The sequence below is a fragment of the Blastococcus sp. TF02A-35 genome (genome assembly GCF_004571075.1).
GTDB lineage: Bacteria > Actinomycetota > Actinomycetes > Mycobacteriales > Geodermatophilaceae > Blastococcus.
In genome coordinates this window covers 1-55,525 of the sequence record NZ_SPQP01000012.1, presented here as the reverse complement: position 1 = coordinate 55,525, position 55,525 = coordinate 1, and the positions used below count along the sequence as shown (strand labels likewise).

Annotated in this window: 57 protein-coding genes, 1 tRNA gene and 1 pseudogene (1 of these 59 cut by a window edge); 33 read left to right on the top strand and 26 right to left on the bottom strand. The window is 74.2% G+C overall.

Annotated features, from left to right (window positions below):
- Positions 1-651, top strand: the final stretch of a protein-coding gene (locus tag E4P43_RS08150) for an MFS transporter (protein ID WP_245159006.1). It extends 750 nt beyond the left edge of the window; only the last 651 of its 1,401 coding nucleotides appear in the window; its start codon lies off the left edge, out of view; its stop codon occupies positions 649-651.
- 43 nt (positions 652-694) lie between these two features.
- Here E4P43_RS08150 and E4P43_RS19865 read toward each other — a convergent pair whose 3' ends face one another.
- The 9 genes from E4P43_RS19865 to E4P43_RS19855 form a co-directional block, all read right to left on the bottom strand.
- Complete coding sequence (locus tag E4P43_RS19865) at positions 695-856, bottom strand: hypothetical protein (protein WP_167759121.1); 162 nt, start codon at positions 854-856, stop codon at positions 695-697.
- Between the two features lie 37 nt (positions 857-893).
- Positions 894-1,109 (bottom strand): hypothetical protein, encoded by a 216-nt coding sequence (locus tag E4P43_RS08145; RefSeq protein ID WP_135144960.1) that lies wholly within the window; start codon positions 1,107-1,109, stop codon positions 894-896.
- A gap of 108 nt (positions 1,110-1,217) precedes the next feature.
- Entirely contained in the window at positions 1,218-3,056 is a 1,839-nt protein-coding gene (locus E4P43_RS08140; protein WP_135144959.1) for an acyl-CoA dehydrogenase, read from the bottom strand.
- A gap of 183 nt (positions 3,057-3,239) precedes the next feature.
- Positions 3,240-3,614, bottom strand: a complete 375-nt coding sequence (locus tag E4P43_RS08135) for a lipopolysaccharide assembly protein LapA domain-containing protein (RefSeq protein WP_135144958.1) — start codon at positions 3,612-3,614, stop codon at positions 3,240-3,242.
- Positions 3,611-3,781 (bottom strand): hypothetical protein, encoded by a 171-nt coding sequence (locus tag E4P43_RS19860; RefSeq protein WP_167759120.1) that lies wholly within the window; start codon positions 3,779-3,781, stop codon positions 3,611-3,613. The genes E4P43_RS08135 and E4P43_RS19860 overlap by 4 nt, the downstream gene beginning before the upstream one ends.
- A 42-nt stretch (positions 3,782-3,823) precedes the next feature.
- Complete coding sequence (locus tag E4P43_RS08130) at positions 3,824-4,249, bottom strand: hypothetical protein (RefSeq protein WP_135144957.1); 426 nt, start codon at positions 4,247-4,249, stop codon at positions 3,824-3,826.
- A 37-nt stretch (positions 4,250-4,286) separates the two neighbouring features.
- Entirely contained in the window at positions 4,287-4,913 is a 627-nt protein-coding gene (locus E4P43_RS08125) for a TetR/AcrR family transcriptional regulator (protein WP_245159005.1), read from the bottom strand.
- A gap of 163 nt (positions 4,914-5,076) precedes the next feature.
- Complete coding sequence (locus E4P43_RS20810) at positions 5,077-5,208, bottom strand: hypothetical protein (protein ID WP_280790946.1); 132 nt, start codon at positions 5,206-5,208, stop codon at positions 5,077-5,079.
- A 126-nt stretch (positions 5,209-5,334) separates the two neighbouring features.
- A complete protein-coding gene (locus E4P43_RS19855; RefSeq protein ID WP_167759119.1) occupies positions 5,335-5,490 on the bottom strand; it encodes a hypothetical protein in 156 nt (51 codons plus the stop codon).
- 126 nt (positions 5,491-5,616) lie between these two features.
- Between E4P43_RS19855 and E4P43_RS08120 the strand changes: the two genes are divergently transcribed.
- The 4 genes from E4P43_RS08120 (at position 5,617) to E4P43_RS08105 (ending at position 8,503) form a co-directional block, all read left to right on the top strand.
- The gene (locus E4P43_RS08120; protein ID WP_245159004.1) at positions 5,617-5,976 is read left to right on the top strand and encodes a DUF3140 domain-containing protein; all 360 of its coding nucleotides are present in this window, start codon (positions 5,617-5,619) and stop codon (positions 5,974-5,976) included.
- Between the two features lie 6 nt (positions 5,977-5,982).
- Entirely contained in the window at positions 5,983-6,690 is a 708-nt protein-coding gene (locus tag E4P43_RS08115) for a methyltransferase domain-containing protein (protein WP_135144955.1), read from the top strand.
- A 73-nt stretch (positions 6,691-6,763) separates the two neighbouring features.
- Complete coding sequence (locus E4P43_RS08110) at positions 6,764-7,792, top strand: 3-oxoacyl-[acyl-carrier-protein] synthase III C-terminal domain-containing protein (protein ID WP_135144954.1); 1,029 nt, start codon at positions 6,764-6,766, stop codon at positions 7,790-7,792.
- Positions 7,793-7,861: 69 nt separating this feature from the next.
- A complete protein-coding gene (locus E4P43_RS08105) occupies positions 7,862-8,503 on the top strand; it encodes a response regulator transcription factor (protein WP_245159003.1) in 642 nt (213 codons plus the stop codon).
- Between the two features lie 10 nt (positions 8,504-8,513).
- Here E4P43_RS08105 and E4P43_RS08100 read toward each other — a convergent pair whose 3' ends face one another.
- Entirely contained in the window at positions 8,514-9,992 is a 1,479-nt protein-coding gene (locus E4P43_RS08100) for an ATP-binding protein (RefSeq protein WP_135144953.1), read from the bottom strand.
- Between the two features lie 97 nt (positions 9,993-10,089).
- Here E4P43_RS08100 and E4P43_RS08095 point away from each other — a divergent pair, with 97 nt between their 5' ends.
- The gene (locus tag E4P43_RS08095; RefSeq protein ID WP_135144952.1) at positions 10,090-10,284 is read left to right on the top strand and encodes a hypothetical protein; all 195 of its coding nucleotides are present in this window, start codon (positions 10,090-10,092) and stop codon (positions 10,282-10,284) included.
- Between the two features lie 32 nt (positions 10,285-10,316).
- On the opposite strand, the gene E4P43_RS08090 is transcribed toward E4P43_RS08095, so the two are convergent.
- From E4P43_RS08090 to E4P43_RS08075, 4 genes are all read right to left on the bottom strand, one after another.
- Positions 10,317-10,390, bottom strand: a tRNA-Gly gene (locus tag E4P43_RS08090).
- A gap of 52 nt (positions 10,391-10,442) precedes the next feature.
- A complete protein-coding gene (locus tag E4P43_RS08085; protein WP_209313785.1) occupies positions 10,443-11,408 on the bottom strand; it encodes a methyl-accepting chemotaxis protein in 966 nt (321 codons plus the stop codon).
- Position 11,409: 1 nt separating this feature from the next.
- On the bottom strand, positions 11,410-11,988 hold the full coding sequence (locus tag E4P43_RS08080) for a PAS domain-containing protein (protein ID WP_135144951.1): 579 nt from the start codon (positions 11,986-11,988) through the stop codon (positions 11,410-11,412).
- Between the two features lie 154 nt (positions 11,989-12,142).
- Positions 12,143-14,851, bottom strand: coding sequence for a S8 family serine peptidase (locus E4P43_RS08075; protein ID WP_135144950.1), 2,709 nt, complete (start codon positions 14,849-14,851; stop codon positions 12,143-12,145).
- Positions 14,852-14,984: 133 nt separating this feature from the next.
- Between E4P43_RS08075 and dcd the strand changes: the two genes are divergently transcribed.
- Complete coding sequence (dcd, locus tag E4P43_RS08070) at positions 14,985-15,572, top strand: dCTP deaminase (RefSeq protein WP_113810772.1); 588 nt, start codon at positions 14,985-14,987, stop codon at positions 15,570-15,572.
- Here dcd and E4P43_RS08065 read toward each other — a convergent pair.
- The 3 genes from E4P43_RS08065 to E4P43_RS08055 all read right to left on the bottom strand — a co-directional run bounded on the left by E4P43_RS08065 (position 15,541) and on the right by E4P43_RS08055 (position 20,265).
- Positions 15,541-16,863 carry an MFS transporter gene (locus E4P43_RS08065; RefSeq protein WP_245159002.1) on the bottom strand — a complete coding sequence of 441 codons (1,323 nt, stop codon included), beginning with the start codon at positions 16,861-16,863 and terminating at the stop codon, positions 15,541-15,543. The two genes, dcd and E4P43_RS08065, sit on opposite strands and share 32 nt — an antisense overlap.
- 65 nt (positions 16,864-16,928) lie before the next feature.
- Positions 16,929-17,879: a DUF389 domain-containing protein gene (locus E4P43_RS08060; protein ID WP_245159010.1), complete on the bottom strand. Its 951-nt coding sequence runs from the start codon at positions 17,877-17,879 to the stop codon at positions 16,929-16,931.
- Between the two features lie 85 nt (positions 17,880-17,964).
- Positions 17,965-20,265, bottom strand: coding sequence for a 4Fe-4S dicluster domain-containing protein (locus E4P43_RS08055; RefSeq protein ID WP_135144948.1), 2,301 nt, complete (start codon positions 20,263-20,265; stop codon positions 17,965-17,967).
- 441 nt (positions 20,266-20,706) lie between these two features.
- Between E4P43_RS08055 and E4P43_RS08050 the strand changes: the two genes are divergently transcribed.
- The 9 genes from E4P43_RS08050 to E4P43_RS08010 all read left to right on the top strand — a co-directional run bounded on the left by E4P43_RS08050 (position 20,707) and on the right by E4P43_RS08010 (position 29,597).
- Positions 20,707-21,039 carry a PadR family transcriptional regulator gene (locus tag E4P43_RS08050; protein WP_135144947.1) on the top strand — a complete coding sequence of 111 codons (333 nt, stop codon included), beginning with the start codon at positions 20,707-20,709 and terminating at the stop codon, positions 21,037-21,039.
- Positions 21,036-22,109 (top strand): hypothetical protein, encoded by a 1,074-nt coding sequence (locus tag E4P43_RS08045; protein WP_135144946.1) that lies wholly within the window; start codon positions 21,036-21,038, stop codon positions 22,107-22,109. The genes E4P43_RS08050 and E4P43_RS08045 overlap by 4 nt, the downstream gene beginning before the upstream one ends.
- 486 nt (positions 22,110-22,595) lie before the next feature.
- Positions 22,596-24,458, top strand: coding sequence for a molecular chaperone DnaK (gene dnaK / locus E4P43_RS08040; RefSeq protein ID WP_135144945.1), 1,863 nt, complete (start codon positions 22,596-22,598; stop codon positions 24,456-24,458).
- The gene (gene grpE / locus E4P43_RS08035; protein WP_135144944.1) at positions 24,455-25,153 is read left to right on the top strand and encodes a nucleotide exchange factor GrpE; all 699 of its coding nucleotides are present in this window, start codon (positions 24,455-24,457) and stop codon (positions 25,151-25,153) included. The genes dnaK and grpE overlap by 4 nt, the downstream gene beginning before the upstream one ends.
- A gap of 18 nt (positions 25,154-25,171) precedes the next feature.
- Complete coding sequence (gene dnaJ, locus E4P43_RS08030) at positions 25,172-26,371, top strand: molecular chaperone DnaJ (protein WP_135144943.1); 1,200 nt, start codon at positions 25,172-25,174, stop codon at positions 26,369-26,371.
- Positions 26,368-26,817 (top strand): helix-turn-helix transcriptional regulator, encoded by a 450-nt coding sequence (locus tag E4P43_RS08025; RefSeq protein WP_135144942.1) that lies wholly within the window; start codon positions 26,368-26,370, stop codon positions 26,815-26,817. Before dnaJ ends, E4P43_RS08025 begins: the two co-directional genes overlap by 4 nt.
- Positions 26,818-26,828: 11 nt before the next feature.
- Positions 26,829-27,302, top strand: a complete 474-nt coding sequence (locus E4P43_RS08020) for a MarR family transcriptional regulator (RefSeq protein WP_135144941.1) — start codon at positions 26,829-26,831, stop codon at positions 27,300-27,302.
- Between the two features lie 133 nt (positions 27,303-27,435).
- Positions 27,436-27,900 (top strand): MarR family winged helix-turn-helix transcriptional regulator, encoded by a 465-nt coding sequence (locus E4P43_RS08015; protein WP_245159001.1) that lies wholly within the window; start codon positions 27,436-27,438, stop codon positions 27,898-27,900.
- 47 nt (positions 27,901-27,947) lie between these two features.
- A complete protein-coding gene (locus E4P43_RS08010; protein WP_167759118.1) occupies positions 27,948-29,597 on the top strand; it encodes an MDR family MFS transporter in 1,650 nt (549 codons plus the stop codon).
- A 67-nt stretch (positions 29,598-29,664) separates the two neighbouring features.
- On the opposite strand, the gene E4P43_RS08005 is transcribed toward E4P43_RS08010, so the two are convergent.
- On the bottom strand, positions 29,665-30,102 hold the full coding sequence (locus E4P43_RS08005) for an OsmC family protein (protein WP_135144939.1): 438 nt from the start codon (positions 30,100-30,102) through the stop codon (positions 29,665-29,667).
- A gap of 95 nt (positions 30,103-30,197) precedes the next feature.
- Complete coding sequence (locus tag E4P43_RS08000; protein ID WP_135144938.1) at positions 30,198-30,650, bottom strand: MarR family transcriptional regulator; 453 nt, start codon at positions 30,648-30,650, stop codon at positions 30,198-30,200.
- 219 nt (positions 30,651-30,869) lie between these two features.
- Here E4P43_RS08000 and clpB point away from each other — a divergent pair, with 219 nt between their 5' ends.
- Both clpB and E4P43_RS20170 read left to right on the top strand, forming a co-directional pair.
- Complete coding sequence (clpB, locus tag E4P43_RS07995) at positions 30,870-33,452, top strand: ATP-dependent chaperone ClpB (RefSeq protein WP_135144937.1); 2,583 nt, start codon at positions 30,870-30,872, stop codon at positions 33,450-33,452.
- Between the two features lie 127 nt (positions 33,453-33,579).
- Positions 33,580-34,389 carry a hypothetical protein gene (locus E4P43_RS20170; RefSeq protein ID WP_209313782.1) on the top strand — a complete coding sequence of 270 codons (810 nt, stop codon included), beginning with the start codon at positions 33,580-33,582 and terminating at the stop codon, positions 34,387-34,389.
- Between the two features lie 18 nt (positions 34,390-34,407).
- On the opposite strand, the gene E4P43_RS07985 is transcribed toward E4P43_RS20170, so the two are convergent.
- A complete protein-coding gene (locus tag E4P43_RS07985; protein WP_135144936.1) occupies positions 34,408-34,800 on the bottom strand; it encodes a hypothetical protein in 393 nt (130 codons plus the stop codon).
- A 199-nt stretch (positions 34,801-34,999) separates the two neighbouring features.
- Here E4P43_RS07985 and E4P43_RS07980 point away from each other — a divergent pair, with 199 nt between their 5' ends.
- From E4P43_RS07980 to E4P43_RS19850, 9 genes are all read left to right on the top strand, one after another.
- Positions 35,000-36,667: a molybdopterin-dependent oxidoreductase gene (locus E4P43_RS07980; protein WP_135144935.1), complete on the top strand. Its 1,668-nt coding sequence runs from the start codon at positions 35,000-35,002 to the stop codon at positions 36,665-36,667.
- A 146-nt stretch (positions 36,668-36,813) separates the two neighbouring features.
- A complete protein-coding gene (locus E4P43_RS07975) occupies positions 36,814-37,473 on the top strand; it encodes a fasciclin domain-containing protein (RefSeq protein ID WP_135144934.1) in 660 nt (219 codons plus the stop codon).
- 118 nt (positions 37,474-37,591) lie between these two features.
- Positions 37,592-38,146: an orotate phosphoribosyltransferase gene (pyrE, locus tag E4P43_RS07970; protein WP_209313781.1), complete on the top strand. Its 555-nt coding sequence runs from the start codon at positions 37,592-37,594 to the stop codon at positions 38,144-38,146.
- Between the two features lie 93 nt (positions 38,147-38,239).
- The gene (locus E4P43_RS07965; RefSeq protein WP_135144933.1) at positions 38,240-39,661 is read left to right on the top strand and encodes an FAD-linked oxidase C-terminal domain-containing protein; all 1,422 of its coding nucleotides are present in this window, start codon (positions 38,240-38,242) and stop codon (positions 39,659-39,661) included.
- Positions 39,658-41,016, top strand: a complete 1,359-nt coding sequence (locus E4P43_RS07960; RefSeq protein ID WP_135144932.1) for an FAD-dependent oxidoreductase — start codon at positions 39,658-39,660, stop codon at positions 41,014-41,016. The genes E4P43_RS07965 and E4P43_RS07960 overlap by 4 nt, the downstream gene beginning before the upstream one ends.
- Before the next feature lie 41 nt (positions 41,017-41,057).
- A complete protein-coding gene (locus tag E4P43_RS07955) occupies positions 41,058-41,534 on the top strand; it encodes a hypothetical protein (protein WP_135144931.1) in 477 nt (158 codons plus the stop codon).
- A gap of 120 nt (positions 41,535-41,654) precedes the next feature.
- Positions 41,655-42,689 (top strand): class II fructose-bisphosphate aldolase, encoded by a 1,035-nt coding sequence (fbaA, locus tag E4P43_RS07950; RefSeq protein WP_135144930.1) that lies wholly within the window; start codon positions 41,655-41,657, stop codon positions 42,687-42,689.
- A complete protein-coding gene (locus E4P43_RS07945; protein ID WP_135144929.1) occupies positions 42,689-43,096 on the top strand; it encodes a DUF3151 domain-containing protein in 408 nt (135 codons plus the stop codon). The genes fbaA and E4P43_RS07945 overlap by 1 nt, the downstream gene beginning before the upstream one ends.
- Before the next feature lie 205 nt (positions 43,097-43,301).
- A complete protein-coding gene (locus tag E4P43_RS19850; RefSeq protein WP_167759117.1) occupies positions 43,302-43,445 on the top strand; it encodes a GPGG-motif small membrane protein in 144 nt (47 codons plus the stop codon).
- Between the two features lie 24 nt (positions 43,446-43,469).
- Here E4P43_RS19850 and E4P43_RS07940 read toward each other — a convergent pair whose 3' ends face one another.
- From E4P43_RS07940 to E4P43_RS07930, 3 genes are all read right to left on the bottom strand, one after another.
- Complete coding sequence (locus E4P43_RS07940) at positions 43,470-44,297, bottom strand: ATP-binding cassette domain-containing protein (protein WP_135144928.1); 828 nt, start codon at positions 44,295-44,297, stop codon at positions 43,470-43,472.
- Positions 44,294-45,346 (bottom strand): ABC transporter permease, encoded by a 1,053-nt coding sequence (locus E4P43_RS07935; RefSeq protein ID WP_167759116.1) that lies wholly within the window; start codon positions 45,344-45,346, stop codon positions 44,294-44,296. The genes E4P43_RS07940 and E4P43_RS07935 overlap by 4 nt, the downstream gene beginning before the upstream one ends.
- Positions 45,347-45,454: 108 nt before the next feature.
- The gene (locus E4P43_RS07930; RefSeq protein WP_135144926.1) at positions 45,455-46,069 is read right to left on the bottom strand and encodes a hypothetical protein; all 615 of its coding nucleotides are present in this window, start codon (positions 46,067-46,069) and stop codon (positions 45,455-45,457) included.
- Positions 46,070-46,156: 87 nt separating this feature from the next.
- Between E4P43_RS07930 and E4P43_RS07925 the strand changes: the two genes are divergently transcribed.
- Positions 46,157-47,446: an adenylosuccinate synthase gene (locus tag E4P43_RS07925; RefSeq protein WP_135144925.1), complete on the top strand. Its 1,290-nt coding sequence runs from the start codon at positions 46,157-46,159 to the stop codon at positions 47,444-47,446.
- 48 nt (positions 47,447-47,494) lie between these two features.
- The gene (rsgA, locus tag E4P43_RS07920; RefSeq protein WP_135144924.1) at positions 47,495-48,514 is read left to right on the top strand and encodes a ribosome small subunit-dependent GTPase A; all 1,020 of its coding nucleotides are present in this window, start codon (positions 47,495-47,497) and stop codon (positions 48,512-48,514) included.
- A gap of 4 nt (positions 48,515-48,518) precedes the next feature.
- Here rsgA and E4P43_RS07915 read toward each other — a convergent pair whose 3' ends face one another.
- Positions 48,519-49,508, bottom strand: a complete 990-nt coding sequence (locus E4P43_RS07915; protein WP_245159000.1) for a glycerophosphodiester phosphodiesterase family protein — start codon at positions 49,506-49,508, stop codon at positions 48,519-48,521.
- 260 nt (positions 49,509-49,768) lie between these two features.
- Here E4P43_RS07915 and purD point away from each other — a divergent pair, with 260 nt between their 5' ends.
- Both purD and E4P43_RS19845 read left to right on the top strand, forming a co-directional pair.
- The gene (gene purD, locus E4P43_RS07910) at positions 49,769-51,049 is read left to right on the top strand and encodes a phosphoribosylamine--glycine ligase (RefSeq protein ID WP_135144922.1); all 1,281 of its coding nucleotides are present in this window, start codon (positions 49,769-49,771) and stop codon (positions 51,047-51,049) included.
- On the top strand, positions 51,046-51,441 hold the full coding sequence (locus E4P43_RS19845) for a hypothetical protein (RefSeq protein WP_167759115.1): 396 nt from the start codon (positions 51,046-51,048) through the stop codon (positions 51,439-51,441). Before purD ends, E4P43_RS19845 begins: the two co-directional genes overlap by 4 nt.
- Here the strand turns inward: E4P43_RS19845 and E4P43_RS07900 are convergent.
- Complete coding sequence (locus E4P43_RS07900) at positions 51,438-52,817, bottom strand: AI-2E family transporter (RefSeq protein WP_135144921.1); 1,380 nt, start codon at positions 52,815-52,817, stop codon at positions 51,438-51,440. The genes E4P43_RS19845 and E4P43_RS07900 overlap by 4 nt on opposite strands.
- 103 nt (positions 52,818-52,920) lie before the next feature.
- Here E4P43_RS07900 and purB point away from each other — a divergent pair, with 103 nt between their 5' ends.
- Positions 52,921-54,228 carry an adenylosuccinate lyase gene (gene purB / locus E4P43_RS07895; protein ID WP_135144920.1) on the top strand — a complete coding sequence of 436 codons (1,308 nt, stop codon included), beginning with the start codon at positions 52,921-52,923 and terminating at the stop codon, positions 54,226-54,228.
- On the top strand, positions 54,225-55,088 hold the full coding sequence (locus E4P43_RS07890; protein WP_209313780.1) for a phosphoribosylaminoimidazolesuccinocarboxamide synthase: 864 nt from the start codon (positions 54,225-54,227) through the stop codon (positions 55,086-55,088). Before purB ends, E4P43_RS07890 begins: the two co-directional genes overlap by 4 nt.
- Before the next feature lie 33 nt (positions 55,089-55,121).
- Here E4P43_RS07890 and E4P43_RS07885 read toward each other — a convergent pair.
- A pseudogene (locus E4P43_RS07885) lies at positions 55,122-55,525 on the bottom strand (hypothetical protein); the annotation flags it as partial.

Genomic DNA, 55,525 nt, shown 5'->3' with positions numbered 1-55,525 from the left:
ACCGTCCTCGCCCACTACAAGCGCGAGGTGCTCGTCGCGATGGGGGCGCGGATCGCGGAGAACGTCTCGTTCTACCTGCTGACCGCCTTCAGCCTCTCCTACCTGACGAAGGCCGAGGGGGCGGACTCCTCGTTCACCCTCAACGCCCTCGTGCTGGCCTCGGCGGTGCACCTGGTGACGATCCCGCTCTGGGGTGCCCTCTCGGACCGGGTGGGCCGCCGGCCGGTCTACCTGCTGGGCGCGGTCGGCATCGGGGTCTGGGCGTTCGCGCTGTTCGAGCTGCTGGATGCGGACAGCTTCTGGATGAGCGTCTTCGCCATCACCGTCGGGCTGCTGTTCCACGGCGCCATGTACGGCCCGCAGGCGGCGTTCTTCTCCGAGCTCTTCGGCACGAAGTCGCGGTACACCGGCGTCGGCATGGGGTCGCAGCTGGCCTCGCTCGTCGCCGGGGCCCCCGCGCCGCTGATCGCGCTGGCGCTGCTGGGCAGCTTCGAGGAGCCGAACACCACCGCGGTGGCCCTCTACCTCGTCGCCTGCGCGGTGGTCACGGTGGTGGCGGTCCTGGCCTACGGGGAGACCCGGTCGCGCGACCTCGCCGCGGACCACGCCGTCGTCCCCAGGGACGGGGCGCAGGCGGTCGAGCGGGTCTGAGGCGACGGCCCCTCTCCCGGTCGGTCGGGAGAGGGGCCGTCCGCTAGTCGGGGGCGTTGCCGGGGCGGACGACGCCGTCGTCGGCCTGCGCGTCCTCGTCGGTGGTCAGGGTGGCGCTGCCCTCGGCGCCGCCGGTCTGCTGGTCCTCGCCGACGGGCCCGTCCTCGGTGTCGGGGGACTCGCCGTAGCCGGTGGGGTCGCTCATCGTTCTCCTCGGGTCGCCGGGTGCGCGGTCGGGACGCTCATACCTCGCCCGACGCCCCTGCACGCGTGGCGCGAGGGATGTCACCGTCGGCGCGGGCCGGCAGGTCGTCGCCCTGGGCGGCGTCCCGCTCGATCCCCTCCTCGGCGGTGAGGGGCACGTCGTCGAACGACGACGAGGAGTCGCTATTGTCGCCGGTGCCGGACGCGGTCGGGACGTCCTGCTGGATGCGGTCGCTGCCCTGCGGGTCGCTCACGGTTCCTCCTAGGTCGACGTCCCCTGGCCATGCCCGTGCGCCGCGCCAGGAAACGGCCGACGGCCGCCTCCCATGGGGAGACGGCCGTCGGCGCGGTGGTGCGGAGGCTCAGAACGCGGCCTCGTCGACCTCCATGAGGGCGTTGTCGGTGTTCTCGACGATGACCCGCTCCGAGGTGAGCCGGGGCAGCACCTGGGTGGCGAAGAAGCGGGTGGCGGCGAGCTTGCCCTCGTAGAAGTGGCGGTCCCGCTCGCTGACCTCGCCGGCCAGGGCGGCCAGCGCCACCTCGGACTGGCGGACCAGCAGCCACGCGGTGACCAGGTCGCCGACCGACAGCAGCAGGCGGCTGGTGTTCTGCGCGACCTTGTACAGCGAGGTCATGTCCTCCTGCGCGCCGGACAGCTGGTTGAACATCGCGGCGAGCATGCCCTGGACGTCCTGCAGGGCGGCGCCGAGCAGCGCGCGCTCCTCCTTGAGGCGGCCGTTGCCGGCCTCGCCGTCGACCGTGGCCTGGATCTGCTCGGCCAGCCAGGTCAGGGCGACGCCGCCGTCCTTGACGATCTTCCGGAAGAAGAAGTCCTGGCCCTGGATCGCCGTCGTGCCCTCGTAGAGGGTGTCGATCTTGGAGTCGCGGATGTACTGCTCGATCGGGTAGTCCTGCAGGAAGCCCGAGCCGCCCAGGGTCTGCAGCGACTCCGACGTCAGCAGCTCCGTGGCCCGCTCGGAGCCGAAGCCCTTCACGATCGGCAGCAGCAGGTCGTTGACCCGCTCGGCCAGCTTCGCGGCCTCGGCGTCACCGGCCGCCTCGGCCTCCGTGACGCGGTCGCGGAAGCCCGCGGTGTAGAGGTACAGCGCGCGCATGCCCTCGGCGTAGGCCTTCTGGCGCATCAGCGAGCGGCGGACGTCCGGGTGGTGGGTGATGGTCACCCGCGGGGCGTCCTTGCTGGTCGCGGTCAGGTCGGCGCCCTGGACGCGGGTCTTCGCGTAGTCCAGCGCGACCTGGTAGCCGGCGGAGAGGGTCGCGATCGCCTTGGCGCCGACGAACATCCGGGCGTGCTCGATGACCTTGAACATCTGGGCGATGCCGTCGTGCACCTCGCCGACCAGCCAGCCCTGGGCCGGGACCGGGCCGTCGCCGAAGGTCAGCTCGCAGGTCGTGGAGACCTTGAGGCCCATCTTCTTCTCGACGTTGGTGACGTAGGCGCCGTTGCGCTCGCCGAGCTCGCCGGTGGCCAGGTCCACGTGGAACTTGGGGACGACGAACAGCGACAGGCCCTTGGTGCCGGCCTTCGCGCCCTCGGGGCGGGCCAGGACCAGGTGGATGATGTTGTCGCTCATGTCGTGCTCGGCCGACGTGATGAACCGCTTCACGCCGGTGATGTGCCACGAGCCGTCGGCCTGCTGCACGGCCTTGGTGGTGCCGGCGCCGACGTCGGAGCCCGCGTCGGGCTCGGTGAGCACCATCGTGGCGCCCCAGCGGTGCTCGAGCATGAGCTCGGCCAGGCGCTTCTGGTCCGGCGTGCCCAGCTCGTCGAGGATGGCCGCGAAGGCCGCGCCCGAGCCGTACATGAAGACGGCGGGGTTGGCGCCGAGGATCATCTCGAAGGCGCCCCAGGTCAGGGCGTGCGGTGCGCCGAAGCCGCCCAGGTGCTCGGGCAGGTCGAGGCGCGACCACTCGCCGTCCTCGACGGCCTTGTACGACTTCTTGAACGACTCCGGGATGGTCACGGAGTTCGTCGCCGGGTCGAAGACCGGCGGGTTGCGGTCGGCGTCGACGAAGGACGCGGCGACCGGCCCCTCGGCGAGCTTCCGGATCTCGGCCAGGATCCCGCGCGCGGTCTCGGCATCCATCTGCTCGAACGGGCCGGTGCCGAACTTGTCCTTGGTGTCGAGGAACTCGAAGAGGTTGAACTCGAGGTCCCGCAGGTTCGCGGTGTAGTGGCTCATGTGCGCTGGGCTCCCGTGCTCCATGCCGATGGGCGGCGATTTCCTACTCGCCGGTAACAAACGCTATTACCCATCGGTAACAACGGCAAGGGTCGGGTGCTCCGACACGCCACGAGAGGGCCATCTGCCCCTCAGGGAGGAGATGGCCCTCTCGTGGCTCCGGGGGCCTGCCGGCCCCGGACGTCAGCGGTTGCGGCGGCGGGCCCGTCGCACGAGGCCGGCCAGCCAGACCAGCAGGCCACCCAGCGCCGCCGCGACGAGCAGCGCGAGCACCAGGGGTGCCTCGACGTCACCGAACACCAGGCTGATGGGCACCGTCTGGTCGTTGAAGACGACGAACAGCACCAGGACGACGGTGACGAAGATCAGCAGCGCCAGGGCCAGCGACCGGCCGATGGCGCGGCCGGTGTGGCGCTCCCGGGTGGGCGCGGGCGTGCTGCGGGGGCCGGTGGCCGGCGGGGTGGCACCGGGGGTGGCCGTCGTCGGCCCGGTCTCCCCGGGGGAGCCCAGGCCGACGCTCAGCGGGTCGCGGGACGGCGGCGGGGTCGGCGCGCTCATCGGGCGTCCGGCTCCGTGCCGGCCGGCGGGTAGGCGGTGCCGGCGATCCCGTCGGCGGGGCCTTCGGTGGCGCCCAGCGAGTCGCGGTCCTCGCCCGGCGCCTTCTCGGCGCCCAGCGGCTTCGCCTCGCGGTCGGAGCCGCGGTTGTTCCCGTCAGGCATGGTCATGACCTGGGTCTTCCCGGTGCCGGGCCGACGGAAACCGCGCGGTCAGCCGGAGAGGGCGGGGCCCGCCTCGTGGTGGGGGTGGCCCTTCGTCCGCTCGCGCTGCTTCATCCGCGCCTCGTAGACGTGCCGGTCACCGCCGGCCAGCTCGTCGCGCGCACGGGCGTCGTAGCGGCGGAAGGTGCCCCAGTAGCTCTCGTCGAAGTCCTCGACGATCTGGAAGGTCCAGCGGTCGGCGATCACGTTGCGCCCCACCAGGTCCCGGTCCAGGTCGGCGGCGAGCTCGGTCGCCCCTGCCTCCTCGAACAGCTCCACCGACTCCTGCAGCAGGCGGTCGGCCTTGCCGGTGAGCTGGTGGAACGCGTACAGGAAGCCCCGGGCCTGGTCGACGGTCTCCAGGGCCTCGGAGAGCTTGCCCAGCGCCTCGACGGTCGTGTCGTCGAGGTCGGGGCGGGTGCGGTCGCTGGTCACCGGACCATCCTGCGGGGCGGCCGGGCGGGGCGCCCGCTCAGGCGCGGGCGACCGCCGCGTCGATCAGCTTCTCGGCCAGCTGGCGGCCGTGGGCGGCCGGCCCGTCGGGGCCGAGCAGCCCGCCGGAGAGGTACATGCCGTCGATGATCAGGTGCAGCTGGGCCGCGAGGTCCTCGCCACCACCGGGCACGACCTCCTCGGCCAGCCGCTCGAGGCGGCCGTAGAGCTCGAACTTGTAGTCCGCGGCGGCGCTGCGGGCGGGGTGCTGCGGGTCGTCGTACTCGCTGCTGACGTTGTTGAACGGGCAGCCGCGGAAGCCGGTGCGCGTCACGTCGCGCTCGACGGCGTCGACGACCGACAGCAGCGCCGCGCGCGGGTCGCCCTCCAGGCGGGCCAGCTCGGCGTCGATGAAGGCCAGGACGGTGGCCGCCTTCCGCGAGAGGTAGGCGCCGACGAGGTCGTCCTTGCTCTTGAAGAGCCGGTAGACCGTCATCTTCCCCAGCCCGGTCTCCCGGACCAGCTCGTCCATGCCGACGCTGCGCGAGCTGCGGCTGGAGAACAGGCGCTCGGCGGTGTCGAGCACGATCTCCTGACGCTCTGCTCGGCTGCGGCGGACCGGTGCCGTGGTGTCGTCGGCGGCGGCGCGGGGGAGTACGGCGGTCACGTCAGCGAGCATGCACCGGTACGTGACGGAGCAGTTCGCGGCACGCCGGGGTGGTTGCTCTGGGTGACGAGAGGCGCCCGGGCTGAACGGGACGCCGGGGATCGATGTGGTCGGTGTGGTCACCCAGCGCGACGAGAGCGCCGGTCCTGCGGGGCCGGACCGGTCAGGTGCGGCGCGTGCGGCGCGGGTTGGCGAGCATCCGGGCGACGGCGCGCGCGGCGGCCTCGGCGCGGGGCTCCTCGGTGGAGGTCCCGGTCGACTCCTCGGTGCGGGGCTGGTTCGTGGTCTGCTCCATGTGCCGCAGCGTGCCCGGGGGGTGACTCGAGGAAACCGCCCCGCCGGCGAAGTGCCCCCTATCGGGGCAGAGACGCTGCTCACCGCCGCCGGGCACGCGCGGCGGTGAGCGTCGTCCGCGGATGGTTCAGGCGTCCGGCGTGTCCGCGCCGTCGCCGGCGGCGTCGGAGCGGCCCTCGGCCGGCTCCTCCGGGTGCGGGGTGCGGCCGCTGCCGCTCTCCTCGCCGGCGGGGTCGCCCTCGGCGCGCTCGGCGCTGCGGGGAGTGCGGTGGGACTCGCTCATGTCGGCTCCTCCTCGTCGGTACGGGTCGGCAGGCCTGTGCCCGGTCCTCCCGGCGGTGAACCGCCGGTCGGCGCAGGTGACCGGCGGTTTCCGGGAGCGGGTCGCGAGGTACCGGGGGTGGACGACGTGAGCGGAGGACCGATGGCCGGCGAGGACCCCGACGAGACCAGGCGCCAGTTCGGCGAGGCGGTGAACATGACCGCCGGCGAGCTGGAGAGGTGGCTCGCCGGCGAGGAGTCCCAGGCCGTCGGCCAGAAGGGCGACGACGGCGGCGAGTCGACCGGCCACGCCTCGGGACGGCGCATCGTCGAGCTGCTCCGCACCAGGAAGGACGACCTGACCGACGACGACCTCGCGCACATGCGCAAGGTGCACGGCTACGTCCAGCGCCACCTGGCCCAGGAGCCGAAGGGGGAGGACGTCGAGACCTCCAGGTGGCGCTACTCCCTGATGAACTGGGGCCACGACCCGCTGAAGAAGGGCTAGCCCTGCGTGCGAAGCACCACCCGGCCGCGCAACGACCCGGCGCAGTACGACGACCTGGCCGACCAGTGGTGGCAGCCCTCGGGCGGGTTCGCCGCCCTGCACTGGCTGGCGGCCTCCCGTGCCGAGCACATCCCGCAGGCGGCCACCCCCGGCGCGCTCCTGGTGGACCTGGCCTGCGGGGGCGGGCTCATGGCGCCGCACGTCGCCCGGCTGGGCTACCGGCACGTCGGCGTCGACCTGGGCGAGGCGGGCCTCCGCGTGGCCGGCGGGCACGGTGTCCTGCCGGTGCAGGGGTCGGTGCTCGCCGTGCCGCTGGCCGACGGCTGCGCCGACGTCGTCGTCGCCGGTGAGGTGCTCGAGCACGTGGCGGACGACGTCGCCGTGCTCGCGGAGTGCGCGCGGCTGCTCCGTCCGGGCGGGACGCTGGTCGTCGACGCCCTCGCCGACACCCGGGTCGGCCGCTTCCTCATGGTCACGGTCGCCGAGCGCCTGCCCGGCGGCCCGCCGCGCGGCATCCACGACCCGGCGCTGTTCGTCGACCGCGCGCGGCTGCTGTCGGCGGCCGAACGCTTGGGGCTGGACCTGCGGCTGGTCGGCCTCCGGCCGTCGGTGCGCGACCTGGTGGCCTGGCTGTCGCGCCGTCGGGACGTGGTGCGCATGAAGCCCGTGCGCTCGACCGCGGTCGTCTTCGCCGGCTACGGGCGCAAGCGGTGAAGGAGCGTCGGTCCCGGGGCGCACGTACCGTCGTGAGCATGATCCCCAGCAGGTGCGCCGCGGAGCGGCGAGCGTGACCGCGGCCGTCGTCACCGGCGCGGGGTCGGCGCTGCCGACCACGCTGGACCAGCGGGCCGCGTGGGACGGGTTCTTCGCCCGGCACTACGAGGGCGTCCGCGCCGCAGAGCGCATCTTCATGGGCGCCGGCGTCCGCCGTCGGCACGCCGTGGCCAACCCGATGGACGAGGACCTCAGCGGGTGGGGCACCGGGGCGCGCATGGCCCGCTACATCCAGGAGGCGCTGCCCCTGGGGAAGCAGGCGGTCGCCGGGGCGCTGGACGCCGCCGGGCTGGCCCCCGGTGAGGTCGGCCTGTTCGCCGTCGCCACCTGCACCGGGTACGCGACGCCCGGCCTGGACATCCGGCTGGCAAGCGACCTGGGCATGCCGGCAGGCCTGCAGCGGCTGCTGGTGGGCCACATGGGCTGCTACGCCGCGATCCCGGGGCTGGCCGCCGTCGGCGACTTCGTCACCGCGCGCTCCCGCCCGGCGGTGCTGCTCTGCTGCGAGCTGACCAGCCTGCACGTGCAGCCGGCCCAGCGGGACCTCGAGCAGGTGGTGGCGCACGCGCTCTTCTCCGACGCCGCGGCCGCCGTCGTCGTCGAGCCGGGGGCCGGCCGCGGCCACCGCCTCGCCGGGGTCGTGGCCCGCACCGACGCCTCGACCGCCGACCACATGACCTGGGACGTGACCGACCTCGGCTTCCGGATGGGGCTCTCCCCGAAGGTGCCCGACGTGCTCTCCCGGCACGTGGGCGACGTCGTGGACGAGCTGCTCGCCGGCGCCGGGCTCCGGCCGGAGGACGTGGCGGGCTGGGCGGTGCACCCCGGTGGCCCGCGGATCATCGACGTCGTCCGCGACGAGCTGGGGCTGCGCGAGGAGCAGGTCGCGGCGTCCCGGCGGGTCCTGTCCGAGCACGGCAACTGCTCCTCGGCCACCGTGCTGCTGGTCCTGCAGGAGCTGGCCGACGTCGACGGGCCGATCGTCGCCATGGCCTTCGGCCCCGGACTGACCCTCTACGCGGCGCTGCTCCTGCCCGCCTGACCTGCCGGGACGGGGGCGCGGGCCCTACGCTGCTCTGTGGCCGAGATCACATCGAGCGTGGGAGGGGTCGTGCAGCCGTCCACCCGCATCCGCGTCTTCCTGGTCGACGACCACGAGGTGGTGCGGCGCGGGGTGGCCGAGGTCCTGGAGGACGACGCCGGCATCACCGTCGCCGGTGAGGCCGGCACGGTCGCCGAGGCGCTGGCCCGCGTGCCGGCCGTGCGGCCGGACGTGGTGATCGTGGACATGCGCCTCCCGGACGGCGACGGCGCGGGGCTGTGCCGGGAGCTGCGTGCCCGGGTGCCCGGGCTGCCCTGCCTGGTGCTCACCAGCTACGGCGAGCAGGACGCCCGCGACGCGGCCTTCGGCGCCGGCGCGGCCGGCTTCCTGCTCAAGCAGGTGCGCGGCCCGGCCCTGGTGACGGCGGTGCGCACGGTCGCTGCCGGAGGGACGCTGGCCCAGGAAGGGCTCCGGCCGCCGGCCGCGCGGCTGGGCACCGACCGGCTGGCCCGGCTCACCGACCAGGAGCGCATCGTGCTGCGGCTCATCGGCGAGGGCCTGACCAACCGGCAGATCGGCGACCGCATGGGCCTGGCCGAGAAGACCGTGAAGAACTACACCAGCCACCTGCTCGCCAAGCTCGGCCTCGAGCGGCGCACCCAGGCCGCGATCCTGGCCACCGAGCTGCGCGACCAGCGCGGCTTCCGCTGAGGGCGGCGGCTCACCGCGGGAGCGGGACCGCCCACTCGATCTCGGTGCCCGACGGGGCGGCGGAGACCGCCAGCCGCCCGCCGCGCCGCTCCGCCCGGTCGGCCAGGTTGGCCAGCCCACTGCGCACCGTCACCGGCGGCAGCCCGCAGCCGTCGTCGGTGACCACCACCCGCACGCCGTCGGCGATCGCCACCGTCACGGTCAGGCGCGAGGCCGCCGCGTGCCGCACCACGTTGGTGACCAGCTCGCGGACCACCGCCACCACGTCGGGCACGAGGTCCGGTGGCAGGTCCTCGACCTCGTTGTGCACCCGGAGTGCGGGGCGGAGCCCGTGGCCCTCGGTCACCGAGCGCACGATCTCGGTGAGCCGCCGGCGGACGGCGTCCGGCGAGGCGTCCTCCGCCCCGTGCAGCTCGAAGATCGACGCCCGGATGCGGGCGATGGTGCCGTCGAGCTCGTCCACGCGCTCGGCGATCCGCTCCGCCACCTCCGGGGCGGTGGCCTCCAGCGACCGCCCCACGCGGTCGAGGGCCAGGGCGGTGGCGAAGATCCGCTGCACCACGTGGTCGTGCAGGTCGCGGGCGATCCGGTCCCGGTCGGCCTGGAGCTGCAGGCGCCGCTCCCGCTCCTGGCTGCGGGCCAGCTCCATCGCCACGGTGGCCTGTGTGGCGAACGCCGCCGCCAGGTCGAGGACCCGGCGGTCGAAGGGTGGCCGGCCCCGCATCCGCATGACGGTCAGGGTGCTGAGGGGCGCGGGGCCGCCGAGCGGGATGAACAGCGCCGGGCCGTACCAGCGGGCGATCGCGTCGACCACCTCGTCGAGCCGGGTCCCCGGCGGTGGGGTCGCGGCGTCGTCGATGAGCAGCGGCACCCCGGAGCGGTGCGCCGCGTGCAGGCGCGTCTCGCCCAGCGGCAGGCGGACGCCCTCCAGCTCCGCGGCCGTCGGTCCCACGGCCGCGGTGATGCGCAGGGTCGTGTCGTCGTCCGGCTCGGGTACCAGCACCCCGACGGCATCGGCGCCGGCGAGCTCGGCCACCCGGGCGGCGGCCTCGCGCAGCACCTGGTCGGCGGGCCGGCCCGAGAGGAGGGCGCTGGCGATCTCGGTGCCGGCCAGGGCCCAGCGGCGCCGGAGGCGTGCGTGCTCGACCAGGAGGGCGTTCTCGACGGCCGGGGCGGCGCCGGCCGCGAACGCCGCTCCCCGCGCGCGGTCTGCCGGGGTGAAGGCGGGTGCGCCGGCGGCGCGGGCGACGCGCAGGGCGGCGAGCACGGCGTCGTCGGCACGCAGCTGCAGCTCCAGCGCGTGCGACGGCGCAGGGGCACCCGCCCCGGCCGCCCCCAGCGTGACGGAGCGCTCCGGCTCGTCGTCCGCCGAGCGCGCGGTCAGGGCCACGTGGTCGCCGCCCAGGTGCTCGGCGGCGGCCTCGGCCAGTCGGCGCAGCGTGGCCTCCAACGGCCCGGGGGCCGCCGGGGTGGCGCGGCCGTCGGTCACCGACGGTCCGGGAGCTCGGGCGGGGGCACGGCCCGAACCGTAGGAGTGCCGATGCGGTTCCGGAAGCGGTCAGCTCATCGTGGTGCGCCATCCGGTCGTGTCCCAGGGACCAAAGGCCCCCGCCCCGGCCGACCGGGGCCGGCTGGTGGTGACCGAGGTGGACGTCGACCAGACGTCGGTCGGCGGTCCCGCCGAGCTGGTCGAGGCGGTGCTGCGGGCGCCGGAGCTGGAGGCCTGGCCGGTGCGCCCCGGCGAGGAGCTGACCCACGACGGGGACTGGGAGGACCGCTGAGCGGTCGCGCGTGCCGGTGCCCCGGCGGCGAGTGGAGCGGGTGACGAGAATCGAACTCGCACTGTCAGCTTGGGAAGCTGATGTTCTACCATTGAACTACACCCGCGAACGGCGACGAGACTACCTGGTCGCCCCGCCCCCGCGGCAGCCGCCCCCGCTCAGCGGCGCATGCCGGCGAGGAAGCCGATGGCCTCGGACCGCAGCTTCTCCGCCATCTGCGACAGGCCGGTGACGTCGTCGTGGCCGGTGTTCAGCGACGCCGACCCGTCCACGGCCGCGGCGATGCCGTCCACCAGGCCGTTCATCTCGTCGACCGTCCCGCCGACGCTGCCCATCACGCCGGCCACGTTCTCCGACACCTGCCGGATCTGCTCCACCTGCGCGGTGACCCGCTCGGTGGCCCGGCCGGTCTGGTCGGCCAGGTCCTTGACCTCGGAGGCCACGACGGCGAAGCCCTTGCCGGCCTCCCCGGCGCGCGCGGCCTCGATGGTGGCGTTGAGGGCCAGGAGCCGGGTCTGCGCGGCCACCGAGTCGATGAGCGCGATGATCTCCTTGATCTCGGTCGAGGAGCGGGTGAGCATCGAGATGGTGTCCCGGGCGGCGACCACCTCGCTGCTGGCCGCCGACGCCGCGGCGGTGAGACCGGAGGCCGAGGCGCTGAGCTCGGTCGCCGCCGTCGCCACCTGCTCGGACATCGACAGCACGACGGACTCGAACTCGTCGGCCATCCGCAGCCGGCTGGACTGGGCCTCGGCGACCCGCCCGTCGGTCGCCTGCATGGCGGAGCGGGCGTCGTTGATGTCGACGGCGCTGCGCCGGAAGGAGCCGAGCAGCCCGGTCGTGAGCAGCTTGCGGTGGTACCGGCCCTCGGCGGCCGAGCTGAGCGCGGCCGAGGACTCCCGGACGAACGCGTCGCTGACGTCCAGGACCCGGTTGAGCGCGTGGTGCAGCGCCGTCAGCTCGGGGACGCTCTCGGCCGCCGGCGTCAGCCGGCTGCGGACCTCGAGGTCGCCCTTGGACGCCGCCTCGCAGGCCTTGGTCAGCTGGCGCACGAAGTCGCGGTAGACGGCGAGCTCCTCGGCGTCGCCGCGGCGTCCGGCGTCGCGCAGGGACCGCATGCCCATCTCAGTGCTCCTCGCGGGTGATGATGCTCCAGATGAACTCCTCGTAGCTCTGCTGCTGCTCGGCGAGCAGGTCGCCGAGCAGCCGCGAGGAGGCCTCGGCCGCGGCTCGGGCACCGGAGTGCCGGCGCTCCTCGGCGAGCAGCTGCGCGTAGACGGGCTGCACGCGCCGGATGGCGGCCGCGGACGGCTTGCGGCGGCTGGAGTGGTAGCCGACGACCCGGCCGTCGGGGCCCTGGGACGGCGTGACGTGCGCCAGCACCCAGTAGTGGTCGCCGTCGGAGGCCAGGTTGTTGATGTAGGCGAAGATCTCCTGCTTCGCGGCCAGGGTGTCCCACAGCAGCTTGAACACCGCGCGCGGCATCTCGGGGTGCCGCACGAGGTTGTGCGGCTGGCCGAGGACCTCGTCCAGCTCGTACCCGCTCACCCGGAGGAAGACGTCGTTCGCGTAGGTGATGACGCCGCGGGGGTCGGTCTTGGAGACGATCAGCTCGTCGGCGGCGAAGCTCCGCTCCCGCCCGGTGGGGCGGATGGTGGGTCGGGCGCCACGGGACGCGTGGGGCGCCGGGCGGGTGTCGAGCACGAGGTCTCCCTGCGGTTTCCGGGTGTGACCTGTCCATCGGCAGTCCGAAGCTGTACCGGAACCTCCGGGAACGACACCGCGCCCCGTCCGTATGGGGAAGCCGGACGGGGCGCGGTGGTTCAGGGGACGCGCCGGAGAGGCGCGCGGAGCGGCGTCAGATCGCGACGCCGGTGCAGCTGACCGAGCAGTTCTGCGACCAGACGTGCCCGAGGGCGCGGAACCGGTCGGAGCGGACCAGGCGCTCGCCCGAGGGGCCCTCGGCGCCGGCGGCGGGCGGCGTGCCCGTGCCGGGGGAGGTGCCACCGGGGGTGCTGCCGCCCGGCGTCGAGCCGCCCGGCGACGTGCCCGGCGACGTGCCCGGCGTGGTGCCGGTGCCCGGCGACGTGCCGCCCGCGGCCGGCGAGGTGGGCGTGGTGCCGCCCGGCGCCGTGCCGACCGTCTCGGTGTAGGTGAGCGCGTCGTCCAGGACCGCGGAGCGGCCGTCCCGGGCGTGCACCGACACGTCGTAGGTGCCGGCCACGCGAGCCGGGACCCGGAACACCAGCCTGGTCGCCGAGCTCTGCACGACCGTCGCCGTCGCGGTCGCGCCGATGCGCACCGTCGGCATGCTGGGCAGCGCCAGGCCGGTGACCGTGACCAGGGACCCGCCGCTCGTGGCGACGACGTCCGGGCTCAGCGACGTGATCCGGAAGTCGCTCACCTCGGGGTAGGTCTTGGTCCCCGGAGCGGTCGGCGCCGTGCCACCGGGCGAGGTGCCCGGCGAGGTCCCCGGCGTGGTGCCACCCGGAGCCGGCGTGCTCGGCGTGCTGCCACCCGGCGAGGTGCCACCGGGCGAGGTGCCACCGGGCGAGGTGCCGGGCTGGGTGCCCGGCGTCGTCCCGGGCTGGGTGCCACCGGGCGAGGTGCCGGGCTGGGTGCCCGGAGCCGGGGTGCCCGGCGTCGTGGTGCCCGGCGCGGGGGTGCCGGGAGCCGGGGTGCCCGGGGCCGGCGTGCCCGGGGTGGGCGTGCGCGGTGCCGTCGGGGCCGGGGTGCCCGGAGCCGGGGTGCCCGGGGTGGTCGGCGTGCTGCCGCCGGGCGCGGGGGTGGTGCCGCCGGGGGAGGTGCCGGGCCGCGTGGTGCCCGGGGTCGTCCCACCGGGGGTCGAGCCGCCCGGGGAGGTGCCGGGCGCCGTGCCCGGCACCGACACCAGCAGGGGAGCGGCGGTCATCCGACCGACCGGCTCGCCGTCGCGGTACAGCTGCACGGTGAGCACGTAGCGGCCGGCGGCCAGGTCCATCGACGGCGCCAGGGCGAAGCCGTCCAGGGCCTGGTGCACGCCCAGGTCGAAGCGGGCGTCCCCGGCGTCGTCGGTCGGCACGCTGGTGCCGTCCAGGGTCACGTCCTTGTCGGCCAGCGCCCAGATCTCGCCGGCGTGCTCCATGCCGAGGCCGACGTCGACCGAGTAGCGGCCGCTGGCGGCCGGCGCGCTCACGCCGATGGTGGGCGTGACGGTGCCGGGGCGGGCCGTCATCGACGTGAAGGCGTACCGCACCTGCTCGCCGGTGCGGGCGGCCAGGCCGTCCATCGTCAGCCGGCCGCCGGTGACCGACCGGCCGACGAACGCCGCCTTGGGGTCGACGTCGGCGAGCAGCGCGTCCTTGATCTCCAGGGCGGTCGCCTCCGGCATGACCGCGCGGTACATCGCGACGGCGGCCGCGACGTGCGGGGCCGCGAACGAGGTGCCGTTGCCCACGCGCATCCCGCCGTCGTTCCACGCAATGGGCAGCTTCTCGCCGGGGGCGAAGAGGTCGACCGACGAGGCCCCGTAGGCGGAGTGGGCGGCCACCGTGTCGGACGCGGTGGAGCTGCCGACGGTGATGACGTTCGGCTCCGTCAGGCTCGCCGGGTAGAGGATGCTGCTGTCGCGGTTCAGCGAGTCGTTGCCGGCCGCGGCGATGACGAGCACGTCGTGCGCCGCGGCGTAGGCGACGGCTTCGCGCAGCGCCTGCAGGGTGCTGCCGGTGACCGCGCCGCCCCAGGAGGCGTTGATGACGTCGGCGCCGTGGTCGACGGCGTAGCGGATGGCGCGCGCGCCGAGGTTCACGTCGACGGTGCTGCCGCCGCCGATGACCAGGGGCATGATCGACACGTTCGGGGCCAGGCCGGCCGAGCCCACGCCGTTGTTGGCGCGGCCGCCGACCACGCTGGAGACGCTGGTCCCGTGCGTGCCCATCGCGCCGTTGTCGATGTCCGAGCTGTTCGTGTAGAAGTTCCAGCCGTTGCAGTCGCCGCGCAGGCCGTTGCCGTCGGTGTCGACGCTGCCGCAGCGCTCGTCGGGGTTGCTCCACAGCGACCCGACCAGGTCGGGGTGGTCGGAGTCGAAGCCGCTGTCGACGACGGCCACGACGCGGCCCGCCCCGGTGGTCGTGTCCCACCCGGTGGTGGCGTCGACGTCGGCGTCGGCGACGGCCGCGGTCTGGTAGGCGTTGCTGCCGGTGTTCTCGAGGTTCCAGCCGTAGGCCACGGCGTACGGGTCGGTCACCGTGCTCATGACGGGGACCGAGGGCGAGAGCTCCACCTCGCGGACCCCCGGCACGTCCCGCAGCCGCTCGGCGGTCACGCCGCTGGCGGCGACGAGCGCGCGGTCGCCGTCGAGCCACTGCGCCGAGGCCACGCCGGGCACGGCCTCCAGCGCGGCGAGGAGGGCCGGGTCGGCGGTGCCGGCCTCGGTGGTCAGGGCGTAGCGGGTGAGGCCGTCGCCCTCCCCGTAGCCGCCCGCCAGCTCGATGCCGGGCTCCGCCCAGGCCGACCACACGGCGGCGCCGGCGTAGCCGGCCACCACCGCTGTGGTCAGGACGATCCCCATGGCCCGCTTGCTCGTCATCCGTTGCAGCCCTCCGGCGCGGCCTGCCCGGACGATCCGGGAGGCGTTCCCGGGCGCATCGGCGCACCTGGCCCCCGGCTTGAGCGGCCTTCACCCGGAGGGGTGGGTGGGCGCGTTCCCTAGACTCCGCGCCATGCTGCTGAGCGACCGCGACATCACGGCCGCGATCGCCGAGGGACGCCTCGGCATCGACCCCTACGACCCGGCCCTGGTGCAGCCCTCGAGCATCGACGTCCGGCTCGACCGGTACTTCCGCGTCTTCAACAACTCGCGGTACACCCACATCGACCCGGCCGAGCAGCAGGACGACCTGACGACGCCCGTCGAGCCCGAGGGCGACGAGCCGTTCGTCCTGCACCCCGGGGAGTTCGTCCTCGGCTCCACCCTCGAGGTCATCAGCCTGCCCGACGACCTCGCCGCCCGGCTGGAGGGCAAGTCCTCGCTCGGCCGGCTGGGCCTGCTCACCCACTCGACGGCGGGCTTCGTCGACCCCGGGTTCTCGGGCCACATCACGCTGGAGCTCTCCAACGTCGCGAACCTGCCGATCACGCTCTGGCCCGGGATGAAGATCGGCCAGCTGTGCATGTTCCGCCTGACGAGCGCGGCGGAGCACCCGTACGGGTCGGCGGTCTACGGCTCGCGCTACCAGGACCAGCGCGGCCCCACGCCGTCGCGGTCCTACCGCAACTTCACCCGCGCGGAGACCCGCCGCCCCGGCTGACCGGCGCCTCGGCGCCCGCGACCTCGATCGGGTCGTCGTCGCGGGCGCTCCCCGCCCCGGTGGGCAGCAGGTGGGCGATCTCGTCGTCGACGAACCGGTCGCGGGTGACCAGCCAGCCCAGCGACCACAGCCCGGCGACGCCGACCAGCACCAGCACGAACATGCCGTCGTACCCGCCCGTCGCACCGCGCAGGACGCCCACCAGCAGCGGCCCGGCGCCGGCGACCAGGTAGCCCCAGCCCTGGGTCACGGTCGACAGCGCCGCCGTCGTCACGGGGGTGCGGGCCCGCAGGCCCAGCAGGGCCAGCACCATCGCGAAGGTGCCGAGACCCAGCCCGAGCAGGACCATCCACAGCCACGGGGCGGCCAGGGGTGCGGTCCAGAGCCCGACCCAGCCGGCGGCGTAGCAGGTCATGAAGAAGCAGACCAGCGGCCACTGCAGCCGCGGCCGGACCGTGAGCACCGGGACGACGGCGTTCACCGGGATCGCGACGATCGAGTTGACGCCCAGCAGCAGCCCGGCGGTGGCGGCGCTGAGGCCGGCGTCCCGCAGGTACTGGGCCGACCAGCCGACGATCACGTAGGCCTGCATCGCCTGCAGGCCGAAGAACGCGGTGAGGGCCAGCGCGAGCCGGCTGCGGAGCACCACCCGCAGCCGGACGGCGGTGTGCGACGCCCGGGACGCCCCGGGGGTGGGCCGCACCAGCAGCCAGGGGAGGGCCGCCAGGAGCGCCGCCACGGCCCAGATCCCCAGCGCCCAGCGCCAGCCGCCCTCGCCGACGGCGTCGGCGATCGGCTGGGTGGCCACCGAGGCGACCGCCGCACCCACGCTGAGCGCGGTGCTGTACGCGCCGACCAGCAGGCCGGTGCGGCCGGGGAAGTAGCGCTTCACGAGGCCGGGCAGCAGGACGTTGCCCAGGGCGCCGCCGGTCATCGCCATCACGGTGCCGACTACGAACAGGCCGAAGGAGCCGGCGACGCTGCGCAGGACCAGCCCTGCCGCCATGGCCAGCAGCGCGCCGGCCAGCACGTGCGAGTCGCGGAACCGGGCCGAGAGCGGGGGGCCGGCGAAGCCGAGCGCGGCGAAGCACAGGACCGGCAGCGAGGTGACCAGCCCGGCCAGGCCGCTGGAGAGGCCGAGTCCGGCCTCGATCTCCTCGAGCACCGGGCCGATGCTGTTGACGGCGGTGCGCAGGTTGAGGCCGGTCAGCACGATCGCGACGGCGATCAGCGCCAGGCCGCGCCCCGCGGACCCGGTCTGCGAGGGGACGGACGGGGCGGTGCGGGTCACCCCTGGATCGTCCTCCATGACCGGCGGCACGTTCCCGCCGGGTTGGTGGCCGACTGCAACCGTCGTCAGGCGCCGACGCGCTCCACCTTCGGCACCGTGCGGGGCATCCGGTGCCACACGGCCCGCTGCACCGCCAGGGTGGCCAGCGCCGCGACGAGGATGCCGACCAGGTTGATGCCCAGCTGGGTCGCCGCCCGGAGCAGCTCGGTGCCGCCGCCCAGCGCCAGGGAGACCGCCATGTCCGCCGCCGCCGGGACGGTGGTGACGGAGATGAAGACGCCGACCAGCGCCCCGCTCTTGGCGGAGGTGAGCGACAGGACGCCCGCGACCCCCGCCAGGACCGCGACGACGACCGACCAGCGGTCCGGCGCGGTGATGAAGCCGGTCTCCGGGCGCTCGGCGGTGAGCAGCTCGGTGCCGAACCAGCCCAGCCCCCGCCCGACCAGGACGGCGAGGGTGGTGACCGCGATGGCGACGGCGAACCCGACGAGCAGCGAGACCGCCGCCTGGCGCAGGACGGACGGCCGGCGGTGCAGGACGGCCACGGCGAGGGCCGCGAGGGGGGCGAACTCCGGGCCGAGCACCATCGCGCCGATCACCAGGATCGCCGAGTCGTTGATGATGGCGACCGCGGCCAGGAGCGTGGCGATGGTCAGGAACGCGAGGTAGGAGACCGACAGCGACGACTCGGCGTCGGTCGTGCGGACCACCTGCTCCCAGACGACCGCGTCCGCGCCGTCGCCCGGCGCGCGCTCCTCCGCCCGGCGGGCGGCGGAGGACACGGCGGCGTCGACGGCGACCATCGCGATGCCGCCGTCCCGGTCCACCCCCAGGTCGCGCAGGGCCGAGACGAGGGCGTCGGCGGACTCCCGGGCGACGTCGGCGACGACGAGGTCTCCCGCGGGGGCGACCGCGGCGCCCGGCAGCACGGCGAGGTGCGCGGTCCCCGGGTCGCCGGCGAACAGGTCGCGCACCTGCTCGGTCCGGTCGGCGGGGACGGTCACCCGCAGCTGCATCAGCACGGCGACGTTTCTATCCCGGGGAACGCGGACGGCGCGCGCCCCCTCGGGGGGACGCGCGCCGTCCGGGTGTGCAGGTGGGCTACTTCTCGGGGTCGTGGATGGTGTTCGCCGAGTCCAGGCCCACGACGTCGTCGGCCTTGGTGCCCACGTCGGCACCCTGCTCGGCCCCCTGGGCGGAGACCGCGACCGGCTGCATGGAGCGCAGCAGGATCTGGCTGACGTCCAGGACCTCGACGTGGTCGCCGGCCTCGCCGTTCTGCTTCTTGGCGGTCAGCGCGTCGCTGAGCATCGTGATGCAGAACGGGCAGGCGGTGGAGATGACGTCGGGATCGAGCTCGAGCGCCTCCTCGGTGCGCTCGACGTTGATCCGCTTGCCGATCTTCTCCTCCATCCACATGCGGGCACCGCCGGCGCCGCAGCAGAAGCCGCGGTCCTTGCAGCGGTGCATCTCCTGCGTGGTGAGGCCCTGGACGGAGTCCAGGATCTCGCGCGGGGGCGTGTAGACCTTGTTGTGCCGGCCCAGGAAGCACGGGTCGTGGTAGGTGACCTTGCGGTCGACCGGGGTGACCGGGGTCAGCCGGCCCTCCTCCACCAGCTGGCCGAGCAGCTGCGTGTGGTGGACGACCTCGTACTCGCCGCCGACCTGCGGGTACTCCTTGCCCAGCGAGTTGAAGCAGTGCGGGCAGGTGGCCACGATCTTGCGGGTGCCGGGCACGCGGCCCTCGAAGACGCCGTTGAGGGTCTCGACGTTCTCCATGGCCAGCTGCTGGAACAGGAACTCGTTGCCCATGCGGCGGGCCGGGTCGCCGGAGCAGGTCTCCCCGTTGCCGAGGACGGCGAACTCGACGCCCGCGGTGTGCAGCAGCTCGGCGACGGCCTTGGTGACCTTCTTGGCGCGGTCGTCGACGGCGCCGGCGCAGCCGACCCAGAACAGGTACTCGACCTCGGCCGGCAGCGGGCCGTCGGCCATGCGGACCTCGAAGTCGAGCTCCTTGATCCAGTCCTCGCGGACGTTGCCGCCCATGCCCCACGGGTTCCCGCGCTTCTCGAGGTTGGTCATCATGACGCCGGCCTCGGACGGGAAGTTCGACTCGATGAGCACCTGGTAGCGGCGCATGTCGTCGATGTGGTCGATGTGCTCGATGTCCACGGGGCACTGCTCGACGCAGGCGCCGCAGTTGGTGCAGCTCCAGAGGACGTCGGGGTCGATGACGCCGCCCTCCTCGAGGGTGCCGACCAGCGGGCGGTGGGCCTGCGCGTCGTTGGTGCCCTCGATGCGGGCGTAGCCCGAGGCCCAGACCTGCTCGTCGGAGGGCTTGAGGACGTCGTAGTCCGGCATCGTCTCCGACGCGGTCTTCTCGCCGAGGAGGTAGGGGGCCTTCGCGTAGAGGTGGTCGCGGAGGTCCATGATCACCATCTTCGGGCTGAGCGGCTTGCCCGTGTTCCACGCCGGGCACTGGCTCTGGCACCGCCCGCACTCGGTGCAGGTGGTGAAGTCCAGCATCCCCTTCCAGGTGAAGTCCTCGATCTTGCCGCGGCCGAAGACGTCGTCCTCGCCCGGGTCCTCGAAGTCGATGGGCTTGCCACCGGACGTCATGGGGAGCAGCGGGCCGAGCGCCGGGGCGCCGTCGGCGTTGCGCTTGGCGTAGATGTTCAGGAAGGCGCTGAACCGGTGCCAGGCGACACCCATGTTCAGGATCCGGCTGAGGACCACGAGCCAGGCCATCGAGACGGCGATCTTGATGAACGCGACGACGGTGAGCAGGTCGGGGCTGTCGGGCAGGATCGTCGCCAGGGCGCCCGAGATCGGGTGCGACCAGGCGGGCGCGTCGGTGAGGTCGGAGGAGACCTTGAGCGCGCGGATCAGCAGGATGCAGATGCCGACGACGAGGACGACGGCCTCGACGAAGTAGCCGCGGCCCTCGTTGGAGCCGGCGAAGCGGCTCTTGCGGCCCTGCCGGCGCGGGTGGTCCTTCTGCCGCCGGTAGATCAGGTACAGGATGCCGAGGATCGTGCCGGTGCCGATGATGTCGGCGAACAGGTTCCACAGGCTCCACTCGCCGATGAGCGGCAGGTGGAACGCCGGGTTCCAGACCTCGCCGAACGCCTCGACCAGCGTCAGGAACAGGCCGTAGAAGCCCATGAAGACGAACCAGTGGGCGGCGCCGATGCTCGACCACTTGAGCATGCGGGTGTGGCCCAGCGACTCGACCAGCGTCGTCTTCAACCGGGTCTTGACCGGTCCCCAGCGGGTGCCGTCGGGCTGGCCGGTGCGGATGATCCGCACCATCGCGCGCACGGCGCGGTAGGCCAGCACCGAGGCGACGATGAGCAACAGGACGCTGATCGTCCCGAGGACGATCTGCAGCGGGCCCGTCATGTTTTCCTCCCCGGACGCCCGAGGGCGTCGGCTGACTCCCGCCGGCCACGTGGGGCGACGAGGCTGTGTGTGGTGCGCGCGCCGCCCATCCCGGCTCGCGAGCCGGGCGTGCGGGCGCGTACGGGCACCGCTGCCCGCACTGCTGCGCACGATAGCGGGCGCGCCAGAAGGCTACTCGCCGGTAACCGCGCGCGGGGATCACGATCCGGCCACCGCGGCGCGCCACCCCAGGTCCGCCGCCCCGGCCCCGGCCGGCCGTGCGGCCGACCTCACTCCCGGCACGCCGTTCTCACCCTCCACCGCGCGGTCGACGTGCCCGCGCTGGGGCCGCCGGGCGGGTCCGCCGCGACACGCGCCCGCGCCTTGCGCACTACTGCGCTTCGTGGAGTACCTTCCGTTGCACCACAGCGCGGACGCCGTGGTTCCACATGGAGGTGGGCGATGGACGCCAGCCAGCTCCTCAAGGGGGTGCTCGACGTCGCGGTGCTCGCCGTGGTCCGCGACGCCGACGGCTACGGCTACGACGTGGTGCGCCGGCTGCGCACCGCCGGGCTCGAGGAGGTGGGCGACGCCTCGGTCTACGGCACCCTCCGTCGCCTCTACCAGGCAGGTGCGCTGACCTCCTACGTCGTCCCGAGCGACGAGGGGCCGCACCGCAAGTACTACGCGATCAACGACAGGGGGCGCTCGGTGCTCGACGACTCGACCAAGACGTGGAGGACGTTCGCCGACACGGTCGACGCCCTCCTGGACCGGAAGGCGGACGTGGCATGAGCGCGCCCTCCGCCCCCTCGCGCACGCGCCAGGCGCAGGACTACCTCGCCGCGGTGGAGCACGAGCTCGCCGACCTCCCGGCGGAGGACCGTGGCGACCTGGTCGAGGACCTCGCGATGCACCTCGACGCGCTCGCCGCCGAGGACGACGACCGCGACATCGCGGTGCGCCTCGGGCCGCCGGCCGTCTACGCCGAGGAGCTGCGCGCGGCCGCGGGCCTCCCCGCCCGGGGTGCGGGCGGCCGTTCCCCGGCCCCGGGGCTGCGGGAGCGCATCGACGGCCTGGTCGCCTCGGAGGCCTTCCAGCGGGCCCGGCCGGCGCTCCGCGAGACGCGCCGGCTGCTGGTCGAGCTGCGCCCGGCCTGGTGGGTGCTGCGCGGCTACCTCCTGGTGTTCGTGCCGAGCGCCGTGCTCGGGGACCACCGCGACTTCCCCGTCCCCGCACCGCTGGGGAGCCACGTCCTCGGGGTGCTCCTGGTGGCTGCGGCGGTCGTGGGCTCGGTGCACCTCGGCCGGCGTGCGACCGCCGGGCAGAGGCCGGGCCGGCGGCTGCACCTGGTGACCGCGGGGGGTGGGGTGCTGCTCGCGCTGTGGGGCCTGGCGCTGGTCTCGAGCGGCTCGGTCACCGGGCCGGAGCCGGTGTACGGGTACGACTACGCGACGGCGGCACCCGAGCAGGCGATGGGTCAGTACCCGCTGCTCAACCGCTACGGGCCGGTGACGAACGTCTTCCCCTACGCCGCCGACGGCACGCCGCTCGAGGACGTGCTGCTCTACGACCAGGACGGCCGGCCGCTCGAGGTGGGCTTCCAGGAGTGGTGGGCCGACGGCTGCTACCGGGTCCCGGTGCCACCGCGCGCGGCCGACGGCGCCCCGGTGGAGCACGCCTTCCCGCAGGCCTACGAGCTGGAGCCCTACGCCACGTCGACGAACGGGTGCCTGTCGGAGGTCCCGCGCCCCGCCGTCCCGCTGCCGGTGATCCCGTCCGACGGGGCGGCGGAGCCGACCCCGATGGAGCCGGCCCCGACGGAGGAGCCCGTGAAGCCGGTCGCCCCTGCCCCCGGCGACTGACGGGACCGCAGGTCCCGGCGCCGCGGCTGACCACCGCGGACGACCGTCCGACGGACATCAGCACGGCGAGGCAGTCCGGCCGGTGCCGCCGCGCCGCAGCCGGACCCAGCTGCCGGACGAGACGAGGCCGCGGACCTCGCCCGGCCCGTACCCGGTGGCCAGGGCCTGGGCGGTGGTGAGGAGGCCGAGCCGGCCGGAGCAGCTGGGGACGGCGGCTGGAGGTGCGGGCGGCGCTGGCCCTCGCGTGGGCGTGCCGCCCTCGCGCTCGGGCGCGGGGTCGAGCTGCCTGCGGTGAGGCCGGCGCGGCGGCGGCGCGGGGACATGAGTCGATGGGACGCACCCCGGGAACACCGGTGCAGCCCCTGCCGTTACGGTGGGCAGGAAAGTTGAGCGAACCCCGCGCAAGGTGGACCCGGGCGCCGCGGTTCCTCGGCTGACCCCACACGGACCAGAACCACCCAGCACACGGAAGAGAGGCCATCCCCCATGGCTCGAGCGGTCGGTATCGACCTCGGCACCACCAACTCCGTCGTCACCGTCCTGGAGGGCGGCGAGCCGACGGTCATCGCCAACTCCGAGGGCGCGCGCACCACCCCCTCGGTCGTCGCCTTCGCCAAGAACGGCGAGGTCCTCGTCGGCCAGTCGGCCAAGAACCAGGCGGTCACCAACGTCGACCGGACCATCCGGTCGGTCAAGCGCCACGTGGGCACCGACTGGAAGACCGAGGAGATCGACGGCAAGCGCTACACGCCGCAGGAGATCTCCGCCCGCATCCTGCAGAAGCTGAAGCGGGACGCCGAGACCTACCTGGGTGAGCCGGTCACCGACGCCGTCATCACCGTCCCGGCGTACTTCGAGGACGCCCAGCGCCAGGCCACCAAGGAGGCCGGTGAGATCGCAGGCCTCAACGTCCTGCGCATCGTCAACGAGCCCACCGCGGCCGCGCTGGCCTACGGCCTGGACAAGGGCGAGACCGAGCAGACGATCCTCGTCTTCGACCTCGGTGGTGGCACCTTCGACGTCTCGCTGCTCGAGATCGGCGACGGCGTCATCGAGGTCAAGGCCACGGCCGGTGACAACCACCTCGGTGGTGACGACTGGGACGAGCGCGTCGTCAGCCACCTGGTGAAGACGTTCAACGCCTCCAACGGCATCGACCTGTCCAAGGACAAGCTGGCCATGCAGCGCCTCCGCGAGGCCGCCGAGAAGGCCAAGATCGAGCTGTCGGGCGCGCAGTCGACCAACATCAACCTGCCCTACATCACCGCCGGCGCCGAGGGCCCGCTGCACCTCGACGTCACGATCACCCGCGCCGAGTTCCAGCGGATGACCCAGGACCTGCTCGACCGCTGCCGCGCGCCGTTCAACCAGGCCGTGCGCGACGCCGGCATCTCCGTGGGCCAGATCGACCACGTCGTCCTCGTGGGTGGCTCGACCCGCATGCCCGCCGTCACGGACCTGGTGCGCGAGCTGACCGGCGGCAAGGAGCCCAACAAGGGCGTCAACCCCGACGAGGTCGTCGCCATCGGCGCCGCGCTGCAGGCCGGTGTCCTCCGCGGCGAGGTCAAGGACGTCCTGCTCCTCGACGTCACCCCGCTCTCCCTGGGCATCGAGACCAAGGGCGGGATCATGACCAAGCTCATCGAGCGCAACACCACGATCCCGACGAAGCGCTCCGAGATCTTCACGACGGCCGACGACAACCAGCCGTCCGTGCAGATCCAGGTCTTCCAGGGCGAGCGCGAGATGGCCGCCTACAACAAGAAGCTCGGCATGTTCGAGCTGACCGGTCTGCCCCCGGCGCCCCGCGGCGTCCCGCAGATCGAGGTGGCCTTCGACATCGACGCCAACGGCATCGTGCACGTGTCGGCCAAGGACCTCGGCACGGGCAAGGAGCAGTCGATGACCATCACCGGCGGCTCGGCCCTCCCGAAGGACGACATCGAGCGGATGATGAAGGACGCCGAGGCGCACGCCGAGGAGGACAAGCGCCGTCGCGACGAGGCCGAGACCCGCAACCTCGCCGAGTCGCTGCAGTACCAGACCGAGAAGTTCCTGGCCGAGAACGGCGACAAGATCCCGGCCGAGAAGAAGGACGAGCTCGGCGAGGGGCTGACCGAGCTGCGCTCGGCCCTCGGTGGCTCCGACATCGCCGCCATCAAGGCCGCGCAGGAGAAGGTCGCCCGCGTCTCCCAGGAGGTCGGCGGGGCGCTCTACGCCCAGCAGGCCGAGGCCGCCGGCGCCGATGCGCCGGGTGCCGACGCCGGCGCCGGCACCCAGGGTGCGACCCAGGGTGACGACGACGTGGTCGACGCCGAGATCGTCGACGAGGACAACGACCGCCGATGACGGACCGGGAAGAGCAGCCGCGGGTCGTGGTCCGCGACAAGCGGCGGATCGACCCGACCAGTGGTGAGGTCCGTGCGCCGGCCGGCGAGCAGCCGGCCGGCGCACGGCCCGGTCCCGACCTCCCAGGGGAGCAGATGAGCGAGCACGAGACGGCGGCCGCCGAGCAGTCGGCGCCGCACCCAGCCGCCGGCGGCGACGGCCAGGACGGCCTGGCCCAGCAGCTGGCCGAGCGCACCGAGGACCTCCAGCGGGTGACCGCGGAGTACGCCAACTACCGGCGGCGGGTCGACCGCGACCGGTCGCTGGTGGTGGACCAGGCGGCCGAGCGGTTCGCCGCCCAGCTGTTCCCGATCGTCGACGACATCGAGCGGGCCCGTGACCACGGCGACCTGACCGGTGCGTTCAAGGTCGTGGGCGACCGTGTCCTGGGCCTGCTCGACGGCCTCGGCGTCGAGGCCTTCGGCACCGCCGGGGACGAGTTCGACCCGTCGCTGCACGAGGCCGTCATGCACGACACCTCCTCGGAGGTGTCCGTCCCGACGGCGACCACGGTGCTGCGGCAGGGCTTCCGCCGCGGGGACCGGGTGCTGCGGACGGCGATGGTCGCGGTGACCGCGCCCGAGAACCCGGCGCCCGCCCAGGAGCCCGCCGCGCAGCCGGCCGGCGACGAGGCCGGCGCCACCGCGTCGGACTGATCCGGAGAGGGGGCGTCGATGAGCACCCGTGACTTCATCGAGAAGGACTACTACGGCGCACTCGGCGTCCCCCAGGGCGCCGATGCCGCCGCGATCAAGAAGGCCTACCGGAAGCTGGCCCAGGAGCTGCACCCGGACAAGAACCCGGGGAACGCCGAGGCAGAGGCCCGCTTCAAGGAGGTCTCCGAGGCCTACGACGTGCTCTCCGACCCCAAGCGGCGCGGGGAGTACGACGAGGCGCGTCGGCTGTTCGGCGCCGGGGGAGCCGGGGCCCGTGCCGGGTTCCCCGGCGGGTTCCCGGGAGGCGGCGGCCAGGCGTTCGACCTCGGCGACCTCTTCGGGGCCGCCGGGGGCGGGGCCGGTGCCCGCAACGCGGGCGGGCTGGGGGACATCCTCGGCGGCCTCTTCGGCGGTGCGGCCGGCGGCCCGCGGGCCCGCAGCCAGGCGGCGTCCGGCCCGGCCCGCGGCCAGGACGTCGAGACCGAGGCGACGCTCTCCTTCGAGGAGGCGGTCCTCGGCGTGACCGTGCCGCTGCGCATGCAGAGCCCGGGCAGCTGCCCGACCTGCGCGGGCAGCGGCGCCAAGCCCGGCACGAGCCCGCACGCCTGCCCGGTGTGCCAGGGCGCCGGGGTCACCAGCCGCAGCCAGGGGGCGTTCGCGTTCTCCGAGCCCTGCCGCAACTGCCGCGGCAGCGGCCAGGTGGTCGACGACCCGTGCCCCACCTGCACCGGCAGCGGGATCACCACCCAGACCCGCACCATCACCGTGCGGATCCCGGCGGGGGTCAAGGACGGCCAGCGCATCCGGCTGGCCGGCAAGGGCGCCCCGGGGCGGCGCGGGGGCCCGGCCGGTGACCTGTTCGTCGTCGTCCACGTGGCCGAGCACCCGCTGTTCGGGCGCAAGGGCGACGACCTCACGCTCACCGTGCCGATCACGTTCGCCGAGGCGGCCCTGGGCACGACCCTCACCGTGCCGACCCTCGACGGCTCCGTCTCGCTCAAGGTCCCCGCAGGGACGGCGAGCGGGCGCACGCTGCGCGTCCGCGGCCGGGGCGTGCCCGGCAAGGCCCGGTCCGGGGACCTGCTGGTCACCGTCGAGATCGCCGTCCCCGTCCGGCTGACCCCGGCCCAGCGCAAGGTCATCGAGACGCTGGCCGAGGAGATGGACGAGGACCCGCGTCCGCAGATCACCGCGGCGGTGACGGGGGGCGAGCGATGAGCCACCCGCTGGACCCGGCGCAGGAGGCCGGGCGCGCCGTCGCCGACGACGCGCCGGTCTTCGTGATCTCGGTGGCCGCGGAGCTGGCCGGGATGCACGCCCAGACGCTGCGCCAGTACGACCGGCTCGGGCTGGTCAGCCCCGGCCGGACCGCCGGCGGCGGCCGCCGCTACAGCCCGCGCGACGTCGCGCTCCTGCGGGAGGTCCAGCGCCTCTCGCAGGAGGACGGCGTCAACCTGGCCGGGATCAAGCGGATCATCGACCTGGAGTCGCAGGTCGAGGCGCTGCAGGCCCGCGTGCACGAGCTGCTCGAGGAGCTGCAGCACTCGGAGAACCGGCGGATGGCCGCCGAGGCCGCGGTCCCCGCCGCCTACCGAGCCGACCTGGTGCCGCTGCGGCGCTCCAGCTCCGCCCTGGTGGTCTGGCGGCCCGGCGCCGCACGGTGAATGCTGCGCCGGTGGACGCGCACGAAGCATTCGTGGCCCTGGAGCGGGAGATCGGACTGCTGCTCCGGCGGTCCAGGGCCATCTCGACCCGGCTCGCCCGGGAGCTGCACCCCGACCTCGACGGCGCCGCCTACGGGCTGCTCGCGCTGCTCCAGGACGCCGGCCCCCTGCGGGCCAGCGACCTGGTCGCGCGGCTGGGCCTGGACAAGAGCACGGTCAGCCGCCAGATCTCCAGCCTGGTCGAGCTCGGGCTGGTCGACCGGGCCGCGGACCCCGACGACGGCCGGGCGCAGGTGCTCAGCCCGTCGCGGGAGGGGGCGGCCCGGCTGAGCCGGATCCGCGACGCGCGGCGGGCCCGCTGGGAGGACGACCTCGCCGGCTGGGGGACCGACGACGTCGCCACGCTCGCCGGCCTGCTCGGGCGGCTGAACCGGCTGAGCGAGGCACGCGACACCGACGTGGTGGAGGAGCCGGCCGACCGCTGACCGTGTGACGAGCGGCACCGGGGCGATCCGTTGCAGACCGCAACCATTTAAGAGTATGGTTGCGGTCTGCAAGCATTGATCACCCCGTGAGGACCCCATGCCGCTCAGCCCCGAGACCCGGGAACGTCTCTCCGTGAGCCTCGCCCAGCTCGTCCGGAGCGGGCGGCACATGAGCTCGCGGGCCGCCACCCACCTGCACGGCGACCTGCCCTCCTTCGGCTGGCCGCTGCTGCTCCCGCTGGAGAGCGACGGCGACCTGCGCTGCAGCGCCCTCGCCGTCCGCGCGGGCATCGACGTCTCGGTCGCCAGCCGGCAGGTCGCCGCCCTGGAGCGCGCCGGCTACGTCGAGCGCCGCCCCGACCCGCAGGACGGGCGGGCCAGCCTGCTCCGCATCACCGCCCGCGGGCTCGAGGCGCTGACCACCTCGCGCGCGCTCCGCTCGGAGTGGACTGGCACCGCCCTGGCCGGCTGGGACGACGCCGACGCGCACCGCCTGGCCGACCTGGTCGACCGGCTGCTCACCGACATCGAGCGCGCCGTCACCGCCTCGCCACCGTCCGCCGCCGGGCACCACGACCCGCAGGCCGTCGCCGGATGACCGCCCGACCTGCCTCCGCCACCGCCGCACCGTCCGACAGGAGTTCCATGAGCACCACCACCGCCGCCGAGGCACCCGTCGAGCAACAGGGGAAGATGACGCACCGCCAGGTGCTGGAGGCCCTCTCCGGCATGTTGCTGGCGATGTTCGTCGCGTTCCTGTCCGGGACCGTCGTCTCCAACGCCCTGCCGACGATCATCACCGACCTGCGCGGGACGCAGAACCAGTACACCTGGATCGTCACCGCGACCCTGCTGGCGTCGACGGCGACCACCCCGATCTGGGGCAAGCTCGCCGACCTCTTCAGCAAGAAGCTGCTCATCCAGCTGTCGATCGTCGTCTTCATCGTGGGCTCGATGGCCGCCGGTCTCGCGCAGTCCGTCGACACGCTGATCGCCTGGCGCGCGGTCCAGGGCCTCGGCCTCGGTGGCCTGCAGGCGCTGGTGCAGATCGCGATCGCGGCGATGATCAGCCCGCGGGAGCGCGGCCGGTACGCCGGCCTGATGGGGGCGGTCATGGCCGTCGCCACCGTCGGCGGCCCGCTGCTCGGTGGCGTCCTCGTCGACACCAGCTGGCTCGGCTGGCGCTGGTGCTTCTACGTGGGCGTCCCGTTCGCCCTCGTCGCGCTGGTGCTCCTGCAGCGCACGCTGCACCTGCCGGTGACCCGCCGGAAGGTCCGCATCGACTACCTCGGCGCCACGTTCCTGACCGCGGGTGTGACCGCGCTGCTGATCTGGGTCACCCTGGCCGGCACCCGCTTCGAGTGGGCCTCCACCGAGACCGCGGTCTTCCTGGCCGGTGCCGCCGCCGCGATCATCGCCTTCCTGGTGACCGAGACGCGGGCGGCCGAGCCGATCGTCCCGCTGCGGCTCTTCCGCGACCGCACCACGACCCTGGCCGTCGTGGCCAGCATCGCCGTCGGCATCGCGATGTTCGGCTCCTCGGTCTTCCTGGGCCAGTACCTGCAGATCTCGCGCGGCTACTCGCCGACCGAGGCCGGGCTGCTGACGATCCCGATGGTGGGCGGGCTGCTGGTGTCCTCGACAGTCTCGGGCCTGCTCATCACCCGGTACGGCCGGTGGAAGGGCTTCCTCGTCGGCGGCTCGGTGCTGACGGTGGCCGGCTTCGCGCTGCTGTCGACGATCGACCACGAGACGAACATGGTGCTGCTGTGCGCCTTCCTGTTCGTGCTCGGCGTGGGCATCGGCATGACGATGCAGAACCTCGTCCTGGCGGTGCAGAACACCGTGGCCGCCACGGACCTGGGGGCGGCCAGCTCGGCCGTCGCGTTCTTCCGCAGCCTCGGCGGCACCATCGGCGTCTCGGTGCTGGGCGCGGTGCTGAGCAACCACGTCGCGGAGCTGATCCGGGACGGCCTGGCCAGGATCCCCGGCGCCGCCGAGGCCGTGGCCGCCGGCGGTGGCGAGGTCGGGCTGGCCGACCTGGGCACCGCCCCCGCGCCGATCCGGGTGCTGATCGCCGCGTCCTACGGCGACGCGACGGGCAGGATCTTCCTGATCTCCGCCGTGCTGGCGGTGGTCGCCCTCGTGGCGGTCGTGTTCATCAAGGAGGTCGCCCTGCGCACCGACACCGGTGACGAGCGGGTCGCTGCCGAGCGTGCCGCCGCCGAGCCGGGGGTCGACGCGCAGGCCGGCGCCCCCGTCGTCACCGAGAAGGTGCCGGCCGCCTCCCGCTGACCCACCCGCGACGACGGCCCGCCTCCCCGAGGGGAGGCGGGCCGTCGTCGTACCGGGAGGTGTCCGCCTACTGCTCCAGCGAGGCGTCCAGTGTGATCTCCGTGCCGGTGAGGGCCTTGCTGACCGGGCAGCCGGCCTTGGCCGCCTGGGCCGCCTTGTCGAAGCCCGCCGCGTCCAGGCCGTCGACCTCCCCGCGCACGGTGAGCTTGATGCCGGTGATCGCCGGTGCGCCGTCCTTCTGGCCGAGCGTCACGTCGGCCGAGACCTCGAGCGACTGCGGGGTGCCGCCGGCCTTGCCGATCTCGCTGGACAGGGCCATCGCGAAGCAGGCGGAGTGGGCCGCCGCGATCAGCTCCTCGGGGCTCGTCGTCCCGCCGGCCTCGTCGGCCGTCCGCTTGGGGAAGGACACCTCGTAGGTGCCGATCTTGGAGCTGGAGAGCTCCACCTGGCCGGACCCCTCCTGGAGGGTGCCGTTCCAGGCGGTGCGAGCGCTGCGAGTGGGCATGCTGCCTCTTCCGTGGCCGTGGCCGCCTCCTGCTCGGGCGGCGCTGTGACCAGCTCCTACCCGGTCCGGTTGCGCACTACCGTCCGGTTCTGCGCTCAGGCTCCGGCGGTGCCGTTGACCCGCTCGGTGAGCAGCCGCAGCCGGCTCTTCAGGTCGTCGAACTCGCCGGCGTCGAAGCCGATGGCGTCGATCATCTCGGCGGAGATGGCGACCGCCTTCTCCTGCAGCGCGCGACCGGCGTCGGTGAGCGCGATGGAGACCGAGCGCTCGTCCTCGACCCGCCGGTGCCGGCTGACCAGCCCCGCGGCGGTGAGCCGCTTGAGCAGCGGGGAGAGCGTGCCGCTGTCCAGCGCCAGGCGCTGGCCGAGCTGGCCCACGGTCTGGTTGTCGGACTCCCAGAGCAGCAGCATGACCAGGTACTGCGGGTAGGTCAGGCCGATGGCGTCGAGCATCGGGCGGTAGCGCGCGGTCACGGCCCGGGAGGCGGCGTACAGCGCGAAGCACAGCTGGTCGTCGAGCGCCACGCTCGGCGCCGGCAGTGCGGTCATTCCGGCAGTCTAAGGGCCTTCTGCCCCTTGACCAGGAACCTCCGTCCACTTTCTGCTCCGACCGGGCCCGATCGGGCCCCGGGCGCGCCACCTGCCGGGACCCGCTGAGCGGTGGCAGAGTTGAGCGGAACAGACTCAACTCGACCGTCGTTGCACAGGTCGACGGCGCCGTCCAGGGACGGACGGCGCACCGGAACGAGGAAAGGATCGCGTCCGAGCATGGAGAGCAAGCTCACGACCCGTTCGCAGGAGGCCGTCGCCGGCGCCCAGCGCCTCGCCGTCGGCCGGGGTCAGGCGGCGCTGGAGCCGCTGCACCTGCTCGTCGCCTTGCTGGAGCAGACCGACGGGATCGCCGGCCCCCTGCTGACCGCGGTCGGGGCGGACCCCGCCGACGTGCGCGCCAAGGCCGACGCGGCCCTGCGGCGGATGCCGAGCGTCAGCGGCGCCACCGTGTCCGCGCCCTCGCCGTCGCGGGAGTTCCTGCGCGTGATCAACGCCGCGGGTGAGCAGGCGAGCGCGCTGGGGGACGAGTACGTCTCCACCGAGCACCTGCTGGTCGGGCTGGCCGGGTCCGAGGGCGAGGCGGGCGCGGTGCTCTCGAGCGCCGGTGCCACGCGCGACGCGCTCGTCGCTGCCTTCCGCACCGTGCGGGGCAACCGCAAGGTGACCACCGCCGACCCGGAGAGCACCTTCCAGGCGCTGGAGAAGTACGCCGTCGACCTCACCGAGCGCGCCCGCGAGGGCAAGATCGACCCGGTCATCGGCCGGGACACCGAGATCCGCCGCGTGGTCCAGGTGCTCTCCCGGCGCACGAAGAACAACCCGGTGCTCATCGGCGAGCCCGGCGTCGGCAAGACGGCGATCGTCGAGGGCCTGGCCCAGCGGATCGTGGCCGGCGACGTGCCGGAGAGCCTGAAGGGCAAGCGGCTCATGGCGCTCGACCTGGGCGCGATGGTGGCCGGCGCCAAGTACCGCGGTGAGTTCGAGGAGCGGCTCAAGGCCGTGCTGCAGGAGATCACCGAGGCCGAGGGGCAGGTCGTCACCTTCATCGACGAGCTGCACACGATCGTCGGCGCCGGGGCCACCGGCGAGTCCGCCATGGACGCCGGCAACATGATCAAGCCGATGCTGGCCCGCGGCGAGCTGCGCATGGTCGGCGCGACGACGCTCGACGAGTACCGCGAGCACATCGAGAAGGACCCGGCGCTGGAGCGTCGCTTCCAGCAGGTGCTGGTCGGCGAGCCGAGCGTCGAGGACACCATCGGCATCCTCCGCGGGCTCAAGGAGCGGTACGAGGTCCACCACGGTGTCCGCATCACCGACACCGCGATCGTGGCCGCCGCGACCCTGTCTGACCGCTACGTCACCTCCCGCTTCCTGCCGGACAAGGCGATCGACCTGGTCGACGAGGCCGCCAGCCGGCTGCGCATGGAGATCGACAGCCGCCCCGTCGAGGTCGACGAGGTGGAGCGCGCGGTGCGGCGCCTGGAGATCGAGGAGATGGCGCTGTCCAAGGAGGACGACCCGTCGTCCGAGGAACGGCTGGCGACCCTCCGGACCCAGCTGGCCGACCGCCGGCAGGAGCTGGCCGAGCTGACCCTGCGCTGGCAGCAGGACAAGAGCGCCATCGAGCGGATCCAGCGGATCAAGGAGGAGCTGGAGTCCGTCCGGCTGGAGGCCGAGCGCGCCGAGCGCGACGGCGACCTCGCCCGGGCCGCGGAGCTGCGCTACGGCCGGCTGCCCGAGCTCGAGCGGTCGCTCCGCTCGGCCGAGGACTCGGTCGCCTCCGGTGACTCGATGCTCAAGGAGGAGGTCGGCCCCGACGACATCGCCGAGGTCGTCCAGGCCTGGACCGGCATCCCCGCCGGCCGGCTGCTCGAGGGCGAGACCCAGAAGCTGCTGCGCATGGAGGAGGGGCTGACCGGGCGCGTGGTCGGGCAGCCGGACGCGGTGCGGGCGGTGTCGGACGCCGTGCGCCGCGCGCGCTCCGGCGTCGCGGACCCCGACCGCCCCACCGGCTCCTTCCTGTTCCTCGGCCCGACCGGTGTCGGCAAGACCGAGCTGGCCAAGGCCCTGGCGGAGTTCCTGTTCGACGACGACCGGGCGATGGTCCGGATCGACATGAGCGAGTACTCCGAGAAGCACTCGGTGGCCCGCCTGGTCGGTGCCCCTCCGGGCTACGTGGGGTACGAGGCCGGTGGCCAGCTCACCGAGGCCGTCCGCCGGAGGCCGTACACCGTCGTCCTGCTCGACGAGGTGGAGAAGGCGCACCCCGACGTCTTCGACGTCCTCCTGCAGGTGCTCGACGACGGCCGGCTGACCGACGGCCAGGGCCGGACGGTGGACTTCCGCAACACCATCCTGATCCTGACCTCGAACCTCGGGTCCCAGATCATCGCGGACCAGTCCGTCCCGGAGGAGCGCCGCCGCGACGCCGTCCTCGAGGTGGTGCGGTCGCACTTCAAGCCGGAGTTCCTCAACCGGCTCGACGACGTGGTGGTCTTCCGCGCGCTGGGCAGCGAGGAGCTGAGCGGGATCGTCGACATCCAGGTGGGTGTCCTCGCCCGCAGGCTGGCCGCCCGCCGGCTGACCCTCACCGTCACCGACGCCGCGCGGGAATGGCTGGCGCTCAACGGGTTCGACCCCGTCTACGGCGCGCGGCCGCTGCGCCGCCTGGTGCAGTCGGCGATCGGTGACCAGCTGGCGAAGGCGCTGCTGGCCGGCGACATCCGGGACGGCGACGAGGTCGTCGTCGACTGGCCGGGTGGTGACGCCGCGGGGCTGAGCGTCACCCGCGCCTGAGCCGGCCTCCGGTCCCGCCCCGGCACGCCGGGGCGGGACCGGGGACGGGACGGCTGCGTGGCTCGTTGGTCGGCGGTGGACGGGTCGGCGATGATCGCGTCGACGGGGAACGACGAGCGGAGGCGCGATGACGGCGGGTCAGGGCGACCAGCACGGGCAGCAGCAGGGCCGGCCCGAGGACGGTCAGCAGGGTGGGCAGCCACCGGCGTGGCCGCAGCCGGGCCAGCCGCCCTACGGGCAGCCGCAGCCGGGCCAGCCGCCCTACGGCCAGCCGCCGTACGGGCAGCCGCCGTACGGCCAGCCGCAGCCGGGCCAGCCGCCCTACGGGCAGCCGCCGTACGGCCAGCAGGCCCCCTGGGGCCAGCAGCCCCCGCCGTACCCGCAGAACCCCTACGCCTACCCGCCGGGGCCGCCCGCGGCGCCCGGCTGGGGCGCCCCGCCCCCGCAGCCGATGGAGCGCCCCGTGACGGTGCGGGCGGGCCTGGGTGCCTTCCTGGCCGCCCTCGTGCTCGCCGTCATCAGCTCCATCGCGCTGCTGGCCCGGTTCGACGAGGTCGTCGCGTTCACCGAGGCCGAGGCCGGCAGCGCGTTCAGCGACCAGGACCTCGAGGGGCTGGACCCGGAGCGGTTCGCCGAGCTCCTGCTCCAGGTCACCATCGTGGGCGGCCTGGTGGTCACCGCCCTGCAGCTGCTGTTCCTCTGGTTCGCCTGGCGCGGCTACAACTGGGCCCGGATCGTCCTCTGGGTGCTGGGTGGGCTGACCCTGCTGGCGACGCCGTACGGCGCCGGGAGCGAGGCGGGCCCGGTCCCGTTCGCGACCGCCCTCGGCTGGTTCGAGACGCTGCTGGTGATGGCCGGCGTGGTGCTCCTGGCCCTCAAGCCGTCCAACGACTGGTACCGCTGGCGGAAGTGGCAGCGCACCACCGGCCAGGCGTGAGGCGGGCCGGCCGGCGGCTCAGCCGCCGGCCGGGGCCAGCCACTCGCGGGTCGTGCGGGCCAGCAGGCTCGCGGCCGCGGAGACCGACAGGACGAGCAGCAGCAGCGAGATGACGGTGACGCCGCCCGCGGTCAGCGTCGTCGTCAGCACCAGGAGCGCGAGGACGACCGCGCCGACGAGGCCCAGCCAGCGTCCCCAGCCCCGGCGGCTCTCGACGGCACCGGCCGACACCGCGTAGACCAGCCCGAGCACGAGCGGCGCCGTGGTGTTGATGAGCAGGAACTGCTCGGCCTCCGGCCGGGTGAGGCCCGCGGTCATCAGCGACTGGATCAGCCCGTCGCGGCCGAGGACCGTGATCACCACGTAGAGCAGCAGCAGGACCCCCAGGGTGGCCAGGAGCGCGACGGCCATCCGGACCGACGTCGGCCTCGACGCGGGGGTCGCGGGGTCTGCGGGGCTGGGAGCTGGGGTGGCCGGCACGGCCCCAGCCTGGCAGACGGCGAGGTCGGCGCCGCACCGCCACGAGCGGGAGCCGTCGCGGCGGGCGCCGGAAGATTTTCGGGACGGGTGAATCCGGATCCGACCCGGCGTGCGAATGCCAGTCGTGACCATGACCGAGCAGGACCCGCGAGCCACCTCCCGCGGCGCCGGCCGGAAGCCCGGCGTCCGCCGGCTGCTGGCCGCGCTGGCGGGGCTGCTGGCCGCCGCGGTGGCGCTCGGCGTCGCGGAGCTGGTGGCCGCGCTCGTGGGCCCCGCCTCCTCCCCGGTCGTGGCCGTCGGCGACGCCGCGATCACGCTGACCCCCGAGCCGGTCAAGGCCTTCGCCATCCGGACCTTCGGCGAGAACGACAAGATCGCCCTGATCGTCGGCACGCTGGTGGTCATCGCGCTCTACGCGCTGGTGATCGGCCTGGTCGGGCTGCGCAACCGCGTGCTCGGCGTCGCCGGCATCGCGCTGTTCGGGCTGGTCGGCGTCGTCGCCGCGGTGACCCGGCCGGCCGGCGGCCCGCTCAACGGCCTCCCCGCGCTGGTCGGCGCCATCGTCGGGGCGTTCGCCCTGCTGGCCCTGCTGTCCCCGCTGCAGACCCCGGCCGCCGCCGAGGACGCCGACGGCGCGGAGCGGCCCGCAGAGGGTGCGGCGTCGCCCGGCCTCGCCGGCCGGCTGCGCGACGCGCTGGGCGCCGGGGACCGCAAGGGCGCCGGCATGGACCGGCGCCGGTTCTTCCTCACCAGCGGCGTGGCCGTCGGCGTCGCCGCGGTCGCCGGTGGTGGCGGCAAGCTCCTCCAGCAGCGCTTCGACGTCGCCGGTGAGCGGGGCGACCTGGCCCTGCCGCGGCCGGCCTCGCCCGCCCCGGCGCTCCCCGCTGGTGCCGACCTCGCGCCCGGCGTCGAGGGCCTGACCCCGCTGGTCACGCGCAACCGCGACTTCTACCGGGTGGACACCGCCATCACGGTGCCGCAGATCCGCCCGTCGGAGTACCAGCTGACCCTCACGGGCAAGTTCGACAGCCCGCAGACGTACACGCTGCAGCAGCTCTTCGACCGCGACGACATCATCGAGCGGGACATCACGCTCACCTGCGTCTCGAACGAGGTCGGCGGTCGGCTGGCCGGGACCGCCCGCTGGCTGGGCGTGCCCCTGGGTGCCTTCCTGCGCGAGAACGGCATCCGGGACGACAGCGACCAGCTGGTCTGCACCTCGCAGGACGGGATGACCATCGGCGCCCCGACCCGCTCGGCCCTCGGGGTCGAGGACGCGATGCTGGCCTTCGGCATGAACGGCGAGCCGCTGCCGGTCGAGCACGGCTTCCCCGTGCGGATGCTCATCCCCGGTCTCTACGGCTACGTCTCCGCCTGCAAGTGGCTCACCCGGATCGACGCCACCACCTTCGACGCCTTCGACCCCTACTGGGTCGAGCGCGACTGGGCCGCCGAGGCGCCGATCAAGGTCTTCAGCCGGGTCGACACCCCCGCGCCGCTGCGGGCGTTCCCCCCGGGCCGCCGGGCGATCGCCGGGGTGGCCTGGGCGCAGACCCGCGGCATCGCCCGCGTCGAGGTCAAGGTCGACGAGGGGGACTGGGTGGAGGCCGAGCTCTCCCCGGAGGTCGACGCCGACCTGTGGCGCCAGTGGGTGCTGCCCTACGACTTCGCGACCGGCCAGCACACGCTCACCGTCCGGGCCACCAGCACCGACGGCGAGACGCAGACCGAGGAGCGGGCCGCCCCCTTCCCGAACGGTGCCAGCGGCTGGCACTCGGTGCGGGTGGTCGTCCGCTGAGAAACCGTCCGGTGCCACCACCGGACGCCCCCACAGACCCGTCCCGGCCCCCGCCGGCGGCGAACCCCCCGGTCGCTCCCGCGGCCGGTGCACCACCCCGACCGCGACACCGACGTCGCACGGAACAGGACAGGAGCACCACCGACATGAAGCGCACCCTTTCCCGCAGCATCCTGGTCACCGCCGTCTCCACGCTCGCGATCACGCTGAGCGCCTGCGGCGGCTCCGACGAGGGCTCCGAGAGCAGCGCCTCGGGCTCGTCCAGCAGCAGCTCCTCGGCCTCCGAGAGCTCCGCGATGCCCATGTCCGACGCGCCGTTCGGCCCGGCCTGCGCCCAGGTGCCCACCGAGGGCGAGGGCAGCGTCGAGGGCATGTCGGACGACCCGGTGGCCACCGCCGCGAGCAACAACCCCGTCCTGTCGACCCTGGTCCAGGCGGTCACCGCCGCCAACCTCGGCGACACGCTGAACAGCGCCGAGGACATCACCGTGCTGGCCCCGGCCAACCCGGCGTTCGAGGCCGTCCCGGCGGACGCGCTCCAGGGCCTGCTGGGCGACACCCAGGCCCTGACCACGGTGCTCACCCACCACGTCATCCAGGGTCGCCTGACCCCGGAGGAGCTGGCCGGCACGCACACCACGCTGAACGGTGACGAGGTCACCATCGAGGGGTCCGGCGAGGACTTCTCGATCGCCATGGACGGCACCGTCGTCGGCATGGAGGCCTCGGTGGTCTGCGGCAACGTCCAGACCGCCAACGCCACCGTCTACGTCATCGACCAGGTCCTCAAGCCTGCCGGTATGTGAGCGAGGGCCCCGTCCTCCCACCCCTCGTGAGCCGGGGCGGGAACGGGGACGCAGGCCGACAGGGCCGCCGCCGGACTCGGTCCGACGGCGGCCCTCCGGCGTGTCTAGGGTCGGACCCATGACGGCTGCTCCCGCCCTGCCCGACCGCGACCGGCTGCTGCAGCTGATCGTCGACCTCGCCGTGGTCCACGGGAAGGTCACGCTCTCCTCGGGCAAGGAGGCGGACTGGTACATCGACATGCGCCGGCTCACGCTGCACCACGAGGGTGCCCCGCTGGTCGGGCGCGTGATGCGGCAGCTGACCGGTGACCTGCGCTACGACGTCGTCGGCGGCCTCACCCTGGGCGCGGACCCGGTGGCGACGGCGATGCTGCACGCGGCCGCTGCGGGCGAGGGCTTCCTCGACGCCTGCGTGGTGCGCAAGGCGGGCAAGGCGCACGGTCTGCAGCGGCGGATCGAGGGGCCGGACGTCGCGGGCCGCGCCGTGCTGGTCGTCGAGGACGTGTCGACCACCGGCGGCAGCCCCCTGACCGCGGCCCAGGCGCTGCAGGAGGCGGGCGCCGAGGTCATCGGCGTCGCCGTCATCGTGGACCGGGGCGGGCGGCAGGCGGTCGAGGAGGCGGGCTTCGAGTACCGCGCCGCCTTCACCCTCGCCGACCTCGGCCTGGCATAAGGACCCCGTCGCCCCCCAGCCCTCGCTCCGCTCGGGCCGGGCCCCTGCGGCGGGGCCGTTCCAGCAGGTCACCGTGAGCCGTACGGTGTGACCGTGACCACAGTCGCCACCTCGTGGCTCGCCGAGCTCACCGACGCGCTGGGCGCCGACGGCGTCCTCACCGACCCCGACGTCACCGCCTCCTACGCCCGGGACCAGGCGATGCTGGCCCCGGCCGGCACCCCCGCGGCGGTGGTCCTCCCGCGCAGCACCGACGACGTCGTGGCGGTGATGCGAGTGGCCGCGCGGCACGGCGTCCCGGTCGTCCCCCGCGGCGCCGGCTCAGGGCTGGCCGGCGGCAGCAACGCCGTCGACGGCGGCATCACCGTGGTCATGACCCGCATGGACGCCGTCCTGGAGATCTCGCCGGCCGACCGGCTGGTGGTCGTCCAGCCCGGAGTGGTGAACAAGCAGCTGCGCGACGCCGTCGCCGGGTCGGGGCTGTTCTACCCACCGGACCCGTCCAGCTACGACTGGTGCACGATCGGCGGCAACCTCGCCACCAACTCCGGCGGCCTGTGCTGCGTGAAGTACGGGGTCACCACCGACTACGTGCTCGGCCTGGAGGTCGTGCTCGCCGACGGCCGGGTGCTGCGTACCGGGCGGCGGACGGTCAAGGGCGTGGCCGGCTACGACCTGGCCCGGCTGTTCGTGGGCTCGGAGGGCACGCTCGGCATCATCACCGAGGCCACGCTGGCGCTGCGTCCCGCGCCGAAGGCCCCGGTGACCCTCGCCGCCTCGTTCGCGACGACGGCGCAGGCGGGGCAGGTCGTGGAGCGGGTGGTCACCTCCGGCCTGGTGCCCAGCCTGCTCGAGATCATGGACGGCACCTGCATCCGCACCGTGGACCGGGTGCTCAAGGCCGGCCTCGACGACGGCACCCGGGCGCTGCTGGTCGCCCAGTCCGACAGCGGGGGCGTGACCGCGGCGGAGGAGATCGCGGCGCTCACGGTCCTCTGCGAGGAGGCCGGGGCCCAGCTCGTGCACTCCACCGACGACCAGGCCGAGGGCGACCTGCTGCTGCAGGCCCGGCGGATGGCGCTGCCGGCGCTGCAGCAGGTGGGCGGCGCGATGCTGATCGACGACGTCGCCGTCCCGCGCTCCCGGATCGCCGCCTTCCTCGACGGCTGCGACGCGATCGCGGCCACCCGGGACCTCACCGTCGGCGTCGTCGGGCACGCCGGCGACGGCAACATGCACCCCACCGTCTGCTTCGACGACGGCGACCCCGGCCAGCGGGAGCGGGCCTACGGCGCCTTCGACGACATCCTCGAGCTCGGGCTGGCGCTGGGCGGCACGATCACCGGCGAGCACGGCGTGGGCACCATCAAGCTGGACTGGCTCGAACGCGAGATCGGCCCCGTGTCGCTGGACGTGCACCGGTCCATCAAGGCCGCTCTCGACCCGGCCGGGCTGCTCAACCCCGGGACGGTGTTCCGGCAGGCGGGCCGACCGGGTGGAACGCTGACCGCATGAGCGGATCCCGGGAGCGGCTGGTGGTCATCGGTGGGGACGCCGCCGGCATGTCCGCGGCGGCGCAGGCGCGTCGCCTGCGCGACGCCGACGACCTCGAGATCGTGGTGCTGGAGCAGGGGTCGGACGTCTCCTTCTCCGCGTGCGGCATCCCGTACTGGATCGGCGGCCAGGTGGAGCGGCGGGAGCAGCTCATCGCCCGCACGCCCGCCGAGTTCGAGGCAAGGGGCATCACCGTCCGCACGGGCACCCGCGCGGAGGGCATCGAGACCGACGCCGGGAAGGTGGTCACGGCCGACGGCGAGCGGATCGGCTACGACCGCCTGGTGGTCGCCACCGGTGGGCGCCCGGCGCGGCCACCGATCCCAGGGCTGGACGCTCCCGGTGTGTACGGGGTGCACCGGCTGGACGACGGCGCGGCGATCCGCTCCGCCCTCGACGCCGGTGCCAGGCGGGGCCTGGTCCTCGGGGGCGGCTACATCGGGCTGGAGATGGCCGAGGTCCTGCACCGGCGGGGCCTCGAGGTGACCGTCGTGCTCGCCGATCCGCTGCCCATGCAGCTGCTCGACGCCGACATGGGTGAGCGGGTGCGCGACGGCATGGGTGCGATGGGGATGGACGTGCACACCGACCAGGCCGTGCGCGAGGTGCTGGTGGACCGGTCCGGTCGCGCGTGCGGGGTCCGCACCGATGCCGGGACCTACGAGGCCGACATCGTGGTCCTGGGGCTGGGCATGGGGCCGGAGGTCGCGCTCGCCGAGGCCGCCGGCATCGGGCTGGGCACCACCGGCGCGATCGACGTCGACCGCACCCAGCGGACCAGGTCGCACCCGGAGATCTACGCCGCCGGGGACTGCGCGCAGACCTTCCACCGGGTGACGGGGGAGGTCGCGCACGTCGCGCTGGGCACGCACGCCAACAAGCAGGGCCGGGTCGCGGGCTCTGTCATCGGTGGCCGGGCCGCGCGCTTCGCCGGCGTCCTGGGGACGGCCCTCACCAAGGTCGGCGAGATCGAGGTCGCCCGCACAGGGCTGTGCACCACCCAAGCGGAGGAGGCCGGGTTCGACTACCGGACCGACACGATCGAGGCGACGACCAAGGCCGGCTACTTCCCCGGTGCGGAGGAGATCGCCATCAAGCTGCTCAGCGAGGCGGGTTCCGGCCGGCTGATCGGGGCGCAGATCGTCGGCGGGCCCGGCTCCGGCAAGCGCATCGACGTGCTGGCCGCGGCCATCTGGGCGGGCATGACCGCCGAGGACCTGGCCGGCTCCGACCTCTCTTACGCCCCACCGTTCTCGCCCACGTACGACCCGGTCGTGGTCGCCGCCCGCGTGGTGAGCCGGACCGAGCAGGGCTGAGCGGGTGGCGGCCGGCGACGTCGCCCCCGACGGGCGCTGAGGTGGTCGCGCTGGGCGGGCGACGGGCAGTCCTGGGGCTGGCGCTGCTGCTCACGGCGCCGGGGTGCACCTCACCGGCCGAGCTGGACCCGGACGCCGCCCAGGTCACGACCACGGGCGGGTGCGACACCCCGGCCGGCGCCGCGCTCGAGCCCGTCGAGGTCCCGGCCGACGGCGGGACCGTCACCGCCCTGCCGTTCGCCGATCTACCGGTCCGCGAGGGCGAGGAGCTGAAGGTGGTGTGGCGGGTGACGGGGCAGGGGGAGCTGCAGGTGACGCCGGTCCGCCCCGACGGCAGCGAGGCGGCCCTCGCGTTCGGGCCGCGGGCGCACGGCAGCAGCTCCTTCCCCGCGCCCGGCGACGAGTGGGGGACCGGGGTCCTCCTGGACGCTCCCGGCTGCTGGGAGCTGCGGGTGACCCGTGGCGACCTCGGCGCGACCCTGCCCGTACCGGTGCTACCGGCGGGGGACGGCGGTTGAGCGCCGGCTCGCCCGGTCGGGGTCCGCCGCGCCCCGTGGTGCCGCGGCCGCAGGCGCGGCGCGATACTGATCACCGACGTACAGCGCCGTACACGCCGCTCACCGCAAGGAGTGCTCCGCATGCCCATCGCGACCCCTGAGGTCTACGCCGACATGATCAACCGGGCCAAGGAGGGCGGTTTCGCCTACCCGGCGATCAACTGCACCTCGTCCGAGACGATCAACGCGGCGCTCCGCGGGTTCGCCGACGCGGGCAGCGACGGCATCATCCAGTTCTCCACCGGCGGCGCGGAGTTCGGCTCCGGCACCAAGGTGAAGGACATGGTCACCGGCGCCGTCGCGCTGGCCGAGTTCGCGCACGTGGTGGCCGAGAGGTACCCGGTCAACGTCGCGCTGCACACCGACCACTGCCCCAAGGACAAGCTGGACTCCTACGTCCGCCCGCTGATCGCGCTGTCCCAGGACCGCGTGGACGCCGGCCAGGCGCCGCTGTTCCAGTCGCACATGTGGGACGGCTCGGCGATCGACCTCGAGGAGAACCTCCAGATCGCCGAGGAGCTCATCGACAAGTGCGCGGCCGCCAAGATCGTGCTCGAGCTCGAGATCGGCGTCGTCGGCGGCGAGGAGGACGGCGTCGCGCACGACATCAACGAGAAGCTCTACACCGCCCCCGGTGACTTCGTCGCCACCGCGAAGGCCCTCGGCCTCGGCGAGCGCGGCGTCTACCTGCTCGCTGCGACCTTCGGCAACGTGCACGGCGTCTACAAGCCGGGCAACGTGAAGCTGCGGCCGGAGATCCTCAAGCAGGGCCAGGACGTCGTCAGCGCCGAGCTCGGCCTCGGCGAGGGTGCCAAGCCGTTCAACTTCGTCTTTCACGGTGGCTCGGGCTCGGCGCAGTCGGAGATCCGCGAGGCGCTCTCCTACGGCGTCGTGAAGATGAACGTCGACACCGACACCCAGTACGCCTTCACCCGGCCGATCGCCGGCCACATGTTCAGCAACTACGACGGCGTGCTGAAGGTCGACGGCGAGGTCGGCAACAAGAAGACCTACGACCCGCGCAGCTACCTCAAGGCCGCCGAGACGAACATGGCCGCCCGCGTCGTCGAGGCGTGCGAGGACCTGCTGTCCGCCGGCCAGTCGCAGGGCGCCTGATGACCCACTCCCACGGCAACCTGCTCGGCGAGCCGGACCCGACCCTGCTGCCGGGCAACCCCGAGGCCGAGCGCGAGCTCGCCGACGGCGTCCCGGCCGCCGAGGTCGCGGCGCACCACCCGACGGTGAGCGCCGCGTGGGCGGCGCTGGCCGAGGGGGCGCTGGCCGACGGTCGCACCATCGAGGCCTACGCCTACGCCCGCACCGGCTACCACCGCGGGCTGGACGCGCTGCGCCGCAACGGCTGGAAGGGCTTCGGCCCGGTGCCGTGGTCGCACGAGCCCAACCGCGGCTTCCTGCGCTGCGTGAGGGTCCTGGCGTCGGCGGCCGGCGCGATCGGCGAGACGGGCGAGCAGGAGCGCTGCACCCAGCTGCTGCGCGACTGCGACCCCACGCTCGTCCCGTAGGCAGGCTGGTCCCGGCGGCCGGTCCGGTGGCCGGGACCTGCTCCCGCGGAGTTCCCGTGACGTCGAGTAACGAGAATTCGTGGTCCCATCTCAGGGTGCGCCGCTGACCAGGTCTTTCTCGCGCGGTGTTTGCGAGTTGATCGTGAAGAGCATCACTGAGCGTGCACGGCGCCGACCGGGCGCCCGCAGAGATGGGGATTGAGCAATGGTGACCCTGTTGTGGATCCTTGCCGTCATCCTGGTGGTCTCCGGGATCTTCGCGATCATCCGTGGGCAGATGCTGTGGGGCATCGTGCTGATCGTCGTCGGGCTGCTGGTCGGCCCGGGTGGTGTCAGCCTCTTCGCCTGACCATCCCTGACCGCCCTCCCCGGCTCAGCGCTCGCCGAGCTCCGGGTGCAGGGCGGTCAGGGCGTCCGTCAGGGTCGTGAGCGAGTCGCCACCGGCCATCAGCGCGGTCAGCTCGTCGGCGTCGATGTCGTCGCGGGTCAGGTTCCCGGCCACGCTGCCGTGGGCCAGCAGCAGGAAGCGGTCGCCGATCAGGTGGGCGTAGCGCGGGTTGTTCGTCACGACGACGACCGCCAGCCCCTGGGCCCGCGCCGCCAGGATCGCCTGCCCGAACAGGGTCTGCCGGGCCACGGTCATGGGCGTGGCCGGCTCGTCGATGACCAGGGCGCGGGCCCCGAAGTGCAGCGCGCGGGCGACCGCGAGGCTCTGCCGCTCGCCGGCCTGCAGCGCGCTGGCCGGCTGGTCGGGGTCCAGCCCGGTGACACCGACGCGCGCCATCGCGCGCACCGTGGTGGCCCGGGCGCCCTCGACGTCCAGCCGGCGCAGCGGCCAGATGCCGCGCGTGGGCTCCGCGCCCAGGAAGAAGTTCCGCCAGATCGACAGCAGCGGCGCGACGGCGAGGTCCTGCCACACGGTGGCGATGCCGAGGGCGCGCGCCTGCCGCGCGGAGCGGAAGCGCACCGGCACCCCCGCGACCAGCAGCTCGCCCTCGTCGTGCCGCCGCAGGCCGGAGAGCACCGAGACCAGCGTGGACTTGCCCGAGCCGTTCTCCCCGAGCACGCAGGTGATCTCGCCCGGCTGCAGGACGGCGCTCACCCGGTTGAGCGCCGGCACGTTGCCGTGCCGCACCGTGACCCCGCGGAGCTCGACGGCGGGCGTCGTCGGCGGCTGGTCCGGGAGGAGCGCGGTGCTCATGACCGGGGCCTCGCCTTCAGCCGGCGGCGCACGACGCCGTTGGCGAGCAGGGCCAGCAGCAGCAGGCCGCCGAGCAGCGTCTGGAACCAGCGGGGGTCCCACCCGGCCAGCGTGATGCCCTGCCGGGCCACCGCGTAGAGGAGGGCGGCCACCGCCGCGCCCACCGCCGACCCGTACCCGCCGGTGAGCAGGCAGCCGCCGATGACCGCGACCACCACGAAGTCCAGGGCGGTGCCGAGGTCGGCGTTGCCCAGCTGCACGCTCTCCAGCCGGAACAGCCCCAGCGTGCCGATGAGCCAGCCCGCGGTCGCGGTGAGGCAGAACAGCGCCACGGTGGTCCGCCGCACCGGGACGCCCAGCTCCCGCGCGGCGCGGCGGGCACCGCCCCCGGCGAACACGGCGTTGCCGAACTTCGTCCGCCACAGCGCCCAGGTGGCGAGCGCGGTGGCGACCAGCCACCACACGACGGCGACGTGGAAGCGGCCGCTGCCGATCTCGGCCGACGAGCCGAACACCGTCGCGGCGGAGCCCCAGCCGGTGGCGTCGTCCAGGCCGCGGATCTGGGCCGAGCCGGCGACGGCCTCGAACCCGGCGAGCGAGGCTCCCTGCAACACCAGGAACGTGGCCAGGGTGACCAGGAAGCTCGGCAGCCCGGTGTTCACCACCAGCACGCCGTTGACCAGGCCGATCGCCAGGGCTCCGAGCAGCGAGACCAGCAGCGCCGGCCAGGCCGGCCACCCCCCGGGGCCGACCAGGAGGGCGGTCAGCAGCGAGCTGGCCACCGCCACGGCGCCCACGGACAGGTCGAACTGGCCGGCGATCAGCAGGAGGGCGACCGCCACGGCCCCGATGCCCAGGGGTGCGGCGACGTCCAGGACGCCCGCCAGACCGCTGTCGGTCCGCAGCCCCGGCGCCTGCAGGCCGAAGAAGACGACGACCACGACGAGGGCGACGACGGCGGGCAGGCTCGGCCGCGCCAGGGCCCGCGCGAGGAACCGGCGGCCGGGCGCGGGGCGGGCAGGGCCGAACGGCGGCCGGTCACCGATCACCGTCGGGATGACCCGGCGGCGGGGGAACAGGACGTCGGCAGCGGGTCCTCCTCGGGCGTGCGGGTGCCCTCAGTGTCCACGACGGGCCGGGCGGTGCCGCGGGGCGTCCTACGGCTGGAGCCGCCACCGGACGCGGTCGTCGGCGTACCAGGTCCAGCGGTTGACCGGCCGCGGGTAGGGGACGCCGTCCCGCAGGACCCGCGCCGGGTCGCTCGCCACCTGCAGTGCCCGGCCGCTGGTGTGCCGGGTCGGCCGCAGCGGCAGCGTCATGACGGTGACCCCGATGGTGTCGACGGCGGTCCAGTCCGGCCGGACGTCGATGCGGGTGACCTCGCCGTCGGCAACCCGGATGTCGTCGTGGTGGGCCTGCAGCCCGACGCGGCGCGACAGGGACCGCCGGCCACCGCCGGCCGCCTCGATCCGGCCGTGGTGCAGCAGGACGCCGCCGTGGTCGTCCCGGACAAGCGTGAGGTCGCGCGGTCCGCCGGTCCCGATGCCGAGGGCGCGGCCGAGGGCGACGGAGGACTTGTCGGCGCCGGGCTCCCAGGCCACGGGGACCTCGGCGGTCCGGCCCGCCTTGAGCAGCGTGGCGAGCACCGCCGACAGGGCGGGGACGGGACCCCGCACCACCACCGCGTCCGCGGCGCGGACCGGCTCCAGCTGGGTCGGCCGGGGCGCTTCACCGGGCTCCAGGCGACGGAGGTCCAGCTCGACGGAGGACATGCGGATACCCTGCCACCTGCCGGCCGGGAACCTCCCGGGTGCGGTCCCACCGCCCCGGCACCCCGACGCAAGGAGATCCAGGAGCCGATGCCCGCAGTCGTGCTGATCGGTGCCCAGTGGGGCGACGAAGGCAAGGGCAAGGCCACCGACCTGCTCGGCGGCCGAGTTCCCTACGTCGTCCGGTACCAGGGCGGCAACAACGCCGGCCACACGGTGATCACGCCGGACGGCGAGAAGTACGCCCTCCACCTGATCCCGTCGGGCATCCTCACGCCCGGGTGCACCCCCGTGATCGGCAACGGCGTGGTGATCGACCCCGAGGTGCTCATCAAGGAGCTGGCGGGTCTGGAGGAGCGCGGGGTGGACACCTCGCGGCTGGTCATCTCCTCCGACGCGCACTTGATCATGCCGCACCACCGGGCGCTGGACAAGGTCACCGAGCGGTTCCTGGGCAAGCGCAAGATCGGGACGACGGGCCGCGGCATCGGCCCCGCCTACGGCGACAAGGTCGCCCGCGTGGGCATCCGCGTGCAGGACCTGCTCGACCTCTCGATCCTCCGGCAGAAGCTCGAGGGCACGCTCCAGGAGAAGAACCAGGTCCTGGTCAAGGTCTACAACCGCAAGGCCATCGACGTCGACGAGGTCGTCGAGGAGTACACGCGGTACGCCGAGCAGCTCAAGCACCGGATCGTCGACACCCGGCTGCTGCTGGGCAAGGCCCTCGACGCCGGTGAGTGGGTGCTCCTCGAGGGGTCGCAGGGCACGCTGCTCGACGTCGACCACGGCACGTACCCGTTCGTGACGTCGTCCAACCCGACCGCCGGTGGCGCGGCCGTCGGCGCCGGGGTCGGCCCGACCCGCATCGAGCGGGTCGTCGGCATCCTCAAGGCCTACACGACCCGCGTCGGCTCCGGCCCGTTCCCGACCGAGCTGCACGACCAGTGGGGCGAATACCTGCGCAAGCACGGTGGCGAGGTCGGCGTCACCACCGGCCGCGACCGGCGCTGCGGCTGGTTCGACGCCGTCGTCGCCCGCTACGCCAGCCGGGTCAACGGGATCACCGACTACTTCCTCACCAAGCTCGACGTGCTCTCGGGCCTGGAGACGGTGCCGATCTGCGTGGCCTACGAGATCGACGGCGTCCGGCACGACGAGATGCCGATGACGCAGACCGACTTCCACCACGCGAAGCCGGTCTACGAGGAGATGCCCGGCTGGTTCGAGGACATCCGGCACTGCCGGACGTTCGACGAGCTGCCCGCCGCCGCGCAGGCCTACGTCCGCCGGCTCGAGGAGCTCTCCGGCGCGCGCATCAGCGTGATCGGCGTCGGCCCCGGCCGCGACGAGAACGTCGTCATCCACGACCTGATCGCCTAGCGGAAAACCCGGCGACAGCCGGCGGCCGGGGGCGCCACCATCTCCGGCGTGGACCTCACCGCGCTGGGCTGGACGGCCGACCGCGTCGCCGACCTCCCGCCGGGCTGCGAGCCCGGCCGGGTGCTGCGGGTCGACCGCGGCCGGCTGACGGTGCACGCCGCCGACGGCGAGCGGCGCGTCCACCCGGCGGCCGGCCTGCACGAGGGCGCGGCGCCGGCCGTGGGTGACTGGGTCGCGCTGCGCGGTGAGCTGGCCGTCGCCGTCCTGCCCCGCCGCAGCGCCTTCACCCGCACGGCCGCCGGGCGGACGTCGGCGGCGCAGGTGGTGGCGGCCGACGTGGACGTCGTCCTGGTCGTGGACGCCCTGGTCGGCGAGGCCCGGGTGCGCCGGATCGAGCGGTACCTCGCCGTGGCGTGGGGCAGCGGGGCGGCGCCCGCCGTCGTGCTGACCAAGGCCGACCTGTGCGACGACGTGGCCGCCGTCGTCGCGCAGGTCGCCGAGGACGCGCTCGGCGTCCCGGTCCTGCCGGTCAGCTCGCTGACGGGCGAGGGGCTGGACGCCGTCCGGTCGCTGGTCGGCCCGGGGCGGACGGCGGCGATGGTCGGGCCCTCGGGCGTGGGCAAGTCCAGCCTGGCCAACGCCCTCGCGGGCCGTGCGGTCGCCGGCACGCAGGACATCCGGGAGGACGGGCGCGGCCGGCACACGACGACCGCCCGCGAGCTGCACGTGCTGCCCGGGGGCGGGCTGCTGGTCGACACCCCCGGCATGCGCGAGCTCGCGCTCTACGACGACGAGGACGGCGTCGCGCAGGCCTACGCCGACGTGGTCGGGCTCGCGGCGGAGTGCCGCTACCGGGACTGCGAGCACCGCACCGAGCCCGGCTGCGCGGTCGCCGCCGCGGTCGACGACGGGCGGCTGGACCCCGCGCGGCTCACCGCGTGGCGGAAGCTGGAGGGCGAGGCGCGACGGCAGCTGCTCCGGGTCGACGCGCGGGCGCGCGCCGACGAGCGGAAGCGGCTGCGCTCGCTGCACCGGTCGATGCGCGAGCGGCCCTACCGGGCCCGGTGAGGAGTCAGACCAGCTGGGCGGCGACGGCGGTACGTGCCCGGACGGCGTGGTCGGGGGAGTCGGTGATCAGCCCGTCGACGCCCAGCCCCAGCAGCTCCGCGGCGTCGCCGACGGCGTCGCCCAGGCCCTCCGGCGCGTCGCCCCGGCGCAGGTGCGCCGGCAGGAAGGTGTTCTCCGCCCGCAGCGTCCAAACGAAGACCGACAGCTGGGCGGCGTGCGCCTGGTCGACCAGGTGCCCGCTGCCCGGGCGGGCGGCGGCGGCGCTGGCCAGGACCCGCTCCCGGCTGGGGGCGATCGCCTGGGCGTAGGTGGAGATCTCCCGGAGGCCCGAGGGCGTGGTCATCGCGTCCCCGGTGGGGACGTCGTCGATGAGCTGGGCCATCTGCGGGCCGCCGTCGCCCAGGCGGGCGCGCAGCTCACGCAGCAGGGCGGCGTCGAACGACTGGATGAGCACGCTGCCGTCGGCCCGGTCGGCGCCCAGGCGGCGCAGCTCCTCGGCCACGAGGGCGCCCAGCGGGAGCGCGTCCCCGTCGACGACCTCGGGGCTCTTCAGCTCGGCGAGCACGCGGATCTGGCGGTCCGCGGTCGACCGGCAGCGGGCCAGCTCGACGACCTCGCCGAGCGTGAGGATGCCGAACCGGCCGTCGTAGGCGGTGTTGAGCGGCCGCAGGGCGGGCATCCGCTCGACGGCGCGCAGAGTGCGCAGCTCGGCGTAGGTGAAGTCCTCGGTGAACCAGCCGGTGCACAGCTCCCCGTCGACCACCTTCGAGGTGTGGCGGTCGGCGAACTCCGGGTGCTCGGCCACGTCGGTGGAGAGGGAGAGCTCGCTCTCGTGCCGGACGACGAGCACGCCGTCGCGGCTGACCACGACGTCGGGCTCGATGAGGTCGGCACCCAGGTCGATGGCCAGCTCGAAGCTCGCCGTGGTGTGCTCCGGCCGGTAGGCCGGGGCTCCACGGTGTCCGATGACGACGGGCCGGGGAAGGCGTGTCACTGGTCGAATCGCCAGCGACTCGGTCGCGCGCATGGCACCCACAACACAGGAATCGGGTGAATCGCGCGGGAACTGAAGGAGACGGATTGCGCACAACTGAGCACACAGCGCGCTGACCAGGCTCGTGACAGCCTTTATATGAGGTAGATCACATGAGGTGTCTGGGGTTTCTGAGGTTTAGAAGCCGTGGGAGCGGTCACGTCCCGGCGGCTCTGCCCGCTGGGTGCCCGTGCTCCGCGGGGTCGGTAGGGTCGCCAGCCGTGCGCGTGCTGGTGATCGGCTCCGGTGCCCGGGAGCACGCCCTGTGCGTGGCTCTGCAGTCCGACCCCGCGGTGAGCGCGCTCGCCTGCGCCCCCGGGAACGCCGGCACGCGGGGGACCGCCCCGCCGCCGCCCGGCGGCGAGGCGCTCGCGGTCGCCGACCCGGTCGCCGTCGCCGACCTCGCGCGGGGCTGGCGGGCCGACCTCGTGGTCGTCGGCCCCGAGGTGCCGCTCGTCGCCGGGGTCGCCGACGCCGTGCGCGAGGCCGGCATCGCCTGCTTCGGCCCGTCCGCTCAGGCGGCCCAGCTCGAGGGCAGCAAGTCCTTCGCCAAGCACGTGATGACCGCGGCCGGGGTGCCCACCGCCCGGTCCTGGGCCGTCGGCGGTCCTGCGGAGCTGGAGACCGCCCTCGACGAGGTGGCCGCGCTCACCGGCGGTGCTCCGTACGTGGTCAAGGACGACGGGCTGGCGGCCGGCAAGGGTGTCGTCGTCACCCCCGACCGCGACGCCGCCGCGGCGCACGGGCGGGCCGTCCTCGACGCCGGCGGCTCGGTCCTGGTCGAGGAGTACCTGGACGGGCCGGAGGTCTCCCTCTTCGCCGTCACCGACGGGACGACGGTGCTGCCGCTGGTCCCGGCACAGGACCACAAGCGGCGCGACGACGGCGACGGCGGGCCCAACACCGGCGGCATGGGCGCCTACGCACCGCTGCCCTGGGCGCCGGCCGGGCTGGTCGAGGAGGTCCTCGCGACCGTGCTGCAGCCGACCGTCGACGAGATGGCGCGGCGCGGCGAGACCTTCAGCGGCCTGCTCTACGCCGGTCTCGCGCTCACCTCCCGTGGCGTGCGGGTCGTCGAGTTCAACGCCCGGTTCGGCGACCCCGAGACCCAGGTGGTGCTGCCGCTGCTGGAGACGCCCCTCGGCGGGCTGCTGCACGCGGCGGCCACCGGCTCGCTCGCCGAGCACCCGCCGCTGCGCTGGCGCGACGGCGCCGCCGTCACCGTCGTCGTCGCGGCACCGGGCTACCCGGACCGCCCGCGCACCGGCGACCCCGTCACCGGTGCCGACGGCGAGGGCGTCCTGCACGCCGGGACCGCGCTCGCCCCCGACGGAACGGTCGTCTCCGCCGGCGGCCGGGTGCTGGCCGTGACGGCGGTCGGCGAGGACCTCGCCGCGGCGCGGCAGGCGGCCTACGAGCGCGTGGCGGGCGTGCGGCTGGCCGACGCGCACTGGCGCACCGACATCGCGCTGGCCGCCGTCGAGGGCCGGATCGCGCCGTGAGCGACCCCGACGAGGTCTGGAACCGCGCCTGCGATCCGTACGCGCCCTTCACCCACCCCGGGGACGCCGCGCTCGCCGCGGTGCTGCTCTGCCACGGGATGGCGATGAACGGCGGCCTGCTGCACGCGGTGGAGAGCCTGGAGCCCGGCCAGCGGGCAGCCGCGGCCGACGGCTTCCGGGCCCTGGGGCTCGACGCGGCCGCCGACGCCGTCGAGGAGGTCGCGCGGCAGGCCGCCGCCCTGGACCCCGAGGACCCGGACGCCGGCGAGCGGCTGGAGGAAGAGGCCAACCGGCGCTACGAAGCGGCGCTGCCGGGGTGGGACGCCGAGATCCAGGCTGCGTTCGAGGACCACCTGGCCGCGCACCCCGAGGCCTACGCCCCGCTGGGCTAGCCGCCCGCCGTCACCACGGGGCGGACCCGCTCCGGCCGCGGCTCGGGCGGGCGTGGCCCTTCGTTCCGGCGGCTCAGGTAGGTCCCGGCGACGTTCACGCAGGCCACGGTCGGGACGGCGATCAGCGCGCCGAAGATCCCGCCGACGAGCAGCCCCGCCGCGATGGCGAGGACGACCGCCAGCGGGTGCACGTGCACCGCCCGGCCCAGCAGCAGCGGCTGCAGGACGTGGCCCTCCAGCTGCATGACCGCGATGACGACCGCCAGGGCGATGAGCGCCTTGATCGGGCCGACCGACACCAGGGCCACCAGGACGGCGACCGACCCGGCGAGGAACGAGCCGATGATCGGGATGAACGCACCGAGGAAGACCAGCGCGGCCAGCGGGATCACCAGCGGCACGCCCAGGATCGCCAGCCCGATCCCGATGCCGACCGCGTCGACGAGCGCGACGGCCACGGTGGCCCGGACGTAGGAGATCAGCGTCCGCCAGGCCCGGCGTGCCGCCTCGTCCAGGAACGCCTGCGACTCGCGGGGGAACAGCCCCACCAGCCACAGCCAGATGGACCGGCCGTCCTTGAGGAAGAAGAAGAGCGTGAACAGCGCCAGGACGATGCCGGTGAAGACCTCGCCGACCGTGGTTGCGGTGGTGATCGCCCCCGAGGCGATCGTCTCCTGGTTGGCGACGAGGGTGTCCTGCAGCTGGACGACGGCGTCCTCGAGCTGGCCCCGGCTGATGGGGAAGCTGCGGACGACGAAGTTCTGCACCTGGGTGATGCCCTCGCTGACCTGGTCGGCGAGGTCGCTGAAGCCGGTGCTGATCTGCTGGACGACCAGCGTGATGATCCCCGAGACGACGCCCAGGCCGACGACGAGCATGGTCAGCGCGGACAGCGACCGCGGCCAGCCGTTGCGCACCATCGCCGCCGCACCGGGCTGCAGGAGGGCCGCGAGCAGCAGCGCCACGATCACCGGGACGACCACGACCGCGACGTAGGCCATCGCGACCAGCAGCGCGTACAGGCCGGCCACCACGACCAGCAGCCGCCACGACCAGGCCGCCGCCGTGCGCAGGGTGGTGGGCACGAACTCCTCGGCGTGGATGCGGGGGCCCGGGTCGCCCAGGAGCGGGCGGTCGAGCTCCTCGCGGCGCTGCGGGCGCCCGTTCTCCGGGGGGCCGCTCACGCTGCCGGGGGCGAGGGCGCCGTCGAGGTCGGGCGCGCCGGGCGCGGGGCTGCCGAGCGGGGGAGGGCCGTCGTCGGCGGGCGGCTCGGGACGCGCGGGGCGCTCCTCGGGCCAGCCGTGCGGGTCGTGCTCGCGGGCGGCGCGGATGCGCTCGCGGGCCCGGCCGACGAACTCGCCGGCACGTCCCAGCATGGGCACTCCTCCACCGCCAGTAGGGGCCGTTCGTGATCACGCTAGCCCTACGGGAGACTGTCCCCGTGCTGCGACGAGCTGACCGAGGGCGGGCGGTACCCGCATGATCGAGCGCTACACCCTCCCCGAGATGGGACGGGTCTGGAGCGACGCCCACAAGTACGAGCTGTGGTGCCGCGTCGAGACGCTGGTGCTCGAGGCCCACGCGGCCGCCGGGCGCGTGCCGGCCGACGTCGTGGAGCCGGTGCGCAACGCGCCCCCGCCCACCCCCGAGCGGGTCGCGGAGATCGAGGAGACGACGCAGCACGACGTCATCGCCTTCCTCACCGCGTGGGCGGACAACACCGAGCCGCGCTCCGCCGCGGCCTTCGTCCACCACGGCATGACCTCCTCGGACCTGCTCGACACCGCGCTGGCCGTCCAGCTCACCGACGCCACCGACGTCCTGCTCGCCAAGGCCGACCGGCTGGTGGCCGCGCTGCGCGACCACGGCCTGGCGCACCGGGGGACGATCCGGGTCGGCCGCACGCACGGCGTGCACGCCGAGCCCGTCGTCTGGGGGCACCGGGTCGCCGACCTCGCCTTCGCCGCCGCCCGGTCCCGGGACCGGCTGCGGGCGGCGCGGGACGCCGTCGGCGTGGTGGCCATCTCCGGCGCCGTCGGCACGTACTCGCTGATCGACCCGTCGGTCGAGCGCACCGTGGCCGACGCGCTGGGGCTGCGGCCGGCCGACGCGTCCACCCAGGTGGTGCTGCGCGACGGCATCAGCGAGTGGGTCTCCGCGCTGGCGATCATCGCCACGGTCTGCGAGGCGGTCGCCCTGGAGGTCCGGCACGGCCAGCGGACCGAGGTGCGTGAGCTGTCCGAGGCGTTCGGGTCGGGCCAGAAGGGCTCGTCGGCGATGCCGCACAAGAAGAACCCGATCCGCTCCGAGCGCATCGCCGGCCTCGCGCGGGTCGTGCGCGCGGCGATCGTGCCGGTGATGGAGGGCATCCCGCTGTGGCACGAGCGCGACATCTCGCACTCGTCGACCGAGCGGGTGTTCCTGCCCGACGCCGCGATCACCACCGACTACCTGCTGAACCTGACGGCGGGCCTGGTCGAGAACCTGGTCGTGGACGCCGACCGGATGCGGGCGAACCTGGAGTCCACCGGCGGGCTCATCTACACCTCCTCGGTGCTGCTGGAGCTGGTGGAGGGCGGGCTGTCCCGCGAGGACGCCTACGCCCTCGTCCAGTCGGCCGCGATGCAGACGTGGAACTCGGGTGCCCCGTTCCGCGAGACGCTGCGGGCACGCGCCGCGGAGTCCGGTGTGACCCTGGACGAGGCCCGGCTGGACGAGATCTGCCGCCCGGAGCGGTACGTGGCCAACCTGGGTCCGCTGTTCGACCGGCTGGCCGCGCTGTCGTGACCGTCGACCTGCCCCTCGTCGCCCGCGGCAAGGTGCGGGAGATCTACGACGCCGGCCCCGAGCAGCTGCTGCTCGTGGCATCGGACCGGATCTCGGCCTACGACTGGGTGCTGCCCACGCCGATCCCCGACAAGGGGAAGGTGCTCACCCAGCTGTCGGTCTGGTGGTTCGAGCAGCTGGCCCCGGTGCTGGCCTCCTTCGGGGCCTCGCACCACCTGGTGTCGGCCGCCGACGTGCCCGCGTCGGTCGCCGGCCGGGCGATGCTCGTGCGGCGGCTGGAGATGCAGCCGGTGGAGTGCGTGGCCCGCGGCTACCTCTCCGGCGGGGGCACGAAGGAGTACGAGCGGACCGGCTCGATCCGCGACGTCGCGCTTCCCGCGGGCCTCGTCGAGGGCTCGCAGCTGCCGGAGCCGGTGTTCACGCCGTCGACCAAGGCGGAGATCGGCGAGCACGACGAGCCGATCGACTTCCCGCGGGTGGTGCAGCTGGTGGGCGCCGAGCGGGCCGAGCAGCTGCGCGAGCTCACGCTGGCGCTGTACCGGCGGGGGGCGGAGGTCGCCCGCGAGGCCGGGATCGTGCTGGCCGACACCAAGTTCGAGTTCGGGGTCGCACCCGACGGCGGGCTGGTGCTCGGCGACGAGGTGCTCACCCCGGACTCGTCCCGCTTCTGGCCGGCTGACACCTGGTCGCCCGGATCGGTGCAGCCCTCCTACGACAAGCAGTTCGTCCGCGACTGGCTGACCTCCTCGGGCTGGGACCGCGTCTCCGAGCCGCCCGAGCTGCCCGACGACGTCGTCGCCGCCACCCGGGAGCGCTACGTCACCGCGTACGAGCAGCTCACCGGCCGCCGCTTCGCCTGACGTCCGGGCTCGCCGGACGTCAGGCGAACCCGGTCAGCGGACGGTGACCCGGCCGGTGCGCCGGTCGACCGTGATGTACCCCCCCTGGAAGTTCTGCCGGACCACGCCGCCGGAGACCATCTCGCCCGAGACGGGGTAGCCGAGGCGCCCGTTCTCCCAGCCCTGGCGGCCCCAGGCGTCCCGGATGGCGCCGAAGGTGGCGTGGGCGCCGGTGGCGGGGGACCAGTGGATGGCGCCGCCCTGGAAGGGCTGCCAGCAGCCGCCGCCGCGCAGGCCGCAGACGACGCCGCCGGTGGGGTAGCCCATGCGTCCGTTCTCCCAGCCCAGCCGGCCCCAGGCCTCGCGGATCATGCCGTCGGTGGCGTGGGCGCCGGTGGTGGGGGACCAGTGGATGGTGCCGCCCTGGAAGGGCTGCCAGCAGCCGCCGCCGCGCAGGC

Bases quoted from the DNA above. Each gene is read 5' to 3' on its own strand.
- E4P43_RS08055 (WP_135144948.1), bottom strand. From the start codon at position 20,265: ATGACGGGCCCGCTGCAGATCGTCCTCGGGACGATCAGCGTCCTGTTG.
- E4P43_RS07975 (WP_135144934.1), top strand. From the start codon at position 36,814: ATGAAGCGCACCCTTTCCCGCAGCATCCTGGTCACCGCCGTCTCCACG.
- pyrE (WP_209313781.1), top strand. From the start codon at position 37,592: ATGACGGCTGCTCCCGCCCTGCCCGACCGCGACCGGCTGCTGCAGCTG.
- E4P43_RS20170 (WP_209313782.1), top strand. From the start codon at position 33,580: ATGACGGCGGGTCAGGGCGACCAGCACGGGCAGCAGCAGGGCCGGCCC.
- E4P43_RS07930 (WP_135144926.1), bottom strand. From the start codon at position 46,069: ATGTCCTCCGTCGAGCTGGACCTCCGTCGCCTGGAGCCCGGTGAAGCG.
- E4P43_RS08075 (WP_135144950.1), bottom strand. From the start codon at position 14,851: ATGACGAGCAAGCGGGCCATGGGGATCGTCCTGACCACAGCGGTGGTG.
- dcd (WP_113810772.1), top strand. From the start codon at position 14,985: ATGCTGCTGAGCGACCGCGACATCACGGCCGCGATCGCCGAGGGACGC.
- E4P43_RS07960 (WP_135144932.1), top strand. From the start codon at position 39,658: ATGAGCGGATCCCGGGAGCGGCTGGTGGTCATCGGTGGGGACGCCGCC.
- clpB (WP_135144937.1), top strand. From the start codon at position 30,870: ATGGAGAGCAAGCTCACGACCCGTTCGCAGGAGGCCGTCGCCGGCGCC.
- E4P43_RS07980 (WP_135144935.1), top strand. From the start codon at position 35,000: ATGACCGAGCAGGACCCGCGAGCCACCTCCCGCGGCGCCGGCCGGAAG.
- E4P43_RS08005 (WP_135144939.1), bottom strand. From the start codon at position 30,102: ATGCCCACTCGCAGCGCTCGCACCGCCTGGAACGGCACCCTCCAGGAG.
- E4P43_RS08060 (WP_245159010.1), bottom strand. From the start codon at position 17,879: ATGCAGCTGCGGGTGACCGTCCCCGCCGACCGGACCGAGCAGGTGCGC.
- purB (WP_135144920.1), top strand. From the start codon at position 52,921: ATGATCGAGCGCTACACCCTCCCCGAGATGGGACGGGTCTGGAGCGAC.
- E4P43_RS08010 (WP_167759118.1), top strand. From the start codon at position 27,948: ATGAGCACCACCACCGCCGCCGAGGCACCCGTCGAGCAACAGGGGAAG.
- E4P43_RS08025 (WP_135144942.1), top strand. From the start codon at position 26,368: ATGAGCCACCCGCTGGACCCGGCGCAGGAGGCCGGGCGCGCCGTCGCC.
- E4P43_RS08050 (WP_135144947.1), top strand. From the start codon at position 20,707: ATGGACGCCAGCCAGCTCCTCAAGGGGGTGCTCGACGTCGCGGTGCTC.
- E4P43_RS08000 (WP_135144938.1), bottom strand. From the start codon at position 30,650: ATGACCGCACTGCCGGCGCCGAGCGTGGCGCTCGACGACCAGCTGTGC.
- E4P43_RS07985 (WP_135144936.1), bottom strand. From the start codon at position 34,800: ATGGCCGTCGCGCTCCTGGCCACCCTGGGGGTCCTGCTGCTGCTCTAC.
- E4P43_RS07945 (WP_135144929.1), top strand. From the start codon at position 42,689: ATGACCCACTCCCACGGCAACCTGCTCGGCGAGCCGGACCCGACCCTG.
- E4P43_RS08140 (WP_135144959.1), bottom strand. From the start codon at position 3,056: ATGAGCCACTACACCGCGAACCTGCGGGACCTCGAGTTCAACCTCTTC.
- grpE (WP_135144944.1), top strand. From the start codon at position 24,455: ATGACGGACCGGGAAGAGCAGCCGCGGGTCGTGGTCCGCGACAAGCGG.
- E4P43_RS19860 (WP_167759120.1), bottom strand. From the start codon at position 3,781: ATGACCATGCCTGACGGGAACAACCGCGGCTCCGACCGCGAGGCGAAG.
- fbaA (WP_135144930.1), top strand. From the start codon at position 41,655: ATGCCCATCGCGACCCCTGAGGTCTACGCCGACATGATCAACCGGGCC.
- dnaJ (WP_135144943.1), top strand. From the start codon at position 25,172: ATGAGCACCCGTGACTTCATCGAGAAGGACTACTACGGCGCACTCGGC.
- E4P43_RS07900 (WP_135144921.1), bottom strand. From the start codon at position 52,817: ATGCTGGGACGTGCCGGCGAGTTCGTCGGCCGGGCCCGCGAGCGCATC.
- E4P43_RS19855 (WP_167759119.1), bottom strand. From the start codon at position 5,490: ATGAGCGAGTCCCACCGCACTCCCCGCAGCGCCGAGCGCGCCGAGGGC.
- E4P43_RS20810 (WP_280790946.1), bottom strand. From the start codon at position 5,208: ATGGAGCAGACCACGAACCAGCCCCGCACCGAGGAGTCGACCGGGACC.
- dnaK (WP_135144945.1), top strand. From the start codon at position 22,596: ATGGCTCGAGCGGTCGGTATCGACCTCGGCACCACCAACTCCGTCGTC.
- E4P43_RS08085 (WP_209313785.1), bottom strand. From the start codon at position 11,408: ATGGGCATGCGGTCCCTGCGCGACGCCGGACGCCGCGGCGACGCCGAG.
- E4P43_RS07940 (WP_135144928.1), bottom strand. From the start codon at position 44,297: ATGAGCACCGCGCTCCTCCCGGACCAGCCGCCGACGACGCCCGCCGTC.
- E4P43_RS08135 (WP_135144958.1), bottom strand. From the start codon at position 3,614: ATGAGCGCGCCGACCCCGCCGCCGTCCCGCGACCCGCTGAGCGTCGGC.
- E4P43_RS08045 (WP_135144946.1), top strand. From the start codon at position 21,036: ATGAGCGCGCCCTCCGCCCCCTCGCGCACGCGCCAGGCGCAGGACTAC.
- E4P43_RS19865 (WP_167759121.1), bottom strand. From the start codon at position 856: ATGAGCGACCCCACCGGCTACGGCGAGTCCCCCGACACCGAGGACGGG.
- E4P43_RS07925 (WP_135144925.1), top strand. From the start codon at position 46,157: ATGCCCGCAGTCGTGCTGATCGGTGCCCAGTGGGGCGACGAAGGCAAG.
- E4P43_RS19850 (WP_167759117.1), top strand. From the start codon at position 43,302: ATGGTGACCCTGTTGTGGATCCTTGCCGTCATCCTGGTGGTCTCCGGG.